The sequence below is a fragment of the Mesorhizobium sp. CA10 genome, assembly GCF_020165285.1.
Classification (GTDB): domain Bacteria; phylum Pseudomonadota; class Alphaproteobacteria; order Rhizobiales; family Rhizobiaceae; genus Mesorhizobium.
This window is the reverse complement of sequence record NZ_JAIUHV010000021.1, coordinates 1-50,166: the sequence shown is the minus strand read 5'-3', so window position 1 is coordinate 50,166 and position 50,166 is coordinate 1. Positions and strand designations below refer to the sequence as shown.

The window sequence follows — 50,166 nt, the reverse complement described above, 5'->3', positions numbered from 1 at the left end:
GGACGGGGAGGGTGGGGACTCGACCGGGCTTTCTTCCTGGGCGCGCCGCCGCGTCACGGCGACGTACCCGATCGCTTTGGCGCTTTAGCGGACGCTGGCGACCGCGTCGTCGCGGCCGTCGTTGATCGTCACCCAAACGCCCGAATTCTCCGTCGATTGACGCTTGAGGTAAGTGTAGACCGTGTCGTTCCAGGCGAGCACTTTCGGCTCGAGATTGTCGAGGATGAATTCGCCGAGGCTGGTGCGCACCGTCAGCACCGCATGGCCGTCGCCGTTCGGCTGGCGCACCACCGTCATCAGCAGATTGCCGGCCGGCACGCCCACTGCCATCAGCTCGCGGCGCTTCTCCAGAGCGTAATCCTCGCAGTCGCCATAGCCTTTGTCGGGATAGGCCCAGTATTCCTCGACGCCGTAGATTTCCATGTCCGTGCGCGGCTTGACGCGGGTGTTGACCGAATTGTTGACGTTGACCATCGTCGCCCACAGCTTGCGTGTCAGCTCGACCGGCGAACCCTTCGGCGTCCGTTCATTGCATTCCACCGGAATGCGCTGGCAGAAATCGTAGTGACCGACCGGCTGGGTGGTGCGGCCACCCGTATGCATGAAAGCCGGTCCCGCGCTTGCCGTACCCCAGGCGGAAAGCTGCATCGCCATTGCCAAGAGCAACAGCTTGCCCCTCGTCATTTTCATTGTTGTAGTCTCCCCGTTTGCGGAGACTGTGCCACGTTGGGATTTATTTGACGCAAAAACCCGAAGTAGACATTGAGTAAAACGCCAGTAGAATAAACATAAAATTTGAACTACCGCGATTTCGGATTATTCAGATTTCGCCGGCTCGCGTGAGATCTAGATAGCGCTGGCGATCCGCGTCCGACCCGCCAAAATCAGGCAACAAAAAAACCGGCCGCTACAGGCCGGCTCGCTTCGCGCTTGCGGTGCGGGTTTGCGTCAGGACCGCGGCGCGTTGAATTCCTGATCCAGAGTTTCCGGCCGCTGGATGACGGCGAATTCTATGGCGACGCCGTCCTCGAAATGGCGCACGATCTGGCCGCGCATCGTGCCTAACGTGACCTGGACGCCGATTGCCGGCTTGACATCGATCTCGATGGCGGCACCGGAGAGCGACAGGTCGATGATGCGGCACTGATACTGGCGCCCATCGGTGAGCTGCAGGACGCTCATCGGATTGCGCGGCGCCACGCGCTCGTGGCGGCGGTCCTCGGGCAGGTCGAGCTCATGCTTGTTGGCAAGCCAGGTGAGCTGCGCGGCAAGCTTGTCCTTCTTGCGCTCCGAGGCGATGACGGTCATGGCGAACCCGTCCTGCGACGTACGCGTCACGATGCCTTCGACACGACCGATATGGTCGATATAGGCGATAACCTTCTCGCCCGGCATGCCGATCCGGTCCGTGCGCAACGCAACGTTGCCGGGCGACATATCGATCACCTGGCAAGGATGCTCGGTGCGGTCTTCCAGCATGAAACGTCCGTAGATCTTGACGCGGACACGCTGGAAGTTGCGCCGCTCAGCTCGTGACGGCGCATATTCTACCGCCGCTGACCTCATGACTGCCTACACCCGGTTGGCATTCCGCGCGACGATGCGAGGAATTTCGCCCGAAAAGCTACAGCAAAGCAGGTTAACAAACGGGAAAAGTCGGCCGCAAAAGCCTGGGCCTGGGGCACGCGCAGCGCTGAAAAATCTAGCGAGAGCGACGGGAAACCTCACACGGCGGGGCTCACTCGTGACGCCCGCCGTCGAGGACGACGAGATGGCGGATGCGACGCACGCGGCCGAGCGCCGAAATGGTCTCCGGAGCATCGAATTCGGTCGGAACGAGCGAGGGGACGTCGATCGCCGGACGGTTCTTCAGGAACATCGGCTCCTTCTCGGGGTCTATCACCCGAATCGAATCGATGAGCGCGTCGGCGAGCGGGTCGGCACCAAGCCAGAACGGCTTGTCGGCGGTGCTGATGATGCCGAGGCAGCGCGGGTTCTCCGCGCCGCCGTCCAATGGCAGCGCCAGGAGCTCGAATTTGTTGGAACGGCCGTTACGGCTGAATCCCTCATAGGTCATGAGCAGAACCGATTTCTGATCGAAAACGCCCTGCATGAGCCGCGACACCAGCCGTTGATCCTTCTCGCGCCACAGCGAAGGGAAGGAGAAGCCCTTGAGCTCCCGGCCATAATAGGCGCAGAGCCGTGTGCCCGCGAGCCGGAACACTGCCTCGCCGCGCGTATCGCGCTCGAGGATGAACGTGTCGGCCAGAAGCGACTTGATGTCCGCCGGTTCCACCTCCGATCGCTTCGGGGCAAGGCGGCCATCACGCAGCTGGTTCCAATATTGGAACAGCGCGATCGATCCTTTTTCGTTCATGTCCATCCTGCTCCGCACAACCTGTCTTTTGATGTCCCATCGGCGAACAGACAGGGCGCCCTCCGATGACCTTCATGCGGTGCGGAGCAGGATGCGTGCCAGTATCGTTAACGTTTGTTCACGCCTCGGGATCGTTAAGGTTAACAAATGGTTTACATTGCGTGCCGCAGAAGCCTGTGGCACATCAGAACCACTCCAAAACGGTCGTTTCAGCAGCGATCGGCAGCACTTCAGTCACGAGTATATGGGGAGCAGGGGGCTCGACCGGCCGTTCAGGGGGACACCTGAACGGCCTTCTTTTTGATTCGGCCCTTGCTCTGATTCGCCTTTTTCTGCGCGGGCGCTGTGGCGATTAGCCGTTTGTGATTCCAAAGCGCGTGATCTACATGCTCGTCGAAAACGCCGAGTCCCGGACCTGCAAGGGTGCATGAGCGAGCCCGTAAGCCCCACTGAAAACGAACCACAGCCGGACGAGGCTTCCGAGCCGCGGCGGCGCGAACCTGTGTTCAACCTGCCGCCGGTGGTGCTTGCCGTGATCGGCATTTGCGCGGTCGTCTATCTGCTGCAGCAATATGTGCTGAACGAAACGCAGCAAATGACGCTGCTCTATGACGGCGCCTTCATTCCGGTGCTGTACACCGGCCAATACGGCTTCGACTGGTTCTTGTTCACGCGCCCGTTCACCTATGCGTTCATGCATGGGGGCGTCGCCCATATCGCCATCAACATGATCTGGCTTGCAGCCTTCGGCTCGCCGCTCGCCAATCGTCTTGGCGCGCTACGTTTCGCAATGTTCTACGCTGTGACCGGACTGGCCTCAGTCGCTCTGTTCTGGGCACTGCATCCCTATGGCGAGATGCCGCTCGTCGGCGCATCGGGCGCGATCTCCGGGATGATGGGCGCGGCCGCGCGCTACGGCTTCCGCGTCGACCGTTCGTCGGGCCGGGGTGCCTTCGCCGGCGAGCCGCTGCCGGTCGCATCGGTGTTGCGTTCGCGCGGCGTCATGACCTTTCTTGGCGTTTGGATGGTGATCAATCTGGCCACGGGCCTGCTCGGCTTCGCGCCGGGCATCGACGGCCAGATCGCCTGGGAAGCCCATATCGGCGGCTTCGTCGCCGGCTTTTTCGGATTGCGTTTCTTCGACCGTCCGCTGGCTGCCGCCTAGGGCATGATCCCGAAAAGTTGGAACCGGTTTCGGAGAAGATCATGCTCCAACAAGAGATAGATCAGGATGGCGATTCAACGAGACGCCTTCCTGATCTAGTCCTTAGGCGCACTTGAAATGCAACCAATCACGGCGCACGATGTTGCCCAAGCACCCAGTGTCTTCCTAAGGGCGCCGGGGGCGTCAAAGGCAGTGGAGGACGCCATGACGGTTAAGGCAATTCTTGAAAGCAAGGGCCATGACGTGTTCACGCTCGGGCCCAATGAAAAGCTCAGCGAGGCCATTCGCATGCTGGCCGAGCACAGGATCGGCGCGCTCGTCATCACCAATGGCGATCGCAAGATCGTCGGCATTCTCTCGGAACGCGATATCGTCAGGGTGGTGGCCAAGGAGGGCGCCGCCGCGCTCGACATCCCCGTGCGCTCGGCGATGACGCCGAAGGTCAAGATCTGCAACGAAAACCACACCGTCAACGAGGTGATGGAGATCATGACGCGAGGCCGCTTCCGCCATCTGCCGGTGGAGAAAAACGGGCTGCTCGACGGCATCGTCTCCATCGGCGACGTGGTCAAGCGCCGCATCGAGGATGTCGAGCGCGAGGCCGAGGAGATCAGGGCCTATATCGCCACGGCCTGAAGCAAACGGAAGGTGCCGCCGGCGTTTCGTCCGGCGGCATTGGACATTAGCGATTGTCGAGCTCGGCGCGCACGAGCGCGAGCCCACGTCGGGTGATGCGGTAAGGACCGCCGTTGGTCGAAGAAACTGCCTTCTTGCGCCTCAACTTTCGGAAGAGTTCCAGGTCGAACCCCCGGTAGTGCCAGCCGTCGCGGGTCAGGCACAGGACCGAGGCGATCTTCCTGCTCTCGTTCTTTCCGGTTTCGATGCGCCCGCCCTGCGCGAGCAGGTGCAGGATGCGCTGTTCCCCACAGCGCCGCGCGTCCTCTTGGACGCGCAAAAGGACGCTGTGGCACTCTAGTTTTGGCGCATGATCCTTTCCGAAAATCGATTCCGATTTTCGGGGTCATGCGCTGCGCGATATGTCCATTGGAGAAGTCCCGGGAAAAACAACAAAAGCCGCCGCCGCCAGACATCGCGGCACGGGGTTTCAGGTTTTCTGCCCTGCCTCGCTTAGGAGGTCAGGGCTTCACCGGGACTGAGCGTAAGTGGACATCCACTCTCCATTGGGAGTGGATGCTTTTAGGCGAAAGTGGCGGAAAGGGCCAGTACGCGGCTTTGCGCTTGTCTCGCCGGGCGGTTTGCACTAGCGAAGTTGCGCAACCGAAATATGCGTTCTGCATATCGCGAATTCTAAGTCCGTAGGCCATCCATGAGCATCATCGACACCCGCACCCCCGACGCAAAACGCCTGATCCCTGGCGCCACCGGCGACTGGGAGATCATCATCGGGCTCGAGGTGCATGCGCAAGTGATCTCGGAGGCAAAACTCTTTTCCGGCGCCTCGACGTCGTTCGGCGGGGCGCCCAATGCCAATGTAAGCCTGGTCGATGCGGCGATGCCGGGCATGCTGCCGGTCATCAACGAGGAATGCGTCAAGCAGGCGATCCGCACAGGGCTCGGCCTGAAGGCCGCGATCAATCATAAATCGATCTTCGACCGGAAGAACTATTTCTATCCGGACCTGCCGCAGGGCTACCAGATCTCGCAGTTCAAGCAGCCGATCGTCGGCGAGGGCAAGGTGATCGTCTCCGTCGGGCCCGACCGCCAGGGCGAGTTCGAGGATATCGAGGTGGGCATCGAGCGCCTGCATCTGGAACAGGATGCAGGCAAGTCGATGCATGACCAGCATGCGACCATGTCCTATGTCGACCTCAACCGTTCCGGCGTGGCGCTGATGGAGATCGTCTCCAAGCCCGACATCCGCTCGGCCGACGAGGCCAAGGCATATGTGACGAAGCTGCGCACCATCATGCGCTATCTCGGCACATGCGACGGCAACATGGACGAAGGCTCGCTGCGCGCCGACGTCAACGTCTCGGTGCGCCGCCCGGGCGGCGCATTCGGCACACGCTGCGAAATCAAGAACGTCAACTCGATCCGTTTCATCGGCCAGGCGATCGAATCCGAGGCGCGCCGGCAGATTGCCATCCTCGAGGATGGCGGCAAGATCGACCAGGAGACCCGCCTGTTCGACCCGGTCAAGGGCGAGACGCGCTCGTTGCGCTCCAAGGAGGAGGCGCATGACTATCGCTATTTCCCGGACCCCGATCTTCTGCCGCTGGAATTCGACCAGGCCTATGTCGACGCGTTGGCGCAACACCTGCCGGAACTGCCCGACGACAAGAAGGCGCGGCTGATTTCGTCGCTTGGCCTGTCGACCTACGACGCTTCCGTGCTGGTGTCGGAAAAGCCGATTGCCGACTATTTCGAGAAGGTGGCGTCGGGCCGCGACGGCAAGCTCGCCGCCAACTGGGTCATCAACGACCTGCTCGGCGCTCTCAATAAAGCCGGCAAAGATATTGAAAATGCTCCGCTTTCGCCCGAGCAGCTCGGCGCCGTCATCGACCTGATCAAGGAAGGCACCATCTCGGGCAAGATCGCCAAGGACCTGTTCGAGATCGTCTGGAACGAGGGCGGCGATCCGCGCCAGCTCGTCGAGAGCCGCGGCATGAAGCAGGTCACCGACACCGGCGCCATCGAGAAGGCCGTCGACGAGGTGATCGCCGCCAACCCCGACAAGGCCGAGCAGGCGCGCGCCAAGCCGACCATGGCCGGCTGGTTCGTCGGCCAGGTGATGAAGGCGACCGGCGGCAAGGCCAACCCGCAGGCGGTCAACGACCTCGTCAAGGCCAAGCTCGGCATCGAGGGCTAGCGATGTTCGTGCGGACGGCGAGCGAACGCGATCTCGCAGCCGTCCGTGCGTTGCTGGTCGAGACTTGGCATGCCACTTACGACGCCGTCTATGGCAGCAAGCGGGTAACTGAAATCACCGAGGACTGGCATTCGATCGCCTCGCTCAAGGCGCGGCTGGCGCGGCCGAATTCCGAGTTCCTGGTGGCTGACGACGGCAAGCGGCTCGGCGGCATGGCGTTCGCTGCCGCCACCACCGACCCGAAGATCGTCCTTTTGAACCAGCTTTACGTCCATCCGGCCTGCCAACGGCAGGGGATTGGCCAGTCGCTGCTCGATGAAGTTGAAGCCAGCTTTCCGGAGATGCATACGCTGCGCCTCGAGGTCGAAGAAGCAAATGCCGCGGCGATCGCCTTCTACGAGGCGAACGGGTTTCGCGCGACAGGCAGAACCGCCGATTGCGGCGGCTATTCGGGACTGCCCGCCCTCATCATGGAGAAGCGGCTCCGCTAGGTCGGCGGCGAGCCCCCATTCATCGCGCGGTTTTGATTTGATCGCGCCGACCCGCGTGGTCAAGGCTGCGCATCGCCGGTGTCCCGCTCTCCCACTAGCCAGAGGCGCCGCCGGCAAATGGGGGATTGCCATGCCGAGCTTGCCTGAACTGATGCCGACCGAGGTGTCGGACGAGACTTTTGGCGGCGTGACCTATCACGTCGCCGGCGAACTTGTGCCGGTGCTGTCGGTCGATGTGACCAACATGCCGGTTTATTTCGAGCACCATATCCTGCTCTGGAAGAACACCGCCATCACCATCGGCCTGAAATCGCTGAAGGGCGCGCTGAAGCGCATGATCGCCGGCATGCAGATATTCGTCACCGAGGCGTCGGGGCCGGGCATCATCGCCTTCAGCCGCGACGGACCGGGCCATATCGTGCCGATCCATCTTCGGCGCGGCGAGGAGATCCAGGTGCGCGAGCACCAGTTCCTCGCCGCGACCGCCAGCGTCGACTACACGTTCGAGCGCGTGCGCGGGCTGGGAACGATGCTGTTTGGCCAGAGCGGCTTCTTCATCGACCGCTTCCGCGGCGAGACAGGCGACGGCATCGTCTGGCTGCACGGTTACGGCAATGTCTTCGAGAAAGTGCTGGCGCCCGGCGAGACCATCGACATCGAGCCGGGCGGCTGGCTGTTCAAGGACGCCTCGGTGAAGATGGATACGAGGATCGACCGGCTTTCCAGCGGCTTCTTCGGCGCCGCCATGAATTTCGTCGTCAATCGCTTCACCGGGCCAGGCCGCGTCGGCATCCAATCGATGTATCTGCATATGCCGTCGGAAGAGTAGGCGGCGAGCCTGATCGAACGAAAGTCCGATCAGGCGGAGGGAATTTCCACATTGTCGATCAGGCGTGTCGTGCCGAGCCAGGCGGCCGCCAGCAGGCGGCCGTCGCGGTCTTTCCGCCAGGAGCTGAGCGTCGCGGCTTCGCGCGCGGCGACATAGTCAACCTTCTGGAAGCCCGCGGAGACGAGGGCCTTCGCTGCTGCATCGGTGGCGCCGGTTTCATCCGCGCCGCCCGCAAGCGCCGCCGCGGTGCGGCGCAGGATCACGTTGAGCTTGCGTGCGATGTCGAGCTCGGCTTCGCCGAGATAGGCATTGCGCGACGACATGGCGAGGCCATGGACGTCGCGCACCGTCGGCGCGCCGACGATCTCGACCGGCAGGTCGAGGTCGCGGCAGAGCTGCCTGACGACGCAAAGCTGCTGGTAGTCCTTCTCGCCGAACACGGCGCAATCGGGCGCCGCCTGCAGGAAGAGTTTTGCTACCACGGTCGCGACGCCGTCGAAGAAACTCGGCCTGAAGTCGGTTTCCAGGCCGCGAGAGGGGCCGCCTACCGAGATCTTCGTGGCGAAACCGGCGGGGTACATTTCGTTTACGCCCGGCGTGAAGGCGAGATGCGCACCCGCATCCCGAAGCCGGTCGAGATCGTGCGCCAGCTGGCGTGGGTATTTGTCGAGATCCTCCGTCGGCGCGAACTGGGCCGGGTTGACAAAGATCGAGACGACGCAGCGATCGGCCCGTTCGAGCGCGATCCTGACCAGTGAGATATGGCCGTCATGCAGCGCACCCATGGTCGGCACCATGGCGACCTTCAGGCCGGCCTGTCGCCAGTTCCTGACCTGCGTCCGAAGCGCGGCGACGCTGTCGACGACGATTGGCGCGTTCATGTGTCGTCCTTGCCGGATGCTGTCGTGAAGACGTGGTCGGGGCCAGGAAAGGCACGGCTGCGCACCTCGGCGGCATAGCGGGCCGCCGCATCCGCGATCATGCTGCGCAAGTCGGCGTATTCCTTGACGAATTTCGGCACGCGGTCGACGGTCATGCCGACCATGTCGTCGATCACCAGGATCTGGCCGTCGCAGTCGGCACTGGCGCCGATGCCGATGGTCGGTATGGAAATGTGACGGGTAAGCTTCGCAGCCACGGCCTCCATCGTGCCCTCGATGACCACCGAGAAGGCACCGGCTTTTTCCACCGCCTCTGCATCGCGCAAGAGCGCCGCGATGTTGTCGTCTGTCCGGCCCTTGATCTTATAGCCGCCGTCCTTCTCCACCGATTGCGGCTGCAGGCCGATATGACCCATGACCGGTATTCCTTCGGCGACGATCGCCGCGATCTGGGCTGCCATGTCGACGCCGCCCTCAAGCTTCACGGCCTGGCAGCCTGTTTCCCCGACGATGCGCCGCGCCAAAGCGACGGCCTGGGCGGCCGACGTCTCGTAGCTGCCCGCAGGCATGTCGACCACCACGCAGGCCTTGGCCGAGCCGCGCATCACAGCCTGGCCGTGCGCGATCATCATCTCCAACGAGGCGCCGAGCGTGGTGGCGTGGCCGTGCAGAACCATGGCGACGCTGTCGCCGACCAGCAGCAGGTCGACATGCGGATCGAGCAGGCGGGCGACCGGATAGGTGTAGGCGGTAAGGCAAACGATCGGCACGCCGCCCTTGCGGCGGCGAATGTCTTCGGCGCTGATCCGGCTGTCGGCGGACGGATCCCGGCTCAATCGTCACCTCCTCAAGGCGTGCCCCGAAACGGGCGGGCCGAGCTTTAGAAAGACAGGCGGCGCTTGGCAAGCCGCGCTGCCGCCAGCAGGGCAACTGCATCGATTTAATGCATGTCGCCCAGAATCGTGGAGCGGTTCTGGGGCGACGACATGCATCAAGATATGAACGCATGGAGCATTTCCATTCGGGGTGTGGCAAAACCCTTGCCTTCGCGGTGACGTGACGCCATAAGCAGGGGAAAGGCGCAGCCGCTGCCGCCGCGAGGATTTGGATGAAGACTTTCCTGCTGCAGTTTTTCACCTGGTGGAACAGCCAGACGCTCGGCACCCGCTTCCACACCTGGCGCTTCGGCAAGCGGGTTGGCGAGGACGAAGCCGGCAACGTCTATTACGAGGGCGGCATCGATTCGGAAGGCCGCACGCGCCGGTGGGTCATCTATCGCGACTACTCGGAAGCCTCGAAGATCCCGCCGGGCTGGCATGGCTGGATCCATCATCGCGTCGACACCGCTCCCTCGAGCGAGAACTACAAGGCGCGCGAGTGGCAGAAGGAGCATCGGCCGAACCTGACCGGAACGCCCGGCGCCTATCGTCCGCAGGGTTCCATCCTGACCAACCAGCATCGCCCGCAGGTGACCGGCGACTACGACGCCTGGACGCCCGGATCGTAATCCGCGTCTACGACGCCGCTTCGGTCCTTTGTCGCCACAATTGGCGTTTAGCTGCTTGCTGACTGCGCAGCCATGACTAGCCTTGGGCGTTGAGAGAATCACCCGGGCGCAACCACCGGTATTTTGCATGAGCTCTTTCGGCAACATCTCAAAGGCGCTGATCGCGGCGACGTCCGTTCTGCTTGCCTCGACTGCGGTGTTCGCCGCCGCGCAGGCGCCGGCCGCTGCACCTGCGGTCTCCGACCGCATCACCAATCCGGTGGCCGCGTTCGCCGGCATCGACAAGATCACCGGCCGCATAATCACCTTCGATGTCTATATCGACGAGACCGTTCAGTTCGGCGCTTTGCAGGTGACGCCTCGCGTCTGCTATTCGCGGCCGGACACGGAGCAGCCGAAGACCGATTCCTTCGTCGAGGTCGACGAGATCACGCTTGACCGCAAGATCCGCCGCATCTTCACCGGCTGGATGTTTGCCGAAAGCCCCGGCCTCAACGCCGTCGAGCACGCCGTCTATGACGTCTGGCTCAAGGGCTGCAAGCAGAAGTCGGACGTGCCACCGCCGACCGCGGCCAAGGCCGACGCAGGCAAGCCGAAGACCGAAGCCGCCAAGCCGAGGGCCCCGGCGCAGCCGGCGGACGCCGCCTCCGAACCGGCTGACGCGGCGCCGGCACCGGACGACACGACCGACACGAACTGATCTCGGAACCTGCCCGTCTTTGAGCCGTTCCAGATCGGCGACAGGCGAGGAGGATTCTGCGATGACCACCAGATCGATCACGGCCAACAAGCAGGAGCTTCTCGATATCGAGAAGGGCTTTTGGACAGGCGATTCCGCTTACTATGAAGCCAATGCCGATGTGGATTGCCTGGTGGCGTTCCCGCAGATGGCGCAGGCGATGACCAATGCCGATCTCGCAAAGACCGCCGCCAAGCCCAACAGATGGCGCGACCTCGACATCAAGTTGAAGGGCATGGTCGAGCCCGGCAGCGACATCGTCATGCTGACTTACGAGGCGCGCGCGACGCGCGAGAACGGCGAATCCTATGCTGCCCTCGTCAGCACCGGCTATGTCCATCGCGCTGACGGCTGGAAGATGATGTTCCATTCGCAAACGCCGATCGAGGCGGCAGCGCGGGCTCAAGGATAGAAGACGGCCTCGCCCTTCAGGGCCTCTGCGAGCAGCTTCTCATACTGGCCGCGGGGCACGTCGACAGCGCCGAAGCGCTTCAAATGCTCGGTCGTGAACTGCGTGTCGAGCAGCGCGAAGCCGCGCGCCTTCAGCCGCTCGACGAGATGGTAGAGACAGGTCTTCGACGCGTCGGTCTCCCTGGCGAACATGCTTTCGCCGAAGAACACGCGTCCGAGCGAGACGCCATAGAGGCCGCCGACCAGCCGTTCCTCGCGCCATGCTTCGACCGAATGGCAGTGGCCCAGGCGATAGAGCTCGACATAGGCTTCGCGGATCGGCGCGTTGATCCAGGTCGAGCGGCGCTCCTCGCGTTTTTCGGCGCAGCCGTCGATCGTCGCCTCGAAATCGAAGTCGTAGCGGATCTCGAACGGATGCTTGCGGATCGTCTTTTTCAGGCTGCGCGGTGTGTGGAATCCGTCCAGCGGAATGATGCCGCGCGTTTCCGGCCGCACCCAGAACACTTCCGGGTCGTTGGCGCTCTCGGCCATCGGGAAGACGCCGGAAGCGTAAGCTCGAAGCAGCAGGTCGGTCGGAATGCGATAGCCTGGTGCGTAGGGGCGGGTCATCGCATCCCCGTGCTATTCACCCTTGGCCAGGTATTTTTCCAGCCAGTGGATGTCGTAGTCGCCATTGGCGATGTCGGGATTGCCGACCAGGTCGCGGAACAGCGGCAGCGTCGTCTTGATGCCGTCGACGACGAATTCGTCGAGCGCGCGGCGCAGCCGCATCATGCATTCGACGCGGTTGCGGCCATGCACGATCAGCTTGCCGATCAGGCTGTCGTAATAGGGCGGGATTTTGTAGCCCGAATAGACGCCGGAATCGACACGGATACCGAGGCCGCCGGGCGTATGGAAATGCGTGATCGTGCCGGGCGAGGGCGTGAAGGTGCGCGGATCCTCGGCGTTGATACGGCACTCGATGGCATGGCCGTTGAACTTGATGTCTTCCTGCTTGACCGACAGCCCGCCGCCCGAGGCGACGCGGATCTGCTCATGCACGAGGTCGATGCCGGTGATCGCTTCGGTCACCGGATGCTCGACCTGAAGACGCGTGTTCATCTCGATGAAATAGAACTCGCCATTCTCGTAGAGGAACTCGATCGTGCCGGCGCCCGAATAGCCGAGATCGGCGATAGCCCTGGCGCAGATGCCGCCGATGCGCGAACGCTCCTCGGCATTGAGCGCGGGGGAATTGGCTTCCTCCCAGACCTTCTGGTGGCGCCGCTGCAGCGAGCAGTCGCGCTCGCCGAAATGCACGCCTCGGCCGGCCCCGTCGCCGAACACCTGCACCTCGATATGGCGCGGCTTCTGCAGATATTTCTCGATGTAGACGGCGTCGTCGCCGAAGGCCGCGCCTGCTTCCGACTTGGCCGTCTGCAAGGCGACTTCGAGGTCCGCCTCGGTGTGCGCCACCTTCATGCCGCGGCCGCCGCCGCCGGCGGAGGCCTTGATGATCACCGGATAGCCGATCTCGGCGGCGACGCGCTTGGCTTCCTTCTCTTCGCTGATCGCGCCATCGGATCCAGGCACGACGGGGATGCCGAGACGCTTCGCCGTGCGCTTGGCCTCGATCTTGTCGCCCATGACGCGGATATGGTCGCCTGACGGGCCAATGAAGGTGATGTTGTGGGCCGCTAGGATGTCGGCGAACTTGGCGTTCTCCGACAGGAAGCCGTAGCCCGGATGCACGGCATCTGCGCCGGTGATCTCGCAGGCGGCGACGATCTGGTGGATGTTGAGATAGCTTTCGCGGGACGGCGGCGGGCCGATGCAGACGCTCTCGTCGGCAAGCCGCACATGCATGGCGTCGGAATCCGCGGTCGAGTGGACCACCACCGTCTGGATGCCGAGCTCCTTGCAGGCGCGCAGCACCCGGAGCGCGATTTCGCCGCGATTGGCGATGAGGATTTTCTGGAACATCTCCTAATTGTTCCCGGCGCTACTCAAGAACCACCAGCGGCATGCCGTATTCGACCGGCTGGGCATCCTCGATGAGGATAGCCGTCACCGTGCCGGCGCGCGGCGAGGGGATCTGGTTCATCGTCTTCATCGCTTCGATGATGAGCAGCGTCTGGCCTTCCTTGACCTTCTGGCCGACCTCAATGAACGCCTTGGCGTCGGGCGAGGGTGCCAGATAGGCGGTGCCGACCATCGGCGAGGGCACTGCGTTCTTGGACATATCGGCGGCCGCGGCTGCCGTTGCTGGCTGAGCCGCGGCGGTCGCCGGAGCCGCGGCGGGCGCCGGCAGCGCCGCTGCAACCGCATGGACGGCCTGCGCCTGGCGCGAGACGCGCACCTTGAGGTCGCCGAGCTCGACCTCGATCTCGGTCAGATTGGTGTCGTTCAGAATGCCCGCCAGATCGCGGATCAGCTGCTGGTCAACACCGTTCTTTTTTATCGACATTTTCGAGCCTTCTGTTTGGGGGCCGGTCACAGGCGTGCAGCCAGTGCCTGCAGCGCGAGCGTGTAGCCGAGCGGCCCGAACCCGCAGATCATGCCGACAGCGACCGGCGCGACCATGGAGACGTGGCGGAAGGGCTCCCGCGCGTGGATGTTGGAAAGATGGACTTCCGCGACGGGCAGCGGTGCTGCGGCGCGGATGGCGTCATGGATGGCGATCGATGTGTGGCTGTAGGCGCCGGGGTTGATGACGATGCCTGCCGCCTTCTCGCTGGCTTCCTGGATCCAGTCGACCAGATCGCCCTCATGGTTGGATTGGCGAAAATCGATCTCGAGCCCGAGCGCGGCGCCGGCCGCCTTGCAGTCCTCGGCGATGGCCGCAAGCGTCTTGCCGCCATAAATCCCCGGCTCGCGCTTGCCGAGCGCATTGAGATTGGGACCGTTGAGGACGAAAATCGTTTTCAATATGCCGACCTTGTTCTGCGCCGACCCCAAGCCGGCGCACTGGGCCTCTATAATGGGCATAGCCGCCCGCGAAAAGAGCGCAAGTGCGTTCTTTCGCTGTCCACAGCGGCCGGCTTTTACACCGCGGGCGCGCCTAGAGCGCGCTTTTTGCCTCTTCGATCTTTTCCGCCAGAACCTGCTGGCCGAGCGCTCCGAAGATCACCTCGTTGCCGACGACATAGGACGGCGTGCCGGTGATCGACAGTTTCGTCGCAAGATCATAGGTGCGCGAGAGCGTTTCGGCGATGCGCGGGTCCTTCATCTTCTCGCGCAGCGCTGCCTCGTCGGCGCCGAGCGAAAGCGCCACCTTGATCGCGGTCGCCTCGGTGGCGCGACCCTGGCCGCCGAGCAGCGCGGTGTGGAACTCACGATACTTCTCCGGATGCATCAGGTGGAACGCCATGGACACGACGCTGGCCTTCTGCGAATCCGGGCTGAGGATCGGGAACTCCTTGAGTACGAAGCGCAGGTCCGGATCGGACTTGGTCAGCGCCTGCATGTCCTCGATGGCGCGTTTGCAGAAGCCGCAATTGTAATCGTAGAACTCGACGATCGTGACCTTGCCTTTCGGGTTGCCGACGACGCCGTCGAAGGTCGAGTTGAAGATCTCGTCCTTGGAGTTCTTGATGACGCCGAGTGCGGCGAGCCGCTGCTCTTCCTTCTGCTTGGCCTCGAGCGCGTCCTGCACCTCGAGCAGAACTTCCGGATTCTTCAAGAGATAATCGCGGATGATGCCTTCGACCTCCTTGCGATCGATCTTGGTATCGGCGGAGACCTTGGTATCGGTGGAAGACGTGACCTGGGCGACTTGCACGGTGTCGGCCCTCGCGGGCTGCGGGGTTCCCGCCATGAAGCCGAAAGCCAGCATGCCGAGCGCCACCGCCAGACCGCCGGCGCTGCCAAGCAGGATTGCCTTGTTCATATCGTCGTTCCTTTTGCCCGTTCCGGTCCGCCTTGGTCGCCGCCAGGGCCCGGGAGGTTTATTTGAGTTTGTTCGATGGCGTGTAGTTTATAATATCCTGCGCACGGACCCAGCGGGGTTCGCCGCGCTTCAATTTCTGTTGAGCGCGCATGGCGAAGATCTTAGCGTTTTTGTAGTCGCCCGCATAATAGTGACCCTCGGCGGTGGCAAGATCGGCAGCCGGAATGTCGCCGAGCTCGCCATATGCCTGCGCCAGAAAACGATAGGCTTCGGAATTCTCCCTGTCCCGTGCGACGCCGTTGTTAAGCTGGGTGACAGCCTTTTTCAGCGAATCGGGCGTGCCGACCGCCATCAGCGACTGGCCGACCGAAACCAGCAGCAGGCCGGAGCGCGCGGGATCGAGGCTGGCCGCCTTGGCATAGGCGTCCGCCGCGTCCTTCGGCTTGTTGACCTTCATCAGGATGTCGCCGCGCAGTTCGTGGAAATAGGGGTTCTTCGGTTGTTCCTTGATCAGCGCCGCCGTCTTGGCGAGCGCCGCGCCCGGATTGCCGTAAAGATAGGTCTGCTGCGCGTCGCCGTAACGCGAGGCGAGGCTGGTCGGGTTCTTGCGCATCAGCCGCGCGACGGCTGCCTGACCCTGCATATAAGCCGCGATCTTGATGCGCATCATGTCGTGCCGCTGCTGCAGTGCCGGCGGGTCGACAGCGTTGACGAAGGGGCTTTGCTTGACGAGGACTTCGAGGTTGGCGATGCGCTCCTGCGGCATCGGATGGCTGATCCGGTAGGGATCGACCTGGGTGCCGGCGAGCGAGAGAGCGCTCTGGAAGCGGGCGAAGGTCTTCAGCATGCCCATGCCGGACTGGCCGGTGGCGTTCAGATAGGTGATCGCCGAACGGTCGGCGGTGATCTCTTCGGTGCGCTGATAGGCCAGAATCGAGCGCTGCGCCATCTCGCCGCCGCCGGCGGCTACCCCCATGCCGGCGCCGGCAAGGCCGCGGCTGTTGGTGGTGGCGCCGGCCACCATGGCGCCGGCGCCGAGCAGCGTGGCGATGATGGCCATGGTCTTGGCGCGGTCGAGCTGGTCGCGCAATTTCTCCTGGTGGCCGCCGGCGATGTGGCCGGCCTCGTGCGCGATGACGCCGATGATCTCGTTCGGCGTTTCGGCAGTCACCAGCGCGCCGGTGTTGATGAACAGCCGCCGCCCGGTGACGAAGGCGTTGAAACTCTGGTCGTTGACCAGAACGATGTCGATGCCGTCATTGGCAAGCCCCGCCGCCTTGAAGATCGGCCGGGCATAATCGCGCACCAGCGCCTCGATCTCGGCGTCGCGCACCACCGGCACGCCCTGCGCGAAGGCGCTGACCGAGCTCGATAAAGCAACGGTAGCGGCTAGCAGAATCGTCGCGAAGCCGCGCGCGGTTCGGCTGAGTGAGGTCGCTTTGCCAATTAACGGTCGGGGTCGGCTCAACATAGGTCCACTGATAGACGAGCGGGCGAAAGATGAAAAGTCGGCGCCGGCAACTTCCTGCGCGCTTGTGATCCCCACATCAATCGGGCATTTGTGCGGCGCTGTCCCGTAACTAGGGCAGTTAGGGCAAGTCTGCTCTGGCTTGCGTCCAGAATTCGCCCAAATAGAGCAGTTGGAAGAGGTCAGATGGTCGTTTCGCTTTCGCGCCGCGGGGAAGTCGAGCCGTTCCACGCCATGGACATCCTGGCCGAAGCCAACCGGCTGAAGGCCACCGGCGTGCCCGTGGTGTCGATGGCGGTCGGCCAGCCGTCGGATCCCGCGCCGGTCGGCGTCCGCGAGGCGGCGGCCGCGGCCCTGCGGCATGGCCGCATCGGCTACACCGACGCTTTGGGCTTGGCCGATCTGCGCAAGGCGATCGCGGGGCATTACGGCGAGCACTACGGTATCGACGTCGCGCCATCGCGCATTGCCGTCACGACCGGCTCATCTGCCGCCTTCAGCCTGGCTTTCCTGGCCATGTTCGATCCGGGCGACCGTGTCGCCATCGCCGCGCCCGGCTATCCCGCCTACCGCAACATCATGGCCGCGCTCGGTATCGAGATCGTCGAGATCGAGCTCGGCTCGGATGCCTACCTGCATGCCGAGCACCTCAAGGTCGCGCATCGCGGGAAGCCGCTGAAGGGCGTGCTGTTCGCCAGTCCCGCCAATCCGACCGGCGCGGTGATTCCGGCCGATGAGCTTGCCGCGCTGGTGAAAACCGCCGAGGAGCTCGGCATCGCCGTGATCTCCGACGAGATCTATCACAGGCTGGCCTACGCGGCGCCGGATGTCACCGCCCTGGCGCACGGCCCCGGCGTGACCGCGATCAATTCCTTCTCGAAATACTATTGCATGACCGGCTGGCGGATCGGCTGGATGGTGCTGCCGGAAGAGCTTGTGCGGCCGGTCGAGCGTGTTGCCCAGAGCCTCTATATCTCGCCGCCTGAACTGTCGCAGGTCGCGGCGATCGAGGCATTCAAGGCAACGCAGGAACTGGAAAGGGTGAAGGCGCGCTACGCCTGGAACCGCGACCTTCTGATGAAGCGCCTGCCGGAACTCGGCTTTGCGCTCGCCGCGCCGATGGACGGCGCCTTCTATGCGTTCTGCGATGTCACGCGCCACACCAACGACAGCATGGCCTTTGCGCGCAAGATGCTGGCCGAGGCGCATGTCGCAGCAACGCCCGGCCGCGATTTCGATCCGCTGCAGGGTCATCGCACCATGCGCTTTTCGTATGCCGGCAGCCATGACGACATGGTCGAGGCGCTGGCGCGCATCGAACGCTGGCTGAAATAGATGCCGGAACTCGAGCAGGCACTGGCCGAAGTCGCGGCCGAAATGGCGGAGCGCGCCGATCGCGGCGAGGTGGCGACCTACATCCCGCAGTTGGGCAAGGTCGATCCGAAGAAATTCGGCATTGCCGCCGTGACCAATGACGGCCGCGTCATACTGGCCGGTGATGCCGATCAGCCCTTTTCGATCCAGAGCGTCTCGAAAGTCTTCACGCTCACGCTGGCGCTGGGCAAGGTCGGCGATGCGTTATGGCATCGCGTCGGCCGCGAGCCATCCGGCAACCCGTTCAACTCGATCGTCCAGCTCGAGCATGAGAACGGCATCCCGCGCAATCCGTTCATCAATGCCGGCGCCATCGTCGTCTCCGACGTCATGCTCGCCGGCCATCAGCCGCGCGAGGCGATCGGCGAAATCCTGCGTTTTATCCAGTTCCTCGCCGATGACGACACGATCGTCATCGATCGCGAGGTGGCGGCATCCGAGCGCGCCACCGGCCACCGCAACTTTGCCCTGGCCAACTACATGAAATCCTTCGGCAATCTCCATCATGCTCCCGAGCTAGCGCTGGGTGTCTATTTCCACCATTGCGCGGTTGCCATGAGCTGCCGTCAGCTCGCCATGGCCGGCCGATTTCTAGCCAATGGCGGCAGGAATCCGGCGACCGGGCATTCGGTCGTCTCGGCCGAACGGGCACGCCGCATCGGCGCGCTGATGCTGACCTGCGGCCACTATGACGGTTCCGGCGATTTCGCTTTCCGCGTCGGCATCCCCGGCAAAAGCGGTGTCGGCGGCGGCATTCTCGGCATCGTGCCAGGGGTTGCTTCGCTGGCGGTGTGGTCGCCCGGCCTCAACGAGAACGGCAACTCCAAGCTCGGCTCCATCGCGCTGGAAAAACTCGCCCGGCTGATGAACTGGTCGATCTTCGCGCCGTGAAAGCAGCAAGCGTTGGCGGTTTTCCATCCCGAACTGCGTTGAGAAAGCCTGTCGGCGAAATGAAAAGTCCCGCGCCGGATGCGGCGCGGGGCTGTCTCAAAAAATCAGCCTAACGATCTGAAAGATCTAGAAAAAACCCTTGCGCTGCCACCAGCCGGCGCGCTTCGGCTTGTCTTCGGCCTTCGCCTCGTCGGAGACGTTCGAAGACACGACGGGAACAACCGGCGCGTCGACTGACTGTGGCTTGCGCCGCGTCGGATGGGCGTTGGTGGCAGGCTCCGCCTCGGTGGCCGCGGGAGCGGCAGCGGCCGGCTCCGGCTCGGGCTGGACAGCCGGGGGCGCGACCTGAGCCTCGGCCACAGCCTCCGATACCGTCTCGGCCGCGGCTTCCTCAGCCACCTTCTTAGCCCTCGAACGGCGGGGCTTCTTCGGCTTTTCGACCGCCTCGGCATCGTCATTAGCCGCGGCGGGAGCAGCAGGTTCCTCGGCAGGAGCGGCCATTGCCGGCTCGCTTACGGCATCCTGGCCTTCAACCGGCTCACCCTCGATGTCGCCCACGGTTTCGCCGGCAACGGCCTCCGAAGCTTCGTCTTCACGTCGGTTGCGCTTACCGCCGCGCTTCCCGCGCCGGCGCTTCTTTCCGGAACCGTCGTCGGCAGCGGCCGCTACAGCCTCGCCGCCGGCGGTTGCCTCGTCGGCGGCCTCTTGCGTCATATCGTCGTCATCGGTTTCGCCGGCTTCCATCGGCGCCGCCGCGACGTCACCATTGTGCTCGCGGTCGCGATCCCTGCCGCCGCGCCGCCGCCGGCGCTTGCGCCGTTTGCGGTCACGGCCTTCGCCATCCTCGGACCGCTGCTGGTGCTGGCCCTGCTGCGCGTGGCGCGGCTGTTCGGGCTGGACCGAGACTTCCTCCTCCGCTTCCTCGACGACGATCTCGTCCTCGGGCTCTTCCGGCTCGACATAGGCCGGCAGGCTGCGCACCTCGACGAAGCCTTCCGGCTTCTCGGCAATGGCGCCGCGGAAGATCGCGTAGTGCTGGGTGCCGAGCGTCTCGTCAGCCTCGATCGTGATGGTCAGGCCGAAGCGGGCTTCCAGCTCCACCAGGTTGGCGCGCTTGTGGTTGAGCACATAGAGCGCGGTCGCCGGCGGTGTGCGCACGATGATGTGGCTGCGCGAATCCTTGAGCAGGAATTCTTCGATCGCCCGCACGACCATCAGCGCCACGGAGGAATCGGAGCGCACATGGCCTGTGCCGCCGCAATGCGGGCAAGGCTTCATGGTCGATTCCAGCACGCTGGCGCGGATGCGCTGGCGCGACATTTCCATCAGGCCGAAGTGCGAGATGCGGCCTACCTGGATACGGGCGCGGTCGTTCTTGAGGTGATCCTTCAGCCGCTTCTCGACGGAGCGGTTGTTGCGGTTCTCCTCCATGTCGATGAAGTCGATGACGATCAGGCCGGCAAGGTCGCGCAATCGCAACTGCCGCGCGACTTCCTCTGCCGCTTCCAGATTGGTGTGGAGCGCGGTCTCCTCGATCGAATGCTCCTTGGTGGAGCGGCCGGAGTTGACGTCGATCGCAACCAGCGCCTCGGTCTGGTTGATGATGATATAGCCGCCGCTCTTCAGCGTCACCTGCGGCTGCAGCATGCGGTCGAGCTGCGCTTCGATGCCGTTGCGCACGAAGATCGGCGTGGTGTCGCGGAATGGCTGAACCACCTTGGCGTGGCTCGGCATCAGCATGCGCATGAAATCCTTGGCCTCGCGGTAGCCGTCTTCGCCGGAGACAAGGATCTCGTCGATGTCCTTGTTGTAGAGATCGCGCACCGAACGCTTGATCAGGCTGCCTTCCTCATAGACCAGGGCCGGGGCCGAGGACTGCAGCGTCAGGTTGCGGACGTTTTCCCAAAGCCGCATCAGATATTCGTAGTCGCGCTTGATCTCGGCCTTGGTGCGGCTCTCGCCGGCGGTGCGCAGGATGACACCCATGCCCTGCGGCACGTCGAGATCGGCCACGACCTCCTTCAGCCGCTTGCGGTCCTGGGCGTTGGTGATCTTGCGCGAGATGCCGCCGCCGCGCGCCGTGTTCGGCATCAGCACCGAATAGCGGCCGGCAAGCGACAGATAGGTGGTGAGCGCCGCGCCCTTGTTGCCGCGTTCTTCCTTGACCACCTGCACCAAAAGGATCTGCCGGCGCTTGATGACTTCCTGGATTTTGTACTGGCGGCGCACCGGCTTGCGGCGGTTGCGGATTTCCTCGAGCGCGTCCTCGGCGCCGACCGATTCGACCTCGTGCTCGTCCGAATGCGAGGCCGAGACGTCCTCCAGCATGCCGCGATCATCGTCGCTGGCGGCGGCTTCGCCGCTCTGCTGATCGGCCTGCGGCATCGCCTCGGAAATCACGTCGGCATCGATGCTCGCGGCAATCGAAATAGGACCGCCTTCGGAAGGCTTGCCATTGTCGTTGTCCGTGGCGTCATCTCCGCCAGCCTCGGCGGCGGGTCCTTCAGCCGCTTCCGATACGGCCTCGACGGTCTCGGAGGCTGTTCCGGCATTTTCTGCCGGGATAGCGGCGGCCCCGCCAGCGGCTTCCTCGCCCTCGGCAACCGCAGCGGCGGTTTCGTCAACGGCTATTGCTTCGGCCGGGCTTTCCTCGTTCTCGGAGGAAGCGTGCTTGTGTTCGCCGCGGTCGCGGTTCTTGCCGCCGCGCCGGCGGTTGCGCCGGCCGCCGCGGTCGCGCGCCTGCTGCTCTTCGCCGTTCTCGGCCTCCTCGTCGTCTTCGTCCTCGGCCTCCTGCGCCTCGGCGCGCAGCAGAGCCTGACGGTCGGCGACCGGGATCTGGTAATAATCGGGATGAATTTCGCTAAAGGCGAGAAAACCGTGACGGTTGCCGCCATATTCGACAAAGGCTGCCTGGAGGGACGGTTCCACGCGGGTTACGCGGGCGAGGTAGATGTTTCCTTTGAGCTGCTTTTTGTCCTGGGATTCAAAGTCGAATTCTTCGATGCGGTTACCGCGAACGACAACAACGCGTGTTTCCTCCGGGTGGGAGGCGTCTATCAGCATCTTGTTGGGCATTATTTTGTTTCCTGCCGGCAGCCGACGGCCGCAGCTGGCGTGGCAATGCCCGCCGCTGTGCGCCTGTATCTGTGTGCATGCCGGATAATTGAATGTCCGCCGGCCGCCGCTTGAGCGCAATGGCGGTGCCGCCCGCAGCCATTACGGCGCGGTTTGATGCGGACCTTTCCATGATTGCGCTTGAAGCCATCGGCACCCGGCAGAACCTTTTGAACCAAAGCCCGGGCTAAGCCGGACCAGCTTGTTTGCTCATAAAGAGCCGGCGCGGGGCAAACCCGGCCGTTTTCCTCACGCAAGCGATTCCCCCGCCACGAGGGCACGCCTGCGAAAATCGTCGCGACCACCTGAGCCTGGAAGGTAAAGGAGCCGCCTTTGCATCCAGCCTTTGGCAGGAAACTGCTGAGGCGAGCGGTTCCAGGATTGCAGTGATCCAATGTCGCTTTTATGATTTGGCGGGATGGAAGGCAACCCCGATTTCGGATGCCGGCAAAAAGCGCTTCCCCTGGGGAAGGCACCTTCGTCCCGCTCTATGAAAGGCTTGGTTAACCTTCTCTGAATACCAATCGTTAATCGAGTTGGCGGCCTGACAGGCATTCTGCGAGAAGACCGGGCGCAATGCGTCAAACCGGGAGCGACGGACAAGAGATGGGATCGGCGGGCGCCGCAGACAAGAGAGGTGGGGTCGCCGGGCATCTCCTGCGCGTGACGTGGACTGGCTTGCTGCTGGCGGTCCTGTCCTGTTTCGTCGCCGCCGCGCACGCCGAAACCCTGCTTGGCGCGACTGGCTACAAGATGGCCGGCGACGCCACCAAAATGCGTATCGTGGTGAATTTCGACCACGAGCCGGACGTCAAATGGTTCCTGCTGCGCGGTCCCAATCGCCTGGTCGTCGATCTGCCGCGCACGCGATTCGCGCTCGACGCCAAGGATGTGAAGCCGCGCGGCCTTGTACGGGCCGTTCGGTATGGCGATCAGGGACATGGCTCGCGCCTGATCCTCACCGGCAAGGGCCCTTTCGTCGTCGACAAGCTCGACGTGCTCAAGAATGACGACAGCAGCGGCTACCGCATCGCCATCGATATGTCGGCTGCCTCCGAGCGGGAGTTCGACGAAGCTCTCGCCAACCAGTCGCTGACCACTGGTTCGACGGTTTCGACCGGAAAAGGCGAACGGGTCGGCACCGGACCGGTCTCGGCGCCCGGCCATCGCTTCACGGTGGTTATCGATCCCGGTCATGGCGGCGTCGATGGCGGCGCCGAAAGCTCCGCCGGCACGGTCGAGAAGGACGTCACGCTCGCTTTTGCCAAGGAACTGCGCGACAAGCTGGCCGCGGTCGGCAAATACGATGTCTACATGACGCGGGACAACGACGTGTACCTGGCGCTCGACGAACGCGTGCGCATCGCGCGCCAGCACGAGGCCGATCTTTTGATCTCCGTCCATGCCGATACGATCGCCGTCAAAGGTCTTCGCGGCGCCACGGTCTACACGCTTTCCGACAAGGCTTCCGACCCGGAAGCCCAGGCGCTCGCCGATCGCGAGAACCTGTCCGACCAGTTCGCCGGAATGAAGATCGAGGACGACAACAAGGAAGTCACTGACATTCTGATCGACCTGATCCGCCGTGAGACCCATGGTTTTTCGATGAGCTTCGCTCACACGCTGGTCGGTCAGCTGTCGACAAGCGTCGGCATGATCAACAATCCGCAGCGCTCGGCCGGCTTCAGGGTGCTCAAGGCCCCGGACGTGCCGTCCGTCCTGGTCGAGCTCGGCTACCTCTCCAATAACAAGGACGAGGCGCAACTGCTGAACGCCGACTGGCGAGGCAAGGCGGCGCAAAGCATAACCAACGCGGTTGCCCTGTTTGCCGCCGCCAAGGCCGGAACCGCGACGGGCGGCTGACCCGCCGGAACCTACCCCCAACCGCCGGGTGCCTGCAACCGCAAGCAGCGTTGCATGACGACAACACCCGGCGTTATTATTCGGCAACCGAGTCCTCAAATTTCGCGCTGCCGTATTTTGTCCACATGGCCGCTACATGGGTTTTTCGATTGCGGATTGGGACCGCCCCGGGAAGCTTGCGCGACTGTCGGCTTCGTTTAGGAAATTCCCGAACCTCGGACTGGAGCGGGCATGATTCGTCTCATCGGCTATTTCTTTGGCATCGGCACGACGCTGGCGCTGCTGGTGGCGGCCGGTCTTGCCATCTATATCAGCCATCTGACCAAGGACCTGCCCGACTACGAGGTTCTGGCCAAATACGAACCGCCGGTGACGACGCGCATCCATGCCTCCGACGGCGCGCTGATGGCTGAATATGCGCGCGAGCGGCGTCTCTATCTGCCGATCCAGGCCATCCCGGACCGCGTCAAGGCCGCCTTCATGTCGGCCGAGGACAAGAACTTCTACAACCATCCCGGCATCGACATCACCGGCCTTGGCCGCGCCATCGTCGTCAACCTGCAGAATTTAGGTTCCGGCCGGCGGCAGGTCGGCGCCTCGACGATCACCCAGCAGGTGGCGAAGAACTTCCTGCTCTCTTCCGATCAGACCTATGAGCGCAAGATCAAGGAGATGATCCTGGCCTTCCGCATCGAGCAGGCCTATTCGAAGGACCGCATCCTCGAGCTCTATCTCAACGAAATCTTCTTCGGCTTCGGCGCCTATGGCGTCGCGGGCGCCGCGCTCACCTATTTCGACAAGTCCGTCAACGAGCTGACAGTCGCGGAAGCCGCTTATCTCGCCTCGTTGCCGAAGGGCCCGAACAACTATCACCCCTTCAAGCACGCCGACCGTGCCCTGGAGCGCCGCAACTGGGTCATCGACCAGATGGTCGAGAATGGCTACGTCACCCGCGAGGAGGGCGACAAGGCCAAGGCCGAACCGCTCGGCGTGACGCCGCGCCGCAACGGTTCTTACCTGTTTGCCGGCGAGTACTTCACCGAGGAAGTCCGCCGCCAGATCATCGCGCGCTACGGTGAGAATGCGCTTTACGAGGGCGGCCTGTCGGTGCGGACCACGCTCGATCCGAATGTCCAGCTTATCGCCCGCAAGGCGATGCAGAACGGCCTGCTCAAATACGACATGCTGCGCGGCTATCGCGGTCCGGTGACGCATATCGACGTCACCGGCGACTGGGGCGTGCCGCTCGGCAACGTGAAGGGTCTCGAGGATGTTCCGGAATGGACGCTGGCCGTCGTCCTCGACAGTTCGGCAACCGGGCTGACCATCGGCATCCAGCCGACGCGGCAGATTTCCGGCGATCTGGTCAAGGAGCGCGTCCAGGGCACCGTCAGCAAGGAGGACATGGGCTTCGCCATGCGCCACTTCGTCAACGGCAAGTCCGTCAGGGCAAAGTCTCCGGCGGAAGTGCTGGAGCCCGGCGACGTGATCTTCGTGCAGAAGAACGACGGCTCCGACAACACCTACATGCTGCGCCAGGTGCCGGAGGTCGAAGGCGGCCTCGTCGCCATGGATCCGCATACCGGCCGCGTGCTGGCCATGGTCGGCGGCTTCTCCTACGCGCAGTCGGAATTCAACCGCGCCACACAGGCGATGCGCCAGCCCGGTTCCTCGTTCAAGCCGATCGTTTATTCGGCGGCGCTCGACAATGGCTACACGCCGGCTTCGGTGATCATGGACGGCCCGATCACCATCCAGAGCGGCAACACCACCTGGACGCCGAAGAACTATGACGGCACGGTCGCGGGCCCGGCCACCTTGCGCTCGGGCATCGAAAAGTCGCGCAATCTGATGACCGTGCGGCTGGCCAACGACATGGGCATGAAGCTGGTCGTGGAATATGCCGAGCGCTTCGGCGTCTACGATCATCTGGCGCCCTATCTGCCGATGGCGCTGGGCTCCGGCGAGACGACCGTCATGCGCATGGTGTCGGCCTATTCGATCATGGCCAATGGCGGCAAATCGATCAAACCCTCGCTGATCGACCGCATTCAGGACCGTTACGGCAAGACGGTGTTCAAGCAGGACGAGCGCGGCTGCGAAGGCTGCAATGCCACTGAGTGGAAGAACCAGACCGAGCCGGAGCTGGTCGACAATTCCGAGCAGGTGCTCGACCCGATGACGGCATACCAGATCACCTCGATGATGGAGGGCGTCGTGCAGCGCGGCACCGGCGCCACCATCGGCGAGCTCGGCCGCCACATCGCCGGCAAGACCGGCACGACCAATGACGAGAAGGACGCCTGGTTCATCGGCTTCACCCCGAACCTCGTTGTCGGTCTCTATATGGGCTATGACACGCCGCGCGGCCTTGGCCACGGCGCCACCGGCGGCGGCTTGGCGGCCCCGATCTTCAAGGACTTCATGCGCGTTGCGCTCGACGGCAAGCCGAACACCGACTTCCAGGTTCCCGACGGCATGAAGCTGATCGCAATCAACCGCAAGACCGGCATGCGTGCCGCCGAAGGCGATCCGAACACCATCATCGAGGCTTTCAAGCCTGGCACCGGTCCGGCTGACAGCTACTGGGTGATCGGCATGGGCGCGGATGGCTCGAACGGTTCGGGCGGAGCGCTGTCGCCGCAGGCCAACCAGGCCATCCAGGACGGCGGCGGCGGCCTCTACTGACGTTGCCGGATTTGGCGATGGGCCGGCGGGGGTGGTGCCGGCCCATTTCGCTTTACAGGCAGCGATGCCGTGCCTATGTATCGCGCCTATTCCGAAAAGACCGAAAAGAACAGGACCGAACCCAGAGCCATGCGCGCGGAAACGCTCAACATCGTCGACGAGATCAGGCAGGCGATAACCCTGCTGAGGAGGCATCTTTGACTGGGATCAGGCTGTAAAGCGGCTTGAATACCTGAATTCGCGCGCCGAGGAGTCCAGCCTCTGGAATGATCCCATCGAAGCGCAGAAGCTGATGCGGGAGCGCCAGGAGCTCGAGGACGGCATCGCTGCCGTCAAGGGGATGACGCAGGCGTTGGAAGACAATATCGGGCTGATTGAGCTCGGCGAGGAAGAGGGCGACGACGGCATCATCGCGGAAGCGGAGGCGGCGCTTCGTTCGATGCAGGGCGAGGCGAAGGCGCGCCAGGTCGAAACGCTGCTGTCGGGCGAGGCCGACGCCAACGACACCTATCTCGAAATCCATGCCGGCGCCGGCGGCACCGAGAGCCAGGACTGGGCCTCGATGCTCCTGCGCATGTACACGCGCTGGGCCGAGCGCCGCCGCTTTAAGGTCGAGGTGCTGGAAGTCCATGACGGCGAAGAAGCGGGCATCAAGTCCGCCACCGTGATGATCAAGGGCCACAACGCCTATGGCTGGCTTAAGACGGAGTCCGGCGTCCATCGCCTGGTGCGCATTTCGCCTTACGACAGCAACGCGCGGCGCCACACCTCCTTCGCCAGCGTCTGGGTCTATCCGGTTATCGACGACTCGATCGAGATCAATGTTTCCGAATCCGACGTGCGCATCGACACCTATCGTTCCTCGGGTTCGGGCGGCCAGCACGTCAACACCACCGACTCGGCGGTGCGCATCACCCATCTGGCGACCGGCATAGCAGTCGCCTGCCAGGCCGAGCGCTCGCAGCACAAGAACCGCGCCAAGGCTTGGGAAATGCTGCGCTCGCGGCTTTACGAGGAAGAGCTGAAGAAGCGCGAGGCGGTCGCCAATGCCACCGAGGCGTCGAAGAGCGATATCGGCTGGGGCCACCAGATCCGCTCCTACGTGCTGCAGCCCTATCAGCTTGTGAAGGATCTGCGCACCGGCGTCGAAAGCACCTCGCCTTCGAGCGTGCTCGACGGCGACCTTGACGAATTCATGGAAGCCTCGCTCTCGCATCGCATCGAGGGCGGCGCAGGCGAAGCGGTGGCGGACCTCGACTAGTACGTACCCGTTGCAGGAGCGGAGGAAGCCGGTGTCTACGGTACTTGCGGGAAAATGCTTCTGCGGCGCCGTCCACTATGAGGTTGCGGACGAATTCGTTTACGCGGCGAACTGCCATTGCTCGAACTGCCGGCGCACGACGGGCTCCGCGTTCAAGCCGTTCGCCGGCATCGAGCGCGACAAGTTCCGTCTCATCGCGGGCGAGGGCGGGCTGCTGATCTTCGGCGACGAGAGCGGCCACGACGCGCATTGCGGCCGATGCGGCTCGCTCCTCTATTCGTTGGTCCGCGACGGCGCCTACGTGCATGTCGCCATGGGCACGCTGGTCGACGAGCCGACGATACGGCCGAGCGCGCACATTTTTGTCGGGTCCAAGGCGAAGTGGTTCACAATCGCTGACGACCTGCCGCAATATGATGAGCATGTTCCCGACTGAACGTCTGGAACCAGCTTGAGCCGAATCTCGTTGTCGGGCACCAGATCCGCGCGGCTAACCGCTCATTAACCAAGCCGACGCACGATTCTGGATGGCAGAGGTTGGCGTGAAGCGCGGCATTGCCGTTGCAAGCGGATGCTTGCGCCAGCCAGGGAATCAGCCCAGCCTTCGTGCTGGGTAAAAAGCATTTATGGCCGGATGCGGCATATCTGCGACCGACGATCCGGCCACTGGGAAGACACGTTCCGGGAACGGGCAAGCGAAAACGCTTGATGCTCGAAAGGAACGCTTCGATGTCTGCTGCCATATCAAGATCGGCCCAAGCCGTTCGACCGGCTGGCCGACTTTTGTTCTCCCTGTTCGCCGTTGGAGCGATCGCGGCGCTGGCGTCGCCGGCTGCTGCGCACGATGCCCAGCCCACCGCGGCCATGCCGCAAGGCTGGAAATACCCCTTTGCCTGTTGTGCCAACTACGATTGCAAGGAGGTGCCGCAGTCATCGATCAGCGAGCGGCCCGAGGGCTACGTCATTAAAGGTACGGGCGAGGTGGTGGCTTATGCCGACAAGCGGGTCAAGAATTCGCCCGACGGCGAGTACCACTGGTGTGCGCACCAGGCCGGGCTCGACGCCGGCAAGACCATCTGCCTGTTCGTGCCGCCTCCCTCTTACTAGGGCTCTGAACCTGCCGCGGAAGGCGAGGCGCTGTGGCTCGATCCACGGCAGGAGAAGGCTGCCGACCTTGCTGACAGACGGTTGTCAGGACGGTTTCTTTATGTTGCCTTGCACCGAGCAATTCCAGGAAAAGTGCGTAGCGGTTTTCCGTCCGGAATTGTGTGAAACTAAGGGCGCGGCGGACAACGGAGAGGTTGAGTCCATGACCATCAGGGGAAGCTGTCACTGCAAGGCGACAACCTTCGAGGTTGCCGAGGCGCCGCGGACGGTGACGCAATGCACATGCTCGTTCTGCTCGAAGCGGGGCTCGTTATGGGCCTATTATGTGCCGTCGCAATTCAAGCTGACGAGCCCGCCGGAGAATGTCTCCTTCTATCGCTGGGGCTCAAAGACGGTGAAGCATGGCTTCTGCGCCATTTGCGGCTGCGGCACCTTCACCGAGACGCCTGATTGGTCGACCGGAGAGCCGGATTTCGACAACCCGAAGATCAGCGTCAATTCGCGCCTGTTCGATGATTTCGATCTGGACAAGGTCGAGGTGGTGGTCATCGACGGCAAGAACTTGTGGTAGAGCCGACACGGGAGCCACCGCCGGACTTTACCGGCGGCATTCCCGTTCCGTTTTTCGCCGCATTTCATGCTACAAGGCTGCGGAAGGGCTGATTTGGCGCGGTCGCAAAGGCCGCGAATTGGAGAGGGACCAATCTTATGAAGAAGACTGTGCTCGTCGCCGTGGCGACGGCTCTATTGGTGAGCGCCTGCACCACCACCGATCCGTATACCGGCGACCAGAAGATCTCCAACACGGCGGCCGGTGCCGGCCTCGGCGCCCTGGCAGGCGCCAGCCTTGGCCTGCTGGCCGGTGGCAACGACCGCCGCAACGCGTTGATCGGCGCCGGCATCGGCGCGCTCGCCGGCGGCGCGATCGGCGCGACGATGGACCAAAACGAGGCCGAGCTTCGCCGTCAATTGCAGGGCACCGGCGTCAGCGTCACCCGCAGCGGCGACCAGATCATCCTCAACATGCCGTCCGACATCACCTTCAATGTCGACCAGGACGCGGTGAAGCCGGGCTTCTATCCGGTGCTGAATTCGGTCGCGCTGGTGCTGAAGAAATTCCGCCAGACCACTGTGGACGTGTTCGGCCACACCGATTCGACCGGCGGCGACGAGCACAATTTCGACCTGTCGCAGCGTCGCGCGCTTGCCGTCGCCAACTACCTGTCCGGCCAGGGCGTCGATCAGCGCCGCTTCGCCGTCACCGGCTTCGGCAAGACCCGCCCGATCGCATCCAATGCGACCGCCGCCGGCCGCGAGCAGAACCGCCGCGTCGAAATCCAGCTGTCGCCGCTCACCTGAGGAAACGGCGCGCAGAGGCGCAATTCCATCAAGACAAACGGCTCCGAAGGGGGCCGTTTTTGTTTGAAATGGTCCAAAGATGGGTCGAAGGCCTTAGGACATTAGTTTGTTCTAATTAATGCTTTTCCAGAACCAGGGAAAGGACTAACATTCTGCTGTTCCAGAGGGGATGGGGCGGTCAATCGGCCGCGCAATCAAACATCTACCGCCCCGGTCTTGCACGGCCAGATCAAGAGAATCTGGGAGGAATGCATGACAAGAACAGCTCGCTTGGGGCGCTGCGGCGTCCTCGTTTTGGCATGTCTTATCGGCACATCGTTCGGGCTCGCTTCGGCCCGGGCCGAGGACGCCAACAAGGCCGACATCGAAGCCTTGAAGAAATCGCTGGCCAAGTATGAAGATTACACCGCCGCTGTTCGCGACCTCTATTTGTCGACCGTCGGCTGCATCCACTATGGCGGCGAAAAGATAGACGGCGCTATGTACTATCAGAAGGGCGCGATGGGCATCCATTTCGTCAACGTCCCGAGCGTCGGCAAGCCGCTCGACCCGATGAAGCCCAACGTCCTGATCTACGAGCCGACCAAGAAAGGCTTGAAGCTGGTCGGGGTGGAATGGCTGGTGCCGCTGACGCCGGACACCAAGGAGGTGCCGACGCTGTTCGGGCAGAAATTCATGGGGCCGATGGAAGGCCACTACCCGCTCATTCCGAGGGAGTTCGTCCACTACGACCTGCATGCATGGCTGTTCAGGGACAATCCGAACGGCATGTTCAGCCCGACGAACCCGAACGTGAAATGCAGCAAGGCCGAGTTCCCGATGCTTGAGAAGCCGACCAAGATGATGCCGGGTCCGATGTAGGCATCGCCTTTGGCTGAATTGTTCCAGGCGAAGCCAAAAACGAAACGGCCCCGTGTGGGGCCGTTTTCAATTCAGGCTACGCTGATATCGGCTTCAGACCTTCGCGACGATCCGCATGAAGGCCGGCACGTCGTCGCCGAAGCCGACGGTTGCGTCGTCTTCTTCCTGACGATGGCGGCCGGGGCGGTCGCGCTGCGGATGGGCGTCGCCGCGCTGCTCGTGACGGCTGCCAGAACCCTTGCGCTCGTTCTCGGAACGGATCGCATCCTTGCGGGCGCGGCGTTCGGCGATGTCGGCCACTTCGGCGACAGGCTGTTCCTCACGCGCGGCATCGGGCGTCTCGTCGCGCTTGGCGTGACGGTCCTTCTTGCGCTCGCCCCGATCCTTGCGGTCCTCGTCCTTGCGGCCGGCGCGACGCGGGGCGCCGCGGCCGCGGCGCGGCTGCTCCTCGCCCTCGCTCTCGGTCACGGTCGACAGGTCGCCGTCATGCCACTCAATCTTGGTGCCGATCAGCCTCTCGATGGCGTCGACATATTTGGTGTCGGAGCGGGTAGCGATGGTGAAGGACTTGCCGGCGCGTCCGGCGCGGCCGGTGCGGCCGATGCGGTGGACGTAATCCTCGGCGTGGATGGGCACGTCATAATTGAAGACATGGCTGACATCGGGAATGTCGAGACCGCGCGCTGCGACGTCCGAGGCAACGAGGTAGCGCAGCTTGCCGTCGCGGAAATTGGCGAGCATCTGCATGCGGGCGCGCTGGTCCATGTCGCCATGCAGCGCGCCGGCATCGAAATCATGCTTCAACAGCGAGCGGAACAGCTCCGACACCTCGACCTTGCGGTTGCAGAAGATGATGGCGTTCTTCAGATCGGCGTCTTCGGCCTTTATCAGATTGCGCAGCGTCTCGCGCTTTTCCCAGGGTTTTGAGCCGGACTTGACCAGCCGCTGCGTGATGCTGGTCGCCGTGGAGGCGGCCTTCGAAACCTCGACGCGCACCGGCGCGTGCAGGAACTTCTCGGTGAGCTTGGTGATCTCCGGCGGCATCGTCGCCGAGAAGAACAGCGTTTGGCGCGTGAACGGGATCATCTCGCAGATGCGCTCGATATCGGGAATGAAGCCCATGTCGAGCATGCGGTCGGCCTCGTCGATGACGAGGATCTCGACGCCGTTGAGCAGAAGCTTGCCGCGCTCGCGGTGGTCGAGTAGGCGGCCGGGCGTCGCGATCAGCACGTCGGCGCCGCGCTCGAGCTTCTTGTCCTGTTCGTCGAAGGAGACGCCTCCGATCAGCAGCGCGATATTGAGCTTGTGGTTCTTGCCGTATTTGATGAAGTTTTCCTCGACCTGCGCGGCGAGCTCACGGGTCGGTTCGAGGATCAGCGTGCGCGGCATGCGGGCTCGCGCCCGGCCCTTTTCCAGGCGCGTCAGCATCGGCAGCACGAAGGAAGCGGTCTTGCCGGTGCCGGTCTGGGCGATACCCAGCACGTCCTTGCCGAGCAGCGCATGCGGGATGGCGCCGGCCTGGATCGGAGTCGGCGTGGTGTAGCCGGCATCGGTGACCGCGGAGAGAACCTTCGGCGACAAGCCGAGGTCTGAGAATGTCAACGCTTCTTGAGCGATCGTGGTGTCTGAGGACAAGTGTTTGTTGTCTTTGTTGGTTGGGAAAATCGCGACACAGTAGCCGCGGCAGGCGCCGCGCGCCTGCAAGATCGGTGTTGCAGTTAGGCGCAAGCCCTCGATTTGTCAACAGAAACGGACCGAAATACAGCGATTGTGAAGCCGTAACCTTAATCGCGATGCTTAAAGCGCGTCGCGCTGAAACGGTTTGAGGCTTCGCGCTTTATGTCTTTGCTTGATCACGCCGTATCGCCCAAAACCGCTGCGCGCTTTTGGGCGATATGCATTGATCGAAACAATATCCTTGCGCCGGCTCAGTAGCGGAACTGCTCGGCAAGGATACGCTCGTTCCAGGAATGGTTCGGATCGAACAGCAAAGTTGCCGTCGCCGTCGGCGATTCCCGCACGGTGACGGAGGCCACTGCCTTGACCTCGGTATGATCGGCCGCGGCATTCACCGGGCGCTTTTCGGCTTCCAGGATGTCGAAGCGCACGGTCGCCTTGTTGGACAGCAGCGCCCCGCGCCAGCGGCGCGGCCGGAAAGGACTGACCGGCGTCAGCGCCAGAAGCGGCGCATCGAGCGGCAGGATCGGCCCATGCGCCGACAGATTGTAGGCAGTGGAACCGGCGGGCGTCGCGATCATCACGCCGTCGCAGTTCAGCTCCTCCAGCCGCACCTGGCCGTCGACGGTGATGCGGATCTTCGCCGTCTGGTAGGATTGGCGCCACAGCGCCACCTCGTTGATGGCCGGCGCCGAAATCGTTTCGCCGTCATGCGTCACGGCCACCATTTCCAGTGGCCGGATCGTCTCGGAGACGGCGTTGGCGATGCGTTCCTCGAGGCCGCCGGCGCGATATTCGTTCATCAGGAAGCCGATGGTGCCACGGTTCATGCCGTAGACCTTCTTGCCCGTGCTCATCGTCTCGCGCAGCGTCTGCAGAAGAAAGCCGTCGCCGCCGAGCGCGATGATGATCTCGGCATCCGCGACAGGCACCTGTCCATAGCGCGCGGACAGGCTTTCCAACGCCGCGCGGGCGTCGTCGGTGTCGGAAGAAACGAAGGCGAAACGGCTGGCGGCTTTGCTCATGGCTCCCGGAGGGCGACCGTCTGCGGGGCCGCGCCGGCGACGGCGTAGCATGCGGCGCCCACATCTGTGAAGGGCGCTGCGCCAGCTGGCGGTCACACCCGACAATCGCGCTTCGTGACAGCCGCGACATGAATGTGATGGCTGCTATGGTTAAGGCGAAGCTTAAACACTCGTAAAGCCGGATCGATCATGTTAGCCGACAGTGGATGGGTTGGCGGGGGCTAGCCAGTCGAGAGACCTGTCTATTGCCGGTAACGCGTCTGATCATAGTCTTCCTGATGATGGGAAGTTTCGCGCTGATGTTCGCCGAGCTGGTGCGTCATTCCGAAGAGATGAGCCAGCGGCCGCAGCCGACAGCTTCCCGCTGCGGCGACGCCACGGGAACACTTTGCCCGCAAAGGGCGCTGTAGGCTTCGCTTCCCTGATCGCTCAGCCGCTCTGCAAGTGGCACCCGGCCTTGCGTTTGCCCGCGACATACTCATCGATGAGTTGCCGGTAGCGCACCTTGCCGAAGCTCGGGAAATGGCCGCCATGCACGACCGAGACGTTGAGCTCGCGCATGGAAAGCAGGGTCCCGACGTAGTCATCGATGTCGGAGTGATAGACGTCGTCGATCAGCGGCCCGTCATAAACTATGTCGCCCGACAGCAGGATGCCGGTCTTTCTCTCATAAAGCGCGATCCCGCCGGGCGAGTGTCCAGGTGTGTGGATGACCTCGAAGGCGCGGTCGCCGAGGTCGATCACGTCGCCATGCTCGAGCAGCCGGCCCGCCGGCGCGGGCAGGATGCGGTAGCGCGCCGTATCCCAGCCTTCAGGCGCACCGTCGAACATCTCCTCATTGGCGTAGCGGTCCGCCACCGTCCATTCATTGCGCGGATCGGCGAGGATTGCCGCTTCGGCGGAGTGCACGCAGCGGTCCGGGAATTCGTGATGGCAGCCGATATGATCGAAATGCGTGTGGCTGGCGACGCAGGTAAGCTTGCGCTCGCTGACCATCGGCACATGGCGTTTCAGGCTGAAATGGCCAAGGCCGGTGTCGAACAACAGGTCGCGGTCGCGCCCGCGCGCATGCCAGATGTTGCAGCGGAAGAATGGTTTTATCCACGGCTCATGGATGAGCGTGATGTCGTCGCCCATGCGGATGGTTTCGTACCAGTCCGGAGCCTCGATGACCGGAAGCATACCCATGGATCAGTCCGCCAGCAGGATGATGTCTTGAACGTTGCATGAAACCTGGATCGTGTCGCCCGCCTGAATAGCGGTGGAAGCGGGCGCCTTGGCGATGAATTGCAGCGCGGTATCCTGCGTCGAGATAGCCAGCACGCGCTTGAAACTGCCCTGGAAGACGACATCGCCGACCTTGGCCATGCCTAGCGCGACATTGCCTTTCGCTTCGCCCAGGACCAGGTGCTCGGGTCGGATGGCAAGCGCGACCGTGGCGCCGGCAGGCGATACACCGCGCAGTGAAATCGGCCCCACCGCCGTCGAGGCCGTGACGATCCCGTTCCTCGCCTCGGTCACGGTGCCGGCAAGGATCGTGCTCTCGCCCATGAAGGTGGCGGAAAAGCGCGTCGCCGGCCGCGCATAGACCCGCTCGGCCGGGCCTTCGTCCTCGATGCGGCCGTCATTCATCACCACGCAATGGTCGGCCAGCGCCATCGCTTCTTCCTGATCGTGGGTGACATGGATAAAGGCGGTGCCGACGCGCTTCTGGATCGCCTTCAGCTCGTCCTGCATCTGCCGGCGCAGTTTGAGATCCAGCGCACCGAGCGGCTCGTCGAGCAGAAGCACCGCCGGTTCGATGACCAGCGCGCGGGCCAGCGCCACGCGCTGCCGCTGCCCGCCGGAGAGCTGATGCGGCTTCTTGTCGAAGGCGGCCGCCAACCCCACGAGAGCCAGCGCCTCGCGCGCCTTCGCCGCCCGGGTCGCGCCGTCGACGCCCTGCATGCGCAGCCCGAAGCCGACATTACCGCCGACGCTCATATGCGGAAACAGCGCGTAGTCCTGGAACACGGTGGTCGTCGGACGCTTGGCCGGCGGCAGAGCGGTGCAATCCGTGCCGCGGATGAACACCTTGCCCTCGCTGGGCGTGACGAAGCCGCCGAGGATCGAAAGCAGCGTGGTCTTGCCGGAGCCGGACGGCCCGAGCAGGATCGTATAGCTGCCGGGCTCGATCGCCAGCGAGACGTTCTTCAGCACCGGTAGCTGGCCGAAGCGATGCGAGACGTTGCGGATATCGACCAAGGGCGCGCTCATGCCGGCTTTCTCCGCAACAGCGTCAGCTCGAAAAGCACCACCAGGACGATGGAGACGGCAAAGACCAGCGAGCCGACGGCATTGGTCTTGGGGTTGAGGCCGGAACGCAGCAGGTTCCAGATCTCCACCGGCAGCGTCGTCTGGAAGCGGGTGAGCAGGAAGGAGATGACGAACTCGTCCCAGGAAAACGTCATCGACAGGAAAAAGCCGGCGAAGATCGCCGGCGCCATCACCGGCATGGTGATCATGAGCAGCACCTTCCACTCGGCGGCGCCGAGGTCCTGAGCGGCGCGCTCGATGTTGACCTGGTGGTCGCCCATCTGGCTGTAGATGATGGCGAAGCAGAGCGGCAGGTTGATCACGACATGGCCGATGCCGGCGGCCAAGAGCGACTTCGGCACGCCGGCCCAGTTGAACAGCACCAGAAGGCCCATGCCGATGATGAGATAGCTAACGGTCAGCGGCAGTGTGATCAGGCCGCGCAGGATGGCCGAACCTGGCAACACGAAGCGCGCGAACCCCCAGGCGGAAAGAAAGCCGAGCGTGACCGAAGCGAGCGAGGAGAGCACCGCCACCAGCAGCGAATTGAGGAGCGCCGAGGTGAGCCGCGCATCCGACAGCACCGCCTGGTACCAGCGCAGCGACGGGCCGGTGAAGGGCGGGATCGGGAAGGACGTGGCCTGCAGCGAGAACAGCACCAGCACGACCACCGGCAGGAAGATGAAGCCGTAGATCGCGACGGCGTAGACCCAGGCGGCGAGGCGGACGGCGGCGCGCATGGTCAGGCCCGCTCGATCTTCAGCCAGCGCGCGCAGGCGAGATAGGCGATGGTGACGACGGCCATCAGGATGATCGACAGCGCCGAAGCCAGCGGAAAATCGCCGCGGCGGCCGATCTGCATCATGACGAGCTGCGGCATGACCAGCTCGTTGTTGCCGCCGAGGATCTGCGGCGTGATGTAGTCGCCGATGCAAAGCACGAAGGTGAGGAAGGCGCCGACCATGATGCCCGGCAAGGTCAGCGGCAGCACGACATGCAGGAAGGTGCGCACCGGCCCCGCGCCGAGGTCGGCGGCAGCCTTGCGGTAGCTTGGGCTGAGCTGTTTCAGATTGGCGAAGATCGTCAGCGTCAACAGCATGACGAAAAAATGCACGAAGCCGGTGACGGTGGCGAAACGCGTGTTGGCAAGCTGGAGCGGCTCGCCGATCAGGCCGATGCCCGTCAGCGCCCGGTTGATGACGCCGTTCTGCGCCAGCACCAGCAGCCAGGAATAGGAGCGCACGACATAGGACGTCCAGAACGGCAGCACTGCCAGCATCAGCGCCAGCCGTTGCCAGCGTTCCGGCACTTGCTCCGCGAGAATCCAGGCAAAGGGATAGGCAAGCAGGATCGAGATGACGGTGACGATCGCCGTTACCTCCAGCGAGTTCACCATCGCCCGCCAGTAGGACGGATCGGTGAAGAACTGGCTGTAATTGGCCAGAGTGAAGCCGCCGCCTTCATGCGCCGTCAGGCTGGAAAACCCCATGGCGATGAAGGGCAGCACGAAGAAAGCACATGTCCATGCCAGCGCCGGCGTGACCAGCGCCCAGGGCAGGGCACGCGACTTGTTTCCCGCTGATGTCATCGGCCGGTTTACTGCGCCTGCAGCATCTCGGTCCACATATCCTGCATCTTCTTATCGAGATCGGCGTTCGGCGCCGGATAGGCCTGGGCGCGGGCAAGGAAGCCGGGCTGCTCGTCGAAGCGCAGGATCTTCTTCTGATCATCAGTCAGCGCCGCCTTCTTGTTCGACGGCATCCCCCAATAGCAGGAAGAGGTCGCAAGCCGCGCCTGGCCCTCGGGGCTCAGGATGTATTGGATGAATTTCAGCGCCATGTCCTTGTTCTTGGAATCCTTGAACATGGCGAGCGACTGCGACCAGAGCACAGCACCCTCCTTCGGGATCGAGAAGTCGAGCGCGGGGTTTTCCTTGGCAAGGCCGGCCGTCACCCATTCGCCGCCGCCGACCAATATGTCGACCTCGCCGGTGGCAAGAGCCGTCTGGCTGGCTGTTACCTCGCCGACCAGCTTGGCATTGGCCTTCATCTTAAGCAGCTCGGCCTTGAGGGCAGGAAGGTCGGCCTCGGTGAGGTCGGCCGTCTTCTTGCCGATGGCCAGAGCGGCCATGCCGATCACCGGCAGGTAGTAGTCGTAGATCGCGATCTTGCCCTTGTATTTGTCGCTGGTAAGCGAGGCCAGCGACTGCATGTCGGCCGGGTCGACCTTGGTCTTGTTGAAGCCGATCGTGTTGTAGCCGAACTTTTCTGTGATGCCGTAGCGTTTGCCGTCGACGATGGTGGACTTGTCCATCTTCACTTCGGGGAAGAGGTCGGCGAAGGGCAGCTTGTCATCGGGCAGCGGCTCGAACAGGCCTTTCTCGACGCCGCGCGGCACGTCGATGGAATCGATCACCATCACGTCCCAGTCGCCGGGCTGCGACTGGTCGACGATGGCCAGCCCCGCGCCGGTGCCCTCGAATTCCTTGACGTTGACCTTGACGTTGTTGGCTTCCTCGAAGGGCTGCAGCAACGCCGGATCGGAATGATCGCACCAGATCAGCGCATTGAGATCGGCGGCCTGGGCGCTTCCGGCAGCGATAAGGAGCGCCGCAGCCGCGCAGGCCGCTACGAGATAAGACTTCAGGGTGAAATGCGGAGTCCGGGCGGTGATGGTCATCGAGTGTTCTTCCTGCCTTGCTGGCTTGTTGGAAGAAAAGTTGAACCAATTCTAAAATTGAGTCAATTATGATTTTGTGGCAGAGAGGCCGATATGAGCGGATTGCGCGAACGGCAGAAGGCGGACCGGCACAGGCGCATCATCGATGCGGCGACGGAGTTGTTCCGCGAGGCCGGCTACGAAGGCGCCAAGATCGAGGCGATCGCAGCGCAGGCCCAGGTCTCGATCGGCACGATCTACAATTACTACCAGAACAAGGGCGACATCCTCGGCGCCATCGTCTCCATGGAGGTCAACGAGGTGCTGAATGCCGGGCGAGGGGTTGTCGCCAGCCCGCCCGCCAATGTCGGCGACGCGCTGGACACGCTGATCGGCATCTATATCGAGCACTCGCTAAATTATCTCAGCAAGGAGATGTGGCGCCAGGCGATGGCGATCTCGACGCAACTGCCTGACAGCCCCTTCGGCCAGGCCTACACCGCCCTTGACCGCGAGCTGACCAGGCAGATCAGCGCGCTGATAGTCCGCCTGCAGGAGATCGGGCTTGTGCGCTCGGACATAGACGGGCCGGCGGTGGGCGAGCTGATCTTCAACAACATGAACATGATGTTCATCGAGTTCGTCAAACGCGACGAGGCGAAGATACCGGAGCTGCGCGCTGCGATCAGGCGGCAGAATAGGGTGCTCGTGGCGGCGATTGGGGTGTGAAGCGAAATCGCTGCCGCCGAAGCGCCCCTAACGGTTGATCAGCCATAGGATCGCCGAGACCACGACGCTGATCAGTATTCCCGTGGTGATGGGAACGTAGAGCCTGAAATGCTCGCGCTCGATCACGATATCGCCTGGTAGCCGGCCAAGGCCGATCCGGCCCACCCAAGGCCATAGCAGACCTACGGCAACCAAACAGAGACCAACGATGATCAGGGTTCGCGACATGCTTCCCCGCGTCTGCGTCACGCTACTAGCGATCATAACCGGCGTGCTCAGCCGCGTGCGCTCGCGAACAGCGTTTGTTCGAAGGGCATTGCGGGCGTCTCCGCTACAGGATGGTGCCCCCGGCAGGGATCGAACCCGCGACCTTCGGTTTACAAAACCGCTGCTCTACCAGCTGAGCTACAAGGGCACGGCGCTCCGGTAGCACATTTCGTGCGCCAGTAAAGACAAAACTCCGTTTCGGGTTCCTAACGGACCGCGTGGCTTGGTCAGCGTGCTGAAAAACGCTGCGCCGCTTCCTACATCTTTCTCGGGTGCAATCGCATCGAACGGGTGCCGCATGATCAGATTCGTCATCATCCTGCCGCTCATCGTCGTGACCTGGCTTCTGCTGGTGAAGGTCATCAGCGATCTGAAGAAGGCCAACATCGACTGGACCGGCGTCGCCACATTCATCGGCTTCATCGTGCTGGCCTTCTGGCTGAGGCATGTCACGGGGATGGGGTGAAAGAGAGCGAGTAGCGAATAGTGAATAGCGAATAGGGGATTTGCATTCAGCATATCCCCGCTTTCCCTACTCGCTATTCGCTACTCCCTATTTGCTCAATCCCGGCGAAAAAAATCGCGAAAATACTTCGAACCTTTTTCCGGGCCGCAGCGACAGACGATCAAGAGGCGGATGGTTCGCCTCTCCACCGAAACAGGAGATCGTCATGTTCAAGCGCACCATCGTTTCCGGCCTCATCGCCACCACCGTCGCCGCCGGCTCACTCGTCGGCACCGTCCAGCCTTCGGCCGCCCACGACCATCATCACCGCCGCGAGCTCGGCATCGGCATCGCCGCCGGCGTCGGCGGTTTCGTTCTCGGCAGCCTGCTTGCCCAGCAGCAGCCCCGCAGCGTCTATGTCGAAGACGACAGCTACGACTCGATCCACGTCCGCCGCTGCTACGCCCGCTACGCCAGCTACGACGAGCGCACCGACACCTATATGAGCTACGACGGCCCGCGTTATTGCAGGCTCTAGGAGGGAGCTGAATAATCGGCTGGAAAGAGGGGCTGCGCGCAGCCCCTTTTCTTGCGCTGAGCATCCGCCTGATTGGCTTGATGTGAAGCGAACGACGTTTCGGCCTCCAGCAATTCAGGAATTGGACTTCAGCTCCAGCATTGCCAATCCCGCCGCCTTGCAGGCGCCGATGACTGAAACGTCATTTATCGCAACGAGTTCAAAGCTGTTTCCGGCATCGGGATAGATCTTGCCGATGAATGGCTCGCTGCCGCCGGGAGAGCCCTTGTCGTCGACATAACCGCACGCCACCACTTCGTGGCGGCCGTTCAACGTGCGTTCTCCGGCGAGCATCGTTCCGAATCTGGCAGCGATGGGGTTCTTCAGATGTTGGCGGACGCCGGCGGTAATGATCTCCTCCAGAGCGAGCGAGATCGGAATGGGATCGACCAGTGGGTTGCCGATGGCCTCGACCGGCGGCGGTTTCGCCGCCACGCATCCGCAAAGCGAAGCGGCGCATAGAAGATAAGCTGTTTTCCGCATCCGTGCCCTTTGGCATGCATCCCGACGCCGCGGCAAGACGGTCGAGTCCGGCGTCCGGTCGGTTCCTGCTGTGCAACCAAAGATGTACAGCGATTTTGCAAGCGTTTAGTCTGGCTTTGACGGCAATCGAGGGGAGGGTCGCTTGGACAATCAGGATCCCAAGGAAGAACGGGTCGAACCGGTTTTCCGCAACGGCACCATCACAATCGTCGGCATCCTGCTGGCGTTCTCGCTAGGCTTCATCACCCATTGGGCGGCCAACCCCATCCCATGGCAGACCTACCATCTGATTGCCGTCCTGCCGATCCTGGTCGGCATTGCGCTGCAGATCCGGGCGCTGGCCATTCTGCTCGACATCAAATCCTTGCAGCGAAGCATTCATGACCGCGCCAGTCGGATATTCCTCGCCGGCCTCATTTTCGCGGCCTGTGGCGTCGCGCTGGCGATCCTGCTCGATTTCTTCGATATATCGGCAAAGAGCGCATTGCCAGGCGCGTCTTAGTTAGAGCAATTCCAGGAAAAGTGTGTGCGCTTTTCCGTTCGGAATTGCGTAAAAACAAAGAGCTAGAGCGGTTCGCCGTTTCGATGAAACGGTGAAACGCTCTAGTAGGCTTTCACGCCGCCGATCATCTTCGTCACCTCGACCGCGGCGTCGCGCACCAGCGGACCGATCTCGGCCAGCCGCTCGGGCGTCACCCGCACCGTCGGTCCGGACACCGAAACGCCGCCGAGCGGCTCGCCGAACTCGTTGAAGATGGCGGCGGCCACGCAGCGCATGCCGGGGTGGCGCTCCTCGTCATCGACCGACCAGCCGCGATGCTTGATGACGGCCAGATCATGGGCCAGCGCCGAAATGTCGGAAAGCGTCTTGTCCGTGTAGCGCTGCAGGCCCGCCTTGCGCAGGATGGCGGCGACCCGTTCGGGCTCGAGATGCGCCAGCACCGCCTTGCCGATGCCGGAAGCATGAAAGGGACTGCGCGTGCCCGGCCGGAAGAAGGCGCGGATCGCCTGGTGCGTCTCGACCTGGCTGACGAAAACGACGCAATCGTCCTCGGCGACGCCGAGATTGGCGGTCTCGCCGGTCTTTTCCATCAATTCCTGCATGACGATGCGGGCACGGTCGACCAGCTTGCGGCGACGCAGGAAGGCAGCGCCCATCCGGTAGGTCTCCACGCCGACCGACCAGAGCTGGTCGGTCGTATCGAACTCGACCATGCCGTGGTTTTCCAGCGTCGTCAGCATGCGATAGGCTGTCGAGGCGGCAATGCCGCTTTGCGCCGCGATCTCGCTGAGCGACAGCCCGCTGGCCTCGGCGACGATGGCCAGGATCCGCAGCGCCCGGTCGAGCGACTGCACCGAGGCCGCTTCGGACGGGCCGTTGAAGGCGCGCGGCCGGCCGCGCTGGCGTTTTTCCGTCGTTTCCATACCGGCCATTCTCGCCGATTTGACATCGGATGCAATGAAAAAGTTTTTCAGTAGTGGCCATGAGCGATTTTTTGGAAAAGGAAAAGTGAAGCCAAATCAGCTGATAACGGCGGTTTTCTGGAAATGAAAAAATATTCTGGAAAAATTGAAAAATCGACCAAGCGCTGTCATTGTCAAGCCAACCAACGAAATGGAGGCTTGTCATGGCCAGGATGCGCGCTGTCGACGCTGCGGTTCTCGTTCTCGAAAAGGAAGGCATCACCAATGCCTTCGGCGTGCCGGGCGCGGCGATCAACCCGCTCTATTCGGCGCTGAAGGCGCGCGGCACCATCCGCCATGTGCTGGCGCGCCATGTCGAAGGCGCCTCGCACATGGCCGAAGGCTATACGCGGGCCAAGGCCGGCAATATTGGGCTCTGCATCGGCACCTCAGGTCCGGCCGGCACCGACATGATAACTGGCCTCTATTCGGCCTCGGCGGATTCGATTCCGATCTTATGCATAACTGGTCAAGCTCCCCGCGCGCGCCTCAACAAGGAGGATTTCCAGGCCGTCGACATCGCCTCGATCGCAGCACCGGTCGCCAAATGGGCCGTCACCGTCATGGAGCCCTATCTGGTGCCGATGACGCTGCAGAAGGCCTTCCATCTTATGCGCTCCTCGCGGCCCGGGCCGGTTCTGGTCGACCTGCCGGTCGACGTGCAGCTTGCCGAGATCGAATTCGACATCGACGCCTATGAGCCGCTCGCTCCCTTCAAGCCGGCGATAACGCGTGCCCAGGCCGAGAAGGCGCTGGCGATGCTCAACGAGGCTGAAAAGCCGCTGATCGTCGCCGGCGGCGGCATCATCAACGCCGACGCTTCCGATCTCTTGATCGAGTTCGCCGAAGTCACCGGCGTGCCGGTCATCCCGACGCTGATGGGCTGGGGCGCGATCCCCGACGACCACCGGCTGATGGCCGGCATGTGCGGCCTGCAGACCTCGCACCGCTACGGCAATGCGACGATGCTTGAAGCCGATTTCGTCTTCGGCATCGGCAACCGCTGGGCCAACCGCCATACCGGCTCGGTCGACGTCTATACCAAGGGGAAAAAATTCATCCATGTCGACATCGAGCCGACGCAGATCGGCCGCGTCTTCGCGCCGGATCTAGGCCTCGTCTCGGACGCGGGCGCCGCGCTGAAGATCCTGCTCGACGTCGCCACGGAATGGCGCACCGCCGGCAAGCTGCGCGACTGGTCGGGCTGGGCAAAAGAATGCCAGCAGCGCAAGAAGACGATGAAGCGCAAGACGCATTTCGAACAGGTGCCGCTGAAGCCGCAGCGCGTCTATGAGGAGATGAACAAGGCGTTTGCCCGCGACACCACCTATGTCACCACGATCGGCCTGTCGCAGATCGCCGGCGCGCAGTTCCTGCATGTCTACAAGCCGCGCAACTGGATCAATTGCGGCCAGGCCGGCCCGCTCGGCTGGACGCTGCCGGCGGCACTCGGCGTGCGCGCCGCCGATCCGGATCGCGATATCGTGGCGCTCTCCGGCGACTACGACTTCCAGTTCATGATCGAGGAACTGGCCGTCGGCGCCCAGCACAAGCTGCCTTACATCCACGTCGTCGTGAACAACGCCTATCTCGGCCTGATACGCCAGGCGCAGCGCGGCTTCTCGATGGATTATGAGGTGAGCCTCGCCTTCGAGAACGTCAACCGTGCAGGCGATCCGGAGGCGGGCTACGGCGTCGATCATGTCGCGGTGGCGGAGGCGATGGGCTGCAAGGCGGTCCGCGTGAAGAACCCTGAGGAATTCGCCGGCGCCTTCAAGGAGGCGCAGCGGCTGATGAAGGAGCACCAGGTTCCGGTTGTGCTGGAATTCATCCTCGAGCGCGTCACCAACATTTCCATGGGCACGGAAATCGACAAGATCACCGAATTCGAGGAGCTTGCCGAGCGCAACGAGGATGCGCCGACGGCCATCATGATGTTGGATTGAGTTCAGGCGGACGAAGGAGAAAAAGAATGCCGCGTTTTTCAGCCAATCTTTCGATGCTCTTCGGCGAGCACGAGTTCCTTGACCGTTTCGATGCCGCTGCCCGCGCGGGCTTCAAGGGCGTCGAATATATCGGCCCGTATGAGCATGCCCCGGATGTCGTGGCGGCGCGGCTGAAGAAGAACGGCCTGACACAGGTTCTGTTCAATCTGCCGGCCGGCGACTGGGCAAAGGGTGAACGCGGGATTGCCGTGCTGCCGGACCGCGTGCCGGAGTTCCGCCAGGGCGTCGCCAAAGCGATCACATATGCGCATGCGCTGGGCTGCGAACAGATCAACTGCCTGGCCGGTATCGCGCCGCAGGGTGCCGATCGTACTGTGTTGGAAAACGTCTTTGCCGAGAATCTCGCTTTCGCGGCCGAGAAGCTGGAGCAGGCCGGCATCAGGCTCTTGATCGAGCCGATCAATACCCGCGACATCCCCGGCTTCTTCCTGAACTATTCCAACCAGGCGCTGGCGCTGATCGACCGCGTCGGCTCGAAGAATATCTTCCTGCAATACGACATTTACCACATGCAGATCATGGAGGGGGACCTCGCCCGTACAATCGAAGCCAACCTCGGCCGCATCGCGCATATCCAGCTTGCGGACAATCCCGGCCGTCACGAGCCGGGGACGGGCGAGATCAATTATCCCTTCCTCTACGACCACATCGACCGCCTCGGCTATTCCCGCTGGATCGGCGCCGAATACAAGCCGAAAGCAGGCACCGAAGCCGGGCTCGGCTGGTTCCGCGAGTTCGCCGGGCAGGGGAGCGCGGCGGCTTAAGAGCCTGCGGCGAAGCTGCCAATCTCCCCACCTGTTGGGGAGATGGCCGGCAGGCCAGAGGGGGGCGCGAAGGAACGCGACCTCGACAATTACGACGGAGAATAACATGGACACCATCGGCTTCATCGGCCTCGGCATCATGGGCGCGCCGATGGCGGGCCATCTTCTCGCTGCCGGCTACACGGTCGTCGCCAGCGACCATCGCTCCAAGCCGCCCGCCGACCTCCTCGCCAGGGGCCTAAAGACCGTTTCCGGCCACGACGCTGTTGCCGGGGTTGCCGACATCATCATCACCATGGTGCCCGACACGCCGCAGGTCGCCGACGTGCTGTTCGGCGAGAGCGGCGTCGCTTCCGGTCTCACCAAGGGCAAGCTCGTCATCGACATGAGCTCGATCTCGCCGATCGCGACCAAGGAATTCGCCAAGAAGATCAACGAACTCGGCTGCGACTATCTCGACGCGCCGGTGTCGGGCGGCGAGGTTGGTGCCAAGGCGGCCTCGCTCACCATCATGGTCGGCGGTGAGGAGAAGTCGTTCGAACGCGCCAAGCCAGTGTTTGAGAAAATGGGCAAGAACATCACGCTGGTCGGTCCGAACGGGGTCGGCCAGACCACCAAGGTCGCCAACCAGATCGTCGTGGCGCTGACCATCGAAGCCGTCGGCGAAGCGCTGGTCTTCGCCTCGAAGGCCGGCGCCGATCCGGCCAAGGTCAGGCAGGCGCTGATGGGCGGGCTCGCCGCCTCGCGCATCCTCGAAGTGCATGGCGAGCGCATGATCAAGCGCACCTTCGCGCCCGGTTTCCGCATCGAGCTGCACCAGAAGGACCTCAACCTGGCGCTGGAAGGCGCCAAGGCGCTCGGCGTCTCGCTGCCCAACACCTCGACCACGCAGCAGCTCTTCAATTCCTGCGCCGCAAATGGCGGGGCCAAGGAGGATCACTCCGCGCTGGTCAGGGCGCTGGAGCGGATGGCGGGGCATGAAGTGGGATAGGAGTGAGTAGGAATTAGTGAGTAGTCAGTAGGGAATTCGTGTCCAAGCCTACTCACTACTCACTACTCACTACTCACTACTCGCTAGGAACTTCCTCGCCGCATAAAGGCTCACCGCCGCCGCGTTCGAAACGTTGAGCGAGTGGATCGCGCCGGGCATGTCCAGGCGGGCCAATGCCGTCACCGTCTCGCGGGTTTTCTGGCGCAGGCCCTTGCCTTCCGCGCCCAGCACCAGCGCAATCCTCTCGCCGGCGAAGGTCTTCTCCAGTTCGGCCGGCCCTTCGGAATCGAGCCCGATGGTCTGGAAGCCGGCCTCGTGCAACTGCGCCAGCGCGTCGGCGAGGTTCTTCACCTCGATCTGGTCGATATGCTCGAGCGCGCCGGAAGCGGATTTCGCCAGCACGCCCGATTCCTGCGGGCTGTGACGGGCAGTCGTGATCAGCGCGCCGGCGCCGAAGGCAACCGCGGAGCGCAGAATGGCGCCGACATTGTGCGGGTCCGTCACCTGGTCGAGCACCAGCACCAGCCTGGTGTCGCCAAGCGCGTCGAGACGCTTCGGCTTGAGCGGCTCGGCCTCGATCAGCACGCCTTGATGCACCGCATCAGACCCGGTGATCCTGTCGATGTCCTTCGGCTCGACAAGCTCGGCCTTGAAGGGCAGGGCGGCAGGGTCGCCGATCGAAAGCCGCTCGGCGGCGTTGCGCGTCACCAGCATCGTCCTGATCTTGCGCCGCGGATTGTCGAGCGCGGCCCGCACGGTATGCAGGCCGTAAAGCCGCACCAGCCCGTCGGCGGCAGACTCGCCCGGTGGCACCGGCTGGCGCGGCCGGAATGCCGGCGGCCCGCCCGCCTTCTGGTCGCGATGCGCGCGCCTCAGCTTGGCGTAGTGGGTGTCCTTGCGCGAGCCGGACTTGTTGCTTTTATCGTCGCTCATGGCGGCCTCTATAGCCGTCCCGTCCGGCTAAGGATATGGGCTGGACAAATGAATGCCGAACATCCTCGAAAAACCCTGGCCGCGCCGGTTGACACCCACCGGCCTTGCCGCCATAAGGCGCTTCGCTGATTTCGGAGAAGATCTTACTCGGGCTCCGGATCGGCGGAAATGCCTCGTTGCATGGCTCCGGCGGCAGACTGGAGAGGTGCCCGAGTGGTTAAAGGGGACGGACTGTAAATCCGTTGGCTTAGCCTACGTTGGTTCGAATCCAACCCTCTCCACCACTGCCGGCCCGGAAGCCCTGAAACGAAAAGTCTCGGATCGAAAATGCGTGGCGCTTTTCGGGGGAATCCGGTACCTCAGTGCAAGGCGCGGGTATAGCTCAGTGGTAGAGCAGCAGCCTTCCAAGCTGAATATGCGGGTTCGATTCCCGCTACCCGCTCCAGATTTCTTCCCGCGAATCCTCAAATGAAACGCCGCGCGCCGTGGCACGCGGCGCGCTAGCAGGCCACTTCTCTAGCTGTTGAAGGCCGAGGCGACCTGATGGTGCTGAGGAATCTGACCGTTCGGCGTCAGCTTGTCGACAATGCCGGGCAGCGCGGTGGAGAGCTGCTGCAGCAATTCCTGCTCGCTCATCCCGGTGCGCTGCGCGATCTCACGGATCACCGAGGGCCCGAGCGCCGAGCCGAGATCACCCGGGTTGATCGGTTGGTTCTGGCCGGTGCCGACCCAGGAGTCGGCGACATTGCCGTGGCCAGCGTTCTTGAGCTTGTCGAGCAGGCCGCCGAGACCGCCGAGCAGGCCGCCATCGGCGGACACGTCGGTTCCCTCAGGCGTCGGCGCCGGCGCTTGCGGCGCGGCCGCCTCTTCGCTTCTGCCGCTCAGCATCTTGCCGACCAAAAGCGCGCCGAGCGCGATCATCAGGGGTTTGGTGATGTTGCCGCCCGGAACGGCATTGTCGAAAAGGCCCATCGTGGATCTCCTTGTCCAGCCAAGTCCGCCCGGGCCCAGAATGGCGCAAACAGGCGGAATTTCAAGCTGACTTGAGCTTTTGACAATCATGTGACCATGATGGCGCGGCGGGGGAATTTTGGAGGGAATTATGGGCATCATCAGCTGGATCATTCTCGGCCTTATCGCCGGGTTCATCGGCAGCAAGATCGTCAACAAGACAGGCCAGGGCATGATCATGGATATCGTGCTCGGCATTGTCGGCGCCATCGTTGGCGGGTTGATCTTCAGCGCCTTCGGCTCGTCGGGTGTCACCGGTCTCAACATCTGGAGCCTGATCGTGGCCGTGATCGGCTCGATCGTCGTGCTTTGGGCCTATCACCAGATTTCTGGCAAGCGCACGCTGTAGAAGGCCAGGGATCAGCCAGTAGGCTGCTGGAGATCGACCCGACCGGGTCGACAGGCTGGAGGCGCGCCGTCAGGCGACCATGGCCAGCCGGCGTTTTCTTTCGTCGAGCGAGACGATGCGAGACCGCTGGCTAGCACCAGCAGGATGCCGCAGACCGCGAGCGCGTTAGGAAATTGTCCGAACACCAGCAGGCCCGAAATGACCGCCCAGACGGTGAAGCAGTAATAGAAGGGCGCGACCGCGCTTGTCGGCCCGACCCGGTAGGCCATGAAGATGAAGAAATGGCCGAAGATCAGGAACAGGCCGGCGCCGGCGATCAGGAGCAGATGATGTCCTTCGGGCATTACCCATTGCTCGGAGACGAGATGCGCCGCGCCTGAGCCGGCCAGCACCACGACGACCGCGGAGATGGCGACGATCATGCCCGGCACTTCGGCGCCCACCTTGCGCCCGGCAAGGTCGCGCACCGCCGCGAAGGCGGCGTTGCCGAGCGCCAGCAGCGCATAAACCGAAATGCCCTGCATGGTCGGCTGCGCCACCATGAGCGCCCCGACAAAGCCAAGGCCGATCAGCGCCATGCGCGTGGCGCCGATCTTTTCGCCGAACAGCATCGAGGAGCCGACCAGCACGATGAGCGGCGTGACTTGCCCGAGCGCGGTGGAATCCGCGATCTGCATGTTGGCTAAAGCGACGACGTAACACAGGATCGCCAGCAGCTCGAACAAGTTGCGGCGCAGCACCTTGCGCTCGAAGAGCAGCGGGATCTGCCTGGCATAACCCAGCATCAGAAGCAGCGGCACGCCCCACAGCGTGGCGGCAGCACCCCGCAGCAGGAGAACTTCATAAGGCGGCAATCCGACGGTGGCGAGCTTCATCATCGTGTCGTTGACGAGGTAGGACCCCGTCGAGACGATCATAAACAGCGGGCCGCGGATATTGGATGGAATGAACTGCATCCGGCGAACAAGATCAGAGCGGCGTCGTGGCGGCAATGGGCCAGCCCGGAGCCTTTGATTTTACACGCGGCAGCCCTATATCCGCGCCATATCCCACCGAAATCGACCATTGGTTCGGGTCGAGCAAGAATCCGCTCAGCCACAAGGTACTTGTGTTTTTCAGCCGTTGTCGCTAATCGCCCCGCATTCGACTGAACTGAAGGTCAAGGCCGTCCAAGGAAAGAGACTATGGCAAAAGGTAAATTCGAGCGCACCAAGCCGCATGTGAACATTGGCACGATCGGTCACGTCGATCATGGCAAGACGTCGCTGACGGCGGCGATCACGAAGTATTTTGGCGAATACAAGCGCTATGACCAGATTGACGCGGCACCTGAAGAGAAGGCGCGCGGCATCACGATCTCGACGGCGCATGTCGAGTATGAGACGGCCAACCGTCACTATGCCCA

General features: G+C 63.1%; 55 protein-coding genes and 3 tRNA genes. 31 read left to right on the top strand and 27 right to left on the bottom strand.

The features are described 5' to 3' along the window. Positions 1-84: 84 nt before the first annotated feature. The 3 genes from LB535_RS27945 to LB535_RS27935 form a co-directional block, all read right to left on the bottom strand. On the bottom strand, positions 85-690 hold the full coding sequence (locus LB535_RS27945; RefSeq protein WP_140842791.1) for a transglutaminase-like cysteine peptidase: 606 nt from the start codon (positions 688-690) through the stop codon (positions 85-87). A gap of 258 nt (positions 691-948) precedes the next feature. Continuing rightward, complete coding sequence (locus LB535_RS27940; RefSeq protein WP_095767620.1) at positions 949-1,566, bottom strand: PilZ domain-containing protein; 618 nt, start codon at positions 1,564-1,566, stop codon at positions 949-951. A 172-nt stretch (positions 1,567-1,738) separates the two neighbouring features. Then, a complete protein-coding gene (locus LB535_RS27935; protein WP_224532340.1) occupies positions 1,739-2,377 on the bottom strand; it encodes a PAS domain-containing protein in 639 nt (212 codons plus the stop codon). A gap of 427 nt (positions 2,378-2,804) precedes the next feature. Here LB535_RS27935 and LB535_RS27930 point away from each other — a divergent pair, with 427 nt between their 5' ends. Continuing rightward, positions 2,805-3,542 carry a rhomboid family intramembrane serine protease gene (locus tag LB535_RS27930; protein ID WP_140842796.1) on the top strand — a complete coding sequence of 246 codons (738 nt, stop codon included), beginning with the start codon at positions 2,805-2,807 and terminating at the stop codon, positions 3,540-3,542. A gap of 204 nt (positions 3,543-3,746) precedes the next feature. Continuing rightward, positions 3,747-4,178, top strand: a complete 432-nt coding sequence (locus LB535_RS27925) for a CBS domain-containing protein (protein ID WP_095767888.1) — start codon at positions 3,747-3,749, stop codon at positions 4,176-4,178. A 46-nt stretch (positions 4,179-4,224) separates the two neighbouring features. Here LB535_RS27925 and LB535_RS27920 read toward each other — a convergent pair whose 3' ends face one another. Then, the gene (locus LB535_RS27920; protein WP_224634463.1) at positions 4,225-4,497 is read right to left on the bottom strand and encodes a YjhX family toxin; all 273 of its coding nucleotides are present in this window, start codon (positions 4,495-4,497) and stop codon (positions 4,225-4,227) included. Positions 4,498-4,869: 372 nt separating this feature from the next. Here LB535_RS27920 and gatB point away from each other — a divergent pair, with 372 nt between their 5' ends. The 3 genes from gatB to LB535_RS27905 all read left to right on the top strand — a co-directional run bounded on the left by gatB (position 4,870) and on the right by LB535_RS27905 (position 7,692). Further along, a complete protein-coding gene (gene gatB, locus LB535_RS27915; protein WP_224634462.1) occupies positions 4,870-6,372 on the top strand; it encodes an Asp-tRNA(Asn)/Glu-tRNA(Gln) amidotransferase subunit GatB in 1,503 nt (500 codons plus the stop codon). Between the two features lie 2 nt (positions 6,373-6,374). After that, the gene (locus LB535_RS27910; RefSeq protein WP_224634461.1) at positions 6,375-6,863 is read left to right on the top strand and encodes a GNAT family N-acetyltransferase; all 489 of its coding nucleotides are present in this window, start codon (positions 6,375-6,377) and stop codon (positions 6,861-6,863) included. A 130-nt stretch (positions 6,864-6,993) separates the two neighbouring features. Next, the gene (locus LB535_RS27905) at positions 6,994-7,692 is read left to right on the top strand and encodes an AIM24 family protein (RefSeq protein ID WP_140541352.1); all 699 of its coding nucleotides are present in this window, start codon (positions 6,994-6,996) and stop codon (positions 7,690-7,692) included. 29 nt (positions 7,693-7,721) lie between these two features. Here LB535_RS27905 and panC read toward each other — a convergent pair whose 3' ends face one another. Both panC and panB read right to left on the bottom strand, forming a co-directional pair. Continuing rightward, complete coding sequence (gene panC / locus LB535_RS27900; RefSeq protein WP_224634460.1) at positions 7,722-8,573, bottom strand: pantoate--beta-alanine ligase; 852 nt, start codon at positions 8,571-8,573, stop codon at positions 7,722-7,724. Beyond that, positions 8,570-9,409: a 3-methyl-2-oxobutanoate hydroxymethyltransferase gene (gene panB / locus LB535_RS27895; RefSeq protein WP_224634459.1), complete on the bottom strand. Its 840-nt coding sequence runs from the start codon at positions 9,407-9,409 to the stop codon at positions 8,570-8,572. The genes panC and panB overlap by 4 nt, the downstream gene beginning before the upstream one ends. A 272-nt stretch (positions 9,410-9,681) precedes the next feature. Here panB and LB535_RS27890 point away from each other — a divergent pair, with 272 nt between their 5' ends. The 3 genes from LB535_RS27890 (at position 9,682) to LB535_RS27880 (ending at position 11,231) form a co-directional block, all read left to right on the top strand. Then, entirely contained in the window at positions 9,682-10,080 is a 399-nt protein-coding gene (locus LB535_RS27890; protein WP_140541355.1) for an NADH:ubiquinone oxidoreductase subunit NDUFA12, read from the top strand. 127 nt (positions 10,081-10,207) lie between these two features. Next, complete coding sequence (locus LB535_RS27885; RefSeq protein WP_224608868.1) at positions 10,208-10,780, top strand: DUF2155 domain-containing protein; 573 nt, start codon at positions 10,208-10,210, stop codon at positions 10,778-10,780. A 61-nt stretch (positions 10,781-10,841) separates the two neighbouring features. Further along, positions 10,842-11,231, top strand: coding sequence for a hypothetical protein (locus tag LB535_RS27880; RefSeq protein WP_095767611.1), 390 nt, complete (start codon positions 10,842-10,844; stop codon positions 11,229-11,231). Here LB535_RS27880 and aat read toward each other — a convergent pair. The 6 genes from aat to LB535_RS27850 form a co-directional block, all read right to left on the bottom strand. Beyond that, the gene (gene aat, locus LB535_RS27875) at positions 11,222-11,839 is read right to left on the bottom strand and encodes a leucyl/phenylalanyl-tRNA--protein transferase (RefSeq protein ID WP_095767610.1); all 618 of its coding nucleotides are present in this window, start codon (positions 11,837-11,839) and stop codon (positions 11,222-11,224) included. The two genes, LB535_RS27880 and aat, sit on opposite strands and share 10 nt — an antisense overlap. Before the next feature lie 12 nt (positions 11,840-11,851). After that, positions 11,852-13,195 carry an acetyl-CoA carboxylase biotin carboxylase subunit gene (accC, locus tag LB535_RS27870; protein WP_224532345.1) on the bottom strand — a complete coding sequence of 448 codons (1,344 nt, stop codon included), beginning with the start codon at positions 13,193-13,195 and terminating at the stop codon, positions 11,852-11,854. Between the two features lie 19 nt (positions 13,196-13,214). Next, positions 13,215-13,679, bottom strand: coding sequence for an acetyl-CoA carboxylase biotin carboxyl carrier protein (gene accB, locus LB535_RS27865; RefSeq protein WP_095767608.1), 465 nt, complete (start codon positions 13,677-13,679; stop codon positions 13,215-13,217). 26 nt (positions 13,680-13,705) lie between these two features. After that, a complete protein-coding gene (gene aroQ, locus LB535_RS27860; protein WP_095767887.1) occupies positions 13,706-14,140 on the bottom strand; it encodes a type II 3-dehydroquinate dehydratase in 435 nt (144 codons plus the stop codon). A gap of 133 nt (positions 14,141-14,273) precedes the next feature. Next, a complete protein-coding gene (locus LB535_RS27855) occupies positions 14,274-15,101 on the bottom strand; it encodes a DsbA family protein (RefSeq protein WP_224634458.1) in 828 nt (275 codons plus the stop codon). 58 nt (positions 15,102-15,159) lie between these two features. Then, a complete protein-coding gene (locus LB535_RS27850; RefSeq protein WP_224634457.1) occupies positions 15,160-16,572 on the bottom strand; it encodes a M48 family metalloprotease in 1,413 nt (470 codons plus the stop codon). A 183-nt stretch (positions 16,573-16,755) separates the two neighbouring features. On the opposite strand from LB535_RS27850, the gene LB535_RS27845 reads away from it, so the two are divergent. After that, positions 16,756-17,904: a pyridoxal phosphate-dependent aminotransferase gene (locus LB535_RS27845; RefSeq protein WP_224634456.1), complete on the top strand. Its 1,149-nt coding sequence runs from the start codon at positions 16,756-16,758 to the stop codon at positions 17,902-17,904. Next, positions 17,905-18,834, top strand: a complete 930-nt coding sequence (locus tag LB535_RS27840) for a glutaminase (RefSeq protein ID WP_224634455.1) — start codon at positions 17,905-17,907, stop codon at positions 18,832-18,834. A gap of 126 nt (positions 18,835-18,960) precedes the next feature. Here LB535_RS27840 and LB535_RS27835 read toward each other — a convergent pair whose 3' ends face one another. Next, entirely contained in the window at positions 18,961-21,909 is a 2,949-nt protein-coding gene (locus tag LB535_RS27835) for a ribonuclease E/G (RefSeq protein WP_224634454.1), read from the bottom strand. Positions 21,910-22,001: 92 nt separating this feature from the next. Here LB535_RS27835 and LB535_RS27830 point away from each other — a divergent pair, with 92 nt between their 5' ends. The 9 genes from LB535_RS27830 to LB535_RS27790 all read left to right on the top strand — a co-directional run bounded on the left by LB535_RS27830 (position 22,002) and on the right by LB535_RS27790 (position 31,087). After that, on the top strand, positions 22,002-22,139 hold the full coding sequence (locus LB535_RS27830) for a hypothetical protein (protein WP_176477023.1): 138 nt from the start codon (positions 22,002-22,004) through the stop codon (positions 22,137-22,139). A 415-nt stretch (positions 22,140-22,554) separates the two neighbouring features. Continuing rightward, entirely contained in the window at positions 22,555-23,811 is a 1,257-nt protein-coding gene (locus LB535_RS27825; protein WP_411969622.1) for an N-acetylmuramoyl-L-alanine amidase, read from the top strand. A 231-nt stretch (positions 23,812-24,042) separates the two neighbouring features. Then, positions 24,043-26,499: a penicillin-binding protein 1A gene (locus LB535_RS27820; protein ID WP_140842825.1), complete on the top strand. Its 2,457-nt coding sequence runs from the start codon at positions 24,043-24,045 to the stop codon at positions 26,497-26,499. Between the two features lie 129 nt (positions 26,500-26,628). Further along, positions 26,629-27,760, top strand: a protein-coding gene (gene prfB, locus LB535_RS27815; protein WP_224549033.1) for a peptide chain release factor 2 whose coding sequence is annotated in 2 segments (ribosomal slippage) — positions 26,629-26,694 and positions 26,696-27,760 — 1,131 coding nt in all. Because the reading frame shifts where the segments join, the coding sequence is not laid out codon by codon here. Between the two features lie 31 nt (positions 27,761-27,791). Next, the gene (locus LB535_RS27810) at positions 27,792-28,196 is read left to right on the top strand and encodes a GFA family protein (RefSeq protein WP_224532352.1); all 405 of its coding nucleotides are present in this window, start codon (positions 27,792-27,794) and stop codon (positions 28,194-28,196) included. A gap of 293 nt (positions 28,197-28,489) precedes the next feature. Further along, complete coding sequence (locus LB535_RS27805) at positions 28,490-28,867, top strand: hypothetical protein (protein ID WP_224608278.1); 378 nt, start codon at positions 28,490-28,492, stop codon at positions 28,865-28,867. A gap of 202 nt (positions 28,868-29,069) precedes the next feature. After that, positions 29,070-29,438 carry a GFA family protein gene (locus tag LB535_RS27800; RefSeq protein WP_095767598.1) on the top strand — a complete coding sequence of 123 codons (369 nt, stop codon included), beginning with the start codon at positions 29,070-29,072 and terminating at the stop codon, positions 29,436-29,438. A 137-nt stretch (positions 29,439-29,575) separates the two neighbouring features. Further along, on the top strand, positions 29,576-30,226 hold the full coding sequence (locus LB535_RS27795; protein ID WP_027170410.1) for an OmpA family protein: 651 nt from the start codon (positions 29,576-29,578) through the stop codon (positions 30,224-30,226). Positions 30,227-30,478: 252 nt separating this feature from the next. Further along, the gene (locus LB535_RS27790; protein ID WP_224634453.1) at positions 30,479-31,087 is read left to right on the top strand and encodes a hypothetical protein; all 609 of its coding nucleotides are present in this window, start codon (positions 30,479-30,481) and stop codon (positions 31,085-31,087) included. Between the two features lie 93 nt (positions 31,088-31,180). Here LB535_RS27790 and LB535_RS27785 read toward each other — a convergent pair whose 3' ends face one another. Both LB535_RS27785 and LB535_RS27780 read right to left on the bottom strand, forming a co-directional pair. After that, positions 31,181-32,722, bottom strand: a complete 1,542-nt coding sequence (locus LB535_RS27785) for a DEAD/DEAH box helicase (RefSeq protein ID WP_224634452.1) — start codon at positions 32,720-32,722, stop codon at positions 31,181-31,183. 293 nt (positions 32,723-33,015) lie between these two features. Continuing rightward, positions 33,016-33,789 (bottom strand): NAD kinase, encoded by a 774-nt coding sequence (locus tag LB535_RS27780; RefSeq protein WP_140842832.1) that lies wholly within the window; start codon positions 33,787-33,789, stop codon positions 33,016-33,018. Between the two features lie 245 nt (positions 33,790-34,034). Here LB535_RS27780 and LB535_RS27775 point away from each other — a divergent pair, with 245 nt between their 5' ends. After that, positions 34,035-34,199 carry a hypothetical protein gene (locus tag LB535_RS27775; RefSeq protein WP_224532355.1) on the top strand — a complete coding sequence of 55 codons (165 nt, stop codon included), beginning with the start codon at positions 34,035-34,037 and terminating at the stop codon, positions 34,197-34,199. A gap of 19 nt (positions 34,200-34,218) precedes the next feature. Here LB535_RS27775 and LB535_RS27770 read toward each other — a convergent pair whose 3' ends face one another. From LB535_RS27770 to LB535_RS27750, 5 genes are read right to left on the bottom strand one after another with little or no spacing between them, the layout of a single operon-like run. Beyond that, positions 34,219-34,977: an MBL fold metallo-hydrolase gene (locus LB535_RS27770; protein ID WP_224634451.1), complete on the bottom strand. Its 759-nt coding sequence runs from the start codon at positions 34,975-34,977 to the stop codon at positions 34,219-34,221. 3 nt (positions 34,978-34,980) lie between these two features. After that, the gene (locus LB535_RS27765) at positions 34,981-36,045 is read right to left on the bottom strand and encodes an ABC transporter ATP-binding protein (RefSeq protein ID WP_224634450.1); all 1,065 of its coding nucleotides are present in this window, start codon (positions 36,043-36,045) and stop codon (positions 34,981-34,983) included. Then, positions 36,042-36,824: an ABC transporter permease gene (locus tag LB535_RS27760; RefSeq protein ID WP_224634449.1), complete on the bottom strand. Its 783-nt coding sequence runs from the start codon at positions 36,822-36,824 to the stop codon at positions 36,042-36,044. The genes LB535_RS27765 and LB535_RS27760 overlap by 4 nt, the downstream gene beginning before the upstream one ends. 2 nt (positions 36,825-36,826) lie before the next feature. Further along, a complete protein-coding gene (locus LB535_RS27755; protein WP_224634448.1) occupies positions 36,827-37,672 on the bottom strand; it encodes an ABC transporter permease in 846 nt (281 codons plus the stop codon). Between the two features lie 8 nt (positions 37,673-37,680). Next, the gene (locus tag LB535_RS27750; protein WP_224634447.1) at positions 37,681-38,763 is read right to left on the bottom strand and encodes a spermidine/putrescine ABC transporter substrate-binding protein; all 1,083 of its coding nucleotides are present in this window, start codon (positions 38,761-38,763) and stop codon (positions 37,681-37,683) included. A gap of 93 nt (positions 38,764-38,856) precedes the next feature. Here LB535_RS27750 and LB535_RS27745 point away from each other — a divergent pair, with 93 nt between their 5' ends. Next, on the top strand, positions 38,857-39,471 hold the full coding sequence (locus LB535_RS27745) for a TetR/AcrR family transcriptional regulator (RefSeq protein ID WP_224634446.1): 615 nt from the start codon (positions 38,857-38,859) through the stop codon (positions 39,469-39,471). Between the two features lie 27 nt (positions 39,472-39,498). Here LB535_RS27745 and LB535_RS27740 read toward each other — a convergent pair whose 3' ends face one another. Together LB535_RS27740 and LB535_RS27735 are read right to left on the bottom strand one after the other, a co-directional pair. Then, positions 39,499-39,699 carry a DUF2905 domain-containing protein gene (locus tag LB535_RS27740; RefSeq protein WP_224608917.1) on the bottom strand — a complete coding sequence of 67 codons (201 nt, stop codon included), beginning with the start codon at positions 39,697-39,699 and terminating at the stop codon, positions 39,499-39,501. A gap of 111 nt (positions 39,700-39,810) precedes the next feature. Beyond that, positions 39,811-39,886 (bottom strand) — tRNA-Thr (locus LB535_RS27735). A 150-nt stretch (positions 39,887-40,036) separates the two neighbouring features. Between LB535_RS27735 and LB535_RS27730 the strand changes: the two genes are divergently transcribed. Both LB535_RS27730 and LB535_RS27725 read left to right on the top strand, forming a co-directional pair. Continuing rightward, positions 40,037-40,204 (top strand): hypothetical protein, encoded by a 168-nt coding sequence (locus LB535_RS27730; RefSeq protein WP_140842871.1) that lies wholly within the window; start codon positions 40,037-40,039, stop codon positions 40,202-40,204. A 205-nt stretch (positions 40,205-40,409) separates the two neighbouring features. After that, positions 40,410-40,721, top strand: coding sequence for a BA14K family protein (locus LB535_RS27725; RefSeq protein ID WP_224634445.1), 312 nt, complete (start codon positions 40,410-40,412; stop codon positions 40,719-40,721). Positions 40,722-40,835: 114 nt separating this feature from the next. Here LB535_RS27725 and LB535_RS27720 read toward each other — a convergent pair whose 3' ends face one another. After that, positions 40,836-41,195, bottom strand: a complete 360-nt coding sequence (locus LB535_RS27720; RefSeq protein ID WP_224634444.1) for a hypothetical protein — start codon at positions 41,193-41,195, stop codon at positions 40,836-40,838. A gap of 190 nt (positions 41,196-41,385) precedes the next feature. Between LB535_RS27720 and LB535_RS27715 the strand changes: the two genes are divergently transcribed. Next, positions 41,386-41,745: a hypothetical protein gene (locus tag LB535_RS27715; RefSeq protein ID WP_224608244.1), complete on the top strand. Its 360-nt coding sequence runs from the start codon at positions 41,386-41,388 to the stop codon at positions 41,743-41,745. Positions 41,746-41,846: 101 nt separating this feature from the next. Here LB535_RS27715 and bhcR read toward each other — a convergent pair whose 3' ends face one another. Beyond that, the gene (bhcR, locus tag LB535_RS27710) at positions 41,847-42,668 is read right to left on the bottom strand and encodes an HTH-type transcriptional regulator BhcR (RefSeq protein ID WP_140698754.1); all 822 of its coding nucleotides are present in this window, start codon (positions 42,666-42,668) and stop codon (positions 41,847-41,849) included. A gap of 203 nt (positions 42,669-42,871) precedes the next feature. Between bhcR and gcl the strand changes: the two genes are divergently transcribed. The 3 genes from gcl to LB535_RS27695 all read left to right on the top strand — a co-directional run bounded on the left by gcl (position 42,872) and on the right by LB535_RS27695 (position 46,468). After that, the gene (gene gcl / locus LB535_RS27705; RefSeq protein ID WP_224634443.1) at positions 42,872-44,653 is read left to right on the top strand and encodes a glyoxylate carboligase; all 1,782 of its coding nucleotides are present in this window, start codon (positions 42,872-42,874) and stop codon (positions 44,651-44,653) included. 26 nt (positions 44,654-44,679) lie between these two features. Further along, positions 44,680-45,477, top strand: coding sequence for a hydroxypyruvate isomerase (hyi, locus tag LB535_RS27700; RefSeq protein WP_224634442.1), 798 nt, complete (start codon positions 44,680-44,682; stop codon positions 45,475-45,477). A 106-nt stretch (positions 45,478-45,583) separates the two neighbouring features. Beyond that, a complete protein-coding gene (locus LB535_RS27695; protein ID WP_263490969.1) occupies positions 45,584-46,468 on the top strand; it encodes a 2-hydroxy-3-oxopropionate reductase in 885 nt (294 codons plus the stop codon). Positions 46,469-46,537: 69 nt separating this feature from the next. Here LB535_RS27695 and LB535_RS27690 read toward each other — a convergent pair whose 3' ends face one another. Beyond that, positions 46,538-47,401, bottom strand: coding sequence for a TrmH family RNA methyltransferase (locus LB535_RS27690; RefSeq protein ID WP_224634440.1), 864 nt, complete (start codon positions 47,399-47,401; stop codon positions 46,538-46,540). Positions 47,402-47,600: 199 nt separating this feature from the next. On the opposite strand from LB535_RS27690, the gene LB535_RS27685 reads away from it, so the two are divergent. Both LB535_RS27685 and LB535_RS27680 read left to right on the top strand, forming a co-directional pair. Next, positions 47,601-47,685, top strand: a tRNA-Tyr gene (locus LB535_RS27685). An 87-nt stretch (positions 47,686-47,772) separates the two neighbouring features. Next, positions 47,773-47,846: transfer RNA gene (locus LB535_RS27680), tRNA-Gly, on the top strand. A 71-nt stretch (positions 47,847-47,917) separates the two neighbouring features. Here the strand turns inward: LB535_RS27680 and LB535_RS27675 are convergent. Continuing rightward, on the bottom strand, positions 47,918-48,373 hold the full coding sequence (locus LB535_RS27675; RefSeq protein WP_224634439.1) for a YidB family protein: 456 nt from the start codon (positions 48,371-48,373) through the stop codon (positions 47,918-47,920). 130 nt (positions 48,374-48,503) lie between these two features. Between LB535_RS27675 and LB535_RS27670 the strand changes: the two genes are divergently transcribed. Continuing rightward, the gene (locus LB535_RS27670; protein WP_224532368.1) at positions 48,504-48,761 is read left to right on the top strand and encodes a GlsB/YeaQ/YmgE family stress response membrane protein; all 258 of its coding nucleotides are present in this window, start codon (positions 48,504-48,506) and stop codon (positions 48,759-48,761) included. Positions 48,762-48,772: 11 nt separating this feature from the next. On the opposite strand, the gene LB535_RS27665 is transcribed toward LB535_RS27670, so the two are convergent. Then, positions 48,773-49,717: a DMT family transporter gene (locus tag LB535_RS27665; RefSeq protein ID WP_224634438.1), complete on the bottom strand. Its 945-nt coding sequence runs from the start codon at positions 49,715-49,717 to the stop codon at positions 48,773-48,775. A gap of 228 nt (positions 49,718-49,945) precedes the next feature. Between LB535_RS27665 and LB535_RS27660 the strand changes: the two genes are divergently transcribed. Beyond that, positions 49,946-50,166 (top strand): GTP-binding protein (locus LB535_RS27660; protein WP_246678039.1); only part of this gene is annotated, 221 nt, incomplete at its 3' end.

What these genes read in the sequence shown, in the direction of transcription:
- LB535_RS27670 (WP_224532368.1), top strand. Translation starts at nt 48,504, where the DNA reads ATGGGCATCATCAGCTGGATCATTCTCGGCCTTATCGCCGGGTTCATC.
- LB535_RS27780 (WP_140842832.1), bottom strand. Translation starts at nt 33,789, where the DNA reads ATGAGCAAAGCCGCCAGCCGTTTCGCCTTCGTTTCTTCCGACACCGAC.
- LB535_RS27910 (WP_224634461.1), top strand. Translation starts at nt 6,375, where the DNA reads ATGTTCGTGCGGACGGCGAGCGAACGCGATCTCGCAGCCGTCCGTGCG.
- aat (WP_095767610.1), bottom strand. Translation starts at nt 11,839, where the DNA reads ATGACCCGCCCCTACGCACCAGGCTATCGCATTCCGACCGACCTGCTG.
- gcl (WP_224634443.1), top strand. Translation starts at nt 42,872, where the DNA reads ATGGCCAGGATGCGCGCTGTCGACGCTGCGGTTCTCGTTCTCGAAAAG.
- LB535_RS27925 (WP_095767888.1), top strand. Translation starts at nt 3,747, where the DNA reads ATGACGGTTAAGGCAATTCTTGAAAGCAAGGGCCATGACGTGTTCACG.
- LB535_RS27730 (WP_140842871.1), top strand. Translation starts at nt 40,037, where the DNA reads ATGATCAGATTCGTCATCATCCTGCCGCTCATCGTCGTGACCTGGCTT.
- LB535_RS27755 (WP_224634448.1), bottom strand. Translation starts at nt 37,672, where the DNA reads ATGACATCAGCGGGAAACAAGTCGCGTGCCCTGCCCTGGGCGCTGGTC.
- accB (WP_095767608.1), bottom strand. Translation starts at nt 13,679, where the DNA reads ATGTCGATAAAAAAGAACGGTGTTGACCAGCAGCTGATCCGCGATCTG.
- LB535_RS27740 (WP_224608917.1), bottom strand. Translation starts at nt 39,699, where the DNA reads ATGTCGCGAACCCTGATCATCGTTGGTCTCTGTTTGGTTGCCGTAGGT.
- LB535_RS27885 (WP_224608868.1), top strand. Translation starts at nt 10,208, where the DNA reads ATGAGCTCTTTCGGCAACATCTCAAAGGCGCTGATCGCGGCGACGTCC.
- LB535_RS27795 (WP_027170410.1), top strand. Translation starts at nt 29,576, where the DNA reads ATGAAGAAGACTGTGCTCGTCGCCGTGGCGACGGCTCTATTGGTGAGC.
- LB535_RS27760 (WP_224634449.1), bottom strand. Translation starts at nt 36,824, where the DNA reads ATGCGCGCCGCCGTCCGCCTCGCCGCCTGGGTCTACGCCGTCGCGATC.
- LB535_RS27770 (WP_224634451.1), bottom strand. Translation starts at nt 34,977, where the DNA reads ATGGGTATGCTTCCGGTCATCGAGGCTCCGGACTGGTACGAAACCATC.
- LB535_RS27855 (WP_224634458.1), bottom strand. Translation starts at nt 15,101, where the DNA reads ATGAACAAGGCAATCCTGCTTGGCAGCGCCGGCGGTCTGGCGGTGGCG.
- LB535_RS27825 (WP_411969622.1), top strand. Translation starts at nt 22,555, where the DNA reads ATGGGATCGGCGGGCGCCGCAGACAAGAGAGGTGGGGTCGCCGGGCAT.
- LB535_RS27745 (WP_224634446.1), top strand. Translation starts at nt 38,857, where the DNA reads ATGAGCGGATTGCGCGAACGGCAGAAGGCGGACCGGCACAGGCGCATC.
- LB535_RS27905 (WP_140541352.1), top strand. Translation starts at nt 6,994, where the DNA reads ATGCCGAGCTTGCCTGAACTGATGCCGACCGAGGTGTCGGACGAGACT.
- hyi (WP_224634442.1), top strand. Translation starts at nt 44,680, where the DNA reads ATGCCGCGTTTTTCAGCCAATCTTTCGATGCTCTTCGGCGAGCACGAG.
- gatB (WP_224634462.1), top strand. Translation starts at nt 4,870, where the DNA reads ATGAGCATCATCGACACCCGCACCCCCGACGCAAAACGCCTGATCCCT.
- LB535_RS27830 (WP_176477023.1), top strand. Translation starts at nt 22,002, where the DNA reads ATGTCCGCCGGCCGCCGCTTGAGCGCAATGGCGGTGCCGCCCGCAGCC.
- LB535_RS27840 (WP_224634455.1), top strand. Translation starts at nt 17,905, where the DNA reads ATGCCGGAACTCGAGCAGGCACTGGCCGAAGTCGCGGCCGAAATGGCG.
- LB535_RS27675 (WP_224634439.1), bottom strand. Translation starts at nt 48,373, where the DNA reads ATGGGCCTTTTCGACAATGCCGTTCCGGGCGGCAACATCACCAAACCC.
- LB535_RS27945 (WP_140842791.1), bottom strand. Translation starts at nt 690, where the DNA reads ATGAAAATGACGAGGGGCAAGCTGTTGCTCTTGGCAATGGCGATGCAG.
- LB535_RS27725 (WP_224634445.1), top strand. Translation starts at nt 40,410, where the DNA reads ATGTTCAAGCGCACCATCGTTTCCGGCCTCATCGCCACCACCGTCGCC.
- LB535_RS27835 (WP_224634454.1), bottom strand. Translation starts at nt 21,909, where the DNA reads ATGCCCAACAAGATGCTGATAGACGCCTCCCACCCGGAGGAAACACGC.
- LB535_RS27800 (WP_095767598.1), top strand. Translation starts at nt 29,070, where the DNA reads ATGACCATCAGGGGAAGCTGTCACTGCAAGGCGACAACCTTCGAGGTT.
- LB535_RS27690 (WP_224634440.1), bottom strand. Translation starts at nt 47,401, where the DNA reads ATGAGCGACGATAAAAGCAACAAGTCCGGCTCGCGCAAGGACACCCAC.
- bhcR (WP_140698754.1), bottom strand. Translation starts at nt 42,668, where the DNA reads ATGGAAACGACGGAAAAACGCCAGCGCGGCCGGCCGCGCGCCTTCAAC.
- LB535_RS27940 (WP_095767620.1), bottom strand. Translation starts at nt 1,566, where the DNA reads ATGAGGTCAGCGGCGGTAGAATATGCGCCGTCACGAGCTGAGCGGCGC.
- LB535_RS27850 (WP_224634457.1), bottom strand. Translation starts at nt 16,572, where the DNA reads ATGTTGAGCCGACCCCGACCGTTAATTGGCAAAGCGACCTCACTCAGC.
- accC (WP_224532345.1), bottom strand. Translation starts at nt 13,195, where the DNA reads ATGTTCCAGAAAATCCTCATCGCCAATCGCGGCGAAATCGCGCTCCGG.
- LB535_RS27935 (WP_224532340.1), bottom strand. Translation starts at nt 2,377, where the DNA reads ATGAACGAAAAAGGATCGATCGCGCTGTTCCAATATTGGAACCAGCTG.
- LB535_RS27930 (WP_140842796.1), top strand. Translation starts at nt 2,805, where the DNA reads ATGAGCGAGCCCGTAAGCCCCACTGAAAACGAACCACAGCCGGACGAG.
- LB535_RS27805 (WP_224608278.1), top strand. Translation starts at nt 28,490, where the DNA reads ATGTCTGCTGCCATATCAAGATCGGCCCAAGCCGTTCGACCGGCTGGC.
- LB535_RS27790 (WP_224634453.1), top strand. Translation starts at nt 30,479, where the DNA reads ATGACAAGAACAGCTCGCTTGGGGCGCTGCGGCGTCCTCGTTTTGGCA.
- LB535_RS27750 (WP_224634447.1), bottom strand. Translation starts at nt 38,763, where the DNA reads ATGACCATCACCGCCCGGACTCCGCATTTCACCCTGAAGTCTTATCTC.
- LB535_RS27765 (WP_224634450.1), bottom strand. Translation starts at nt 36,045, where the DNA reads ATGAGCGCGCCCTTGGTCGATATCCGCAACGTCTCGCATCGCTTCGGC.
- LB535_RS27695 (WP_263490969.1), top strand. Translation starts at nt 45,584, where the DNA reads ATGGACACCATCGGCTTCATCGGCCTCGGCATCATGGGCGCGCCGATG.
- LB535_RS27880 (WP_095767611.1), top strand. Translation starts at nt 10,842, where the DNA reads ATGACCACCAGATCGATCACGGCCAACAAGCAGGAGCTTCTCGATATC.
- LB535_RS27665 (WP_224634438.1), bottom strand. Translation starts at nt 49,717, where the DNA reads ATGCAGTTCATTCCATCCAATATCCGCGGCCCGCTGTTTATGATCGTC.
- LB535_RS27845 (WP_224634456.1), top strand. Translation starts at nt 16,756, where the DNA reads ATGGTCGTTTCGCTTTCGCGCCGCGGGGAAGTCGAGCCGTTCCACGCC.
- panC (WP_224634460.1), bottom strand. Translation starts at nt 8,573, where the DNA reads ATGAACGCGCCAATCGTCGTCGACAGCGTCGCCGCGCTTCGGACGCAG.
- LB535_RS27820 (WP_140842825.1), top strand. Translation starts at nt 24,043, where the DNA reads ATGATTCGTCTCATCGGCTATTTCTTTGGCATCGGCACGACGCTGGCG.
- LB535_RS27890 (WP_140541355.1), top strand. Translation starts at nt 9,682, where the DNA reads ATGAAGACTTTCCTGCTGCAGTTTTTCACCTGGTGGAACAGCCAGACG.